A 56,240-nucleotide genomic window follows, 5' to 3' on the forward strand; every position below is an offset into this window, starting at 1 on the left:
CACGGGCGCCACGGTGCGCGCCCTGGCCGAGGCCGTGCACGGGACGTCCCGATGACCACCACCGTCGGCGCCGCCCGCCCTGCCGGGCCCGGCTCTCCCAGCCCCGCTCCCCCCGGCACGCCGGTCGCCCATCGGCGCAGAGGGCGACTGCTGCTCATCAGCCTGGCTGTCGCCGTGGTAGTCGCCGCCGTGGTCGCCGCCGGGGTGGGCCAGGTCCGCATCCCGCCCGCCGAGGTGCTCGGCTCGCTGCTGCACCGCGTCGGGCTCGACGTCGGGCCTTTGCCGAGCCACCCGCAGGGCGAGAACACGTTGTGGCTCGTGCGGTTCCCCCGCCTCACCCTGGCGCTGCTGGTGGGCGCCGCACTCGGCTGCGCCGGGGCGCTGATGCAAGGCGTCTTCGCCAACCCGCTCGCCGAGCCCGGCATCATCGGCGTGTCCTCGGGGGCCGCGGTCGGCGCGTGCGCGGTCATCGTCTTCGGCGGCGCCCTCACGGCCGGGCCGTGGGTCGCCGCGGCTGCGTTCGTCGGCGGGCTCGTCACCACCTTCGCCGTGTACGCGCTGGCCCGCTCGGGTGGGCGCACCGAGGTGGTGACGCTGGTGCTGACGGGCGTGGCCATCAACGCGTTCGCGGGCGGGCTGCTCGCCTTCTTCACCTTCATCGCCTCGCCGGCCGCGCGCGAGCAGATCGTCTTCTGGCAGCTCGGGTCCCTCAACGGGGCGTCGTGGTCCTCGGTGGCGATCGTGGCGCCCCTGGTGGCGATCGGCCTCGTCATCGCCATGGCCCTCGCGCGCCGGCTGGACCTGCTGTCCTTGGGCGAGCGCGCGGCCCGGCACCTCGGGGTGAACGTCGAACGGCTCCGGCAAGGGGTCATCGTCCTCGTCGCCGTGCTGGTCGCCTCCGGGGTGGCGTTCACCGGCATCATCGCGTTCGTGGGGCTCGTGGTGCCGCACCTGGTGCGGATGGCGGCCGGCCCCGGTCATCGGCTGCTCGTCCCGGGCTCCGCGCTCGGCGGCGCCCTGGTGCTGCTGGTGGCAGACCTTGTCGCGCGCACGGCGATCGCCAACGCCGACCTGCCGCTGGGCATGCTCACCTCGCTGGTCGGCGGGCCGTTCTTCTTCTGGCTGCTGCGTCGCACGCGCGCCACGCAGGGCGGCTGGGCGTGAGCGCCCGCCTGCTCCCGTGGCGCCGGCCCGTCCGGCTTCCGACGCCCCACGAGCCCGGCGCGCTGGCGGCCCGGGTGCGAGGGGCTCACCTGACGCGCGGGGCCACCGAGGTGCTGTGCGGGGTCGACCTCGACGTCCGCGCCGGCGAGGTGCGCGCGCTGCTCGGCCCCAACGGGGCCGGGAAGTCGTCGCTGCTGGGCGTCCTCACGGGCGATCTGGCGCCGTCCGCGGGAAGCGTCGAGATCGACGGGGAGCCGCTGGCGCACTGGAGCACCACCGAGCTGGCGCTGCGCCGATCGGTGCTGCTCCAGCACGTCGGCGTCTCCTTCCCCTTCACTGTCACCGAAGTAGTGCGGATGGGACGGGCGCCGTGGCGGGGCACGCCGCTCGACCTGGAGGACGACGACGCGGTCGCCCAGGGGCTGGTGGACGCCGACGTGACTCACCTGGCGGATCGCCAGTTCACCGCGCTCTCCGGCGGCGAGCGCGCCCGGGCGGCCCTGGCCAGGGTGCTCGCGCAGCGCACGCAGGTCCTGCTACTGGATGAGCCGACCGCGGCGCTCGACCTACGGCACCAGGAGCTCGTGCTGCAGCTCGCGCGCGGCCACGCGCAGGCGGGCGGCGCTGTGGTGGTCGTGGTCCACGATCTCGGGCTCGCCGCCGCCTATGCCGACCAGGTGACGGTGCTCGCCCATGGGCGGGTCGTCGCGGAGGGCCCTCCGGCAGATGCCCTGACGTCCGAGCTGCTCACCGAGGTGTACGAGTACCCGGTGGAGGTCTTCGCCCATCCGCGGTCTGCCCGCCAGGTCATCCTCCCGAGGCGTTGAGTCGCGACGCGCCGGGCAGGTCGACGGGCTACCTGACAGATCGTGGGAGAATGTCAGCATGCCCAAGATCATCGGCGGGTCTCTGCACGAGCACCGCGAGCAGACGCGCCAGAAGCTGTTCACGGCGCTCTCGACGCTCATGGAGGATCGCGGCTTCGACGCGATCACCCTCGCTGACATCGCCGCCGCGGCCGGCGTGGGGCGCACTGCCGTGTACAACCACTTCGCCGACAAGGAGTCGCTGCTCGTCGCGTTCATCACCGACGAGACGGAGCAGTACGTGGCGACCTTGGAACGCTCCCTCGTGGACGTCGAGGACCCCACCGAGCAGCTCCGCGCCTACGTCCGCGCGCAGGCCCAGCTCAAGCGGGTGTACCACCTGGCCCCCGGGCCCGACCTGCGATCGGTGCTCTCCCGGGCCACGCAGCAGCGGGTCCGCGAGCACGTGATGCTGGTCGAGCAGATCCTGCGGCGCATCCTGCGCGCCGGGATCGAGACCGGCGCCTTCGCCGAGCAGGACATCGACACCACGGTGCCGTTGGTCAACGCGTGCCTCTCGAGCCGAAGCGTGCCCGAGGCGGACGGCCCCGACCGCGACCGCGCGATCGAGTCGACCCTAGCGTTCGTGCTGCGTGCTGTCGGCGCCCGGGACATGGCCGCGGCCTGAGCGACCGCCCTCCTGCGGCCACCCTCAGCGCGGCCATTTGACGCCGGTCTCCGCGAAGTAGGACGGCAGCTCCGGCCGCCCACGGTCCACGACCGGGTCGTACTGCGGCAGCGGCATCATCAGGAAGTGCTGGTCCGGGATCGCGGCGGAGGGCGACGACACCCCCAGGTCCGTCGACTGGCGGAAGCCGAAGCGCTGGTAGTACGAGGGCGATCCCGCCGCCAGCACCATCGAGGCCATGCCGTTCTCGGCGGACCTCAGGACACTGCGCAGCAGCGCGGACCCGAGCCCATGGTGGCGATGCTCGGGGACCACCCCGAACTCTGCGACCAGGCGCGCCTGCACGACTCCGCGCTGGGTGTGCAGGGGGACCTTGCTCAGGATGATGTTGCCGAGGAGCTCGTGGTTGACCTCCGCGACATAGGACAACTGCTCCACGAAGTCCGGCGAGTTGTGGATCCGCTCCACCAGCTCGACGAAGCGGTGGTCGGCGTCGGCGAACGACCGCCGCACGACGTCGAGCACCGCGGGCCACTCGTCCGAGTGCTGCTGCCTAATCCGCATCGTCACACCCCCACGATGCTCGCCAAGCCTGGGAGCCGCCATCGGGGGACGACGTCGAGTCGCGAGATCGCGACGAACGGATGTAGGCAAGCCTTACCTATGTCCGCTACAGTCGCAGTGGCACGTCCTGACGACATGTCATCTCATCCGCCGGCTTCCCAGGAGACCGCTGTGACCACCACGACCCACTCCTCCGCGGTGGAGCAGGCCGCCATGACGACCCCGCTGTCGACGCTGCTCCGAGAGGGCACCCGGCCCGAGCACGAGGCCGCCGAGCAGATGGGTTTCGTCGAGCAGCTCATGGCGGGCCACCTCGACCGCGCCGCGTACACCGACCTCGCCGTCCAGCAGCACGCGATCTACACGGCGCTCGAGGCCGCGAGCGCGGAGATCCGCGCCCAGCCCGGTGGCGAGACGATCGTCTTCGACGAGCTGACGCGGGTGCCGTCCATCGAGGCGGACCTCGCGTTCCTGCTCGGGCCGGATTGGGCGCAGCAGATGCGCGTGCTGCCTGCCACCGAGCGGTATGCCGCACGCCTGCGCGAGACCGGGTCCTCGATCGCCCTATACGTCGCGCACGCCTACACCCGCTACCTGGGAGACCTCTCCGGCGGCCAGATCATCCAGCGCATGCTGGAACGCCACTACGGGTTCGGCGCGGAGGGCGTGAGCTTCTACCACTTCGCGCAGATCCCGAAGGCGAAGCCCTTCAAGGACGCCTACCGCGAGCGCCTCGACGCCTTGGACCTCGACGAGGACCAGCGCGCCACCGCCGTCGCCGAGGCGAAGCGCGCCTTCGAGCACAACCGCGCGCTCTTCGCCGAGCTCGGCGCACTGCACCTGCGCTGACTGACTCCGAGGGCCTGATCGACGCTTTCGGCGACGTGTTGGGTGCGCCACACGGCCAAAAAGGTGACGGGACGCTTGCGGCAGGCCCTCGGTGTCGGATGATGGCCACGTGACCGGCACACAGGCGCGCCCACACGGCACGCGGACGAGCGCTCCCGCACACACCAGCGGAGTGCGCCAGCTCGCTGTCGCCGCCCATCGGCTCGACCGCTGCCGCACCCTCGCGGAGGTGTCAGAGCTCGCGTCGACGCTGTCCCGGGACATCCTCGACGCGCACACCGTCGCGTTCTGCCGGATCGAGCAGGAGACGTGCCGCGTCGTCGCCGTGAGCCCTGGCGACCCCGAGCGCGACCTCGCGAAGGCCTCGACCTACCGGGCGGAGGACCGCCCCGCCCTCCGACGCCTGCTGCGCGACCGCGCGAGCTGGGTGGCGCACTCCCCCGAGGTGGCGGGGCAGCTCGAGGTCGGCGACGAGATCGAGGCCGAGGCCCTGCGCGTGCTGGGCCACACCTCGGGCCTCGCCGCGCCGGTCATCGTCAACGAGTCCGTGTGGGGCCAGGTGTACGCCACCCGTGGCGCGGGCCAGCCGCTCTTCGAGATCGACGACGTGGCCACGGCGGAGGTGCTCGCCAGCCTCATCGCGGGCGCGGTCGCCCGGGTCGACCTCGAAGACCAGGTGCGCCACCTCGTCTCCGACGACCCGCTCACCGGCCTCGGCAACCGCCGGGTCGCCGACCACGCCGCCCAGACCGCCCTCGACGGCCTCGACGAGACCTGCATCGTCATGTGCGACGTGGACGGCCTCAAGCGCGTCAACGACGAGCACGGCCACGACGCCGGCGACGACCTGCTGCGCGCCGTGGCGGACGTGCTGCGCCGCATCCAGGACGAGCTGCCCGGGACGACGGCCGCACGGCTCGGCGGCGACGAGTTCTGCCTGGTGACCACAGACCTCCCGCGGTCGGTCGTGAGCCAGACGGTGGCACGGACGCTCGCCGGCTACCCGCTCCCGCACGGCGCCGCCATCTCGTGGGGCATCGCCTCCACAGCCGACGCCCACGCCGACAGCACCCGCACCCTGTTCCGGCGGGCCGACGCCGCCCAGTACCAGGCGAAGCGCAGCCGGGCCCGGGCCGCGAAGGCCCTCGAGCGGCGCAACGCGGAGTCGGCGGTCACGGTGGACCGGCTCATCACCGCAGTGGTCGCCGCGGTCGTCGCCGCCCAGACCGGGGAGGTCACGCGGCTGTGCGCGCTCGCCGGCGCCGCGGCAGCCGCCCTGGGCGGGTCCACCTGGACGGTGCTGCGGTACACCGACGGCGTGCCCGCCGCCGTGGCCCGCGGCGGCACGCCGTCGGACGAGCCCGGCGACGGGCAGACGCTGACCGTCGAGCACGCGCCGTGGGTGGTGCAGGTCGAGACGACCGCCCCGCGCGACGCCACCGACTCGCTCACCCAGGCCTTGCAGGCGCTGATCGACGTGGCGATCCAGGGCGCGCGCTGACGCCAGGCTCCGCTCGCCGCGGTCATGCAGCGGCGGCTCGAGGGGCGACGGCCGCGCTCAGCCGTGCAGCGGCAGCGTCAGCTCGTCCGCCGCGCCGGGCGTGACCCGCACCGGGACACCCCAGTCCTGCGCGTTCAGGTGGCAGGCCGGGTACTCGATGGCCGGGTCGGCGTCGCAGCTCGCGGCATGCGCGGTCACGTGCAGCACGCCCTCGGGAACATCGGGGTTGAGGCGCAGCGCGCGCTCGAGCGACACGTCGTCCCCCGCGCCCTCGAGCAGCAGCTCGGGGGGCGTCGAGGAGACCTGCAGCCGGGTTGAGGGGCCGTACCGGTCGTCGTACTTCTGCCCGGCGGCCGGGGTGAACACCACGTCGAGGCGCACGACGCCCGGCGCGAGGTCGGTGACGGGCCGCTGGGTGCGGTGGGCCCCTGCGTCGAGGATCTCGCCCGCGAGCGTGGCCGGGAGCGCGACGCGGGTGAGGCGGTGCGCCGCGGACTCCACGACGAGCAGCTGCACGCCTTCGCCCTCGGTGAGCACCACGATCCCGGACGGCTCGGCGAGCCCGGAGGCGAGCGTCGTCACCTCGCCGGGCCCTGCCTGCGAGCCGTCGGCGGCGAGGCCACGCGCGTACCGGCGGATGGCGCCGTTGTAGGTGTCCGCGATCGCGACCGAGCCGTCGGGCAGCACGGCGACGCCGAGCGGGTGCTGCAGCAGCGCCTGGTCGGCAGGGCCGTCGCGGTGCCCGAAGTCGAACAGGCCGGCGCCCGTGGCCGTGCCGACCACGGCGTGCGCGGCGTCCCCGGCAGCGGGCGTGCCGGGCAGGTCGAGGCTGCGCAGCGCCGACACCTCGGAGTCGGCGAGCCAGAGGCGTCCGTCCGGGCCCACCGCGAGCCCCGAGGTCTGGGCGAACCAGGCCTCGTCGGCGGGGCCGTCCACGAGCCCTTCGTTCATGGTGCCCGCGAGGCGCCAGATCCGATCGGCCACCGGGTCGAAGGCCCACAGCGTGTGGTTGCCCGCCATCGCCACGACGAACGCCGACGCGGCCGGCGACCAGGCGACGTCCCACGGGGAGGACAGCCGGATTCCGAGCGGGTCGCCGTCGTACCCGAGGCCGGACCGATCGGCGCGCGGCTCGTCGCCATCCGGCGCGACGACGTTGTCGGCCGCGCCCACCATGTACTGCTCGCCTGTGCCCGCGACGGTCGTCACGGCGCCGTCGGCCAGCCGCACGCCGCGCAGCGCGTGGTTGACGGTGTCCGCGACGAGCACGTCGTACCCGAGCGTGGCGCGGAGCTCCTCCGGCACGAGGCTCAGGCCGTTGGGCTCGCTGAACCGGGCGGACGCCGCGTCGCCGTCTGCGAGGCCGCGCTCGCCCGAGCCGATGCGCCGCACCAGCGCCTCGCCGTCGGCCTCGAGCTCGGCGAGCGAGTGGTGGCCCGCGTCGGCGACGAGCAGGCGCCCGTCCGGCAGGGCGACCGCCTTGGCAGGGAATCGCAGAGTTCCGGAGGTGGGCTCCGGGGGCACGTAAGGGCCGTCGCCGCGGTGCAGCGTCCCCTTCGCCTCGTGCTCGGCCACGAGGTCCCGGACTAGGAGCGCGACGTTGTTCTGGTGGCCCTCGCCGGCCATCTGCGCGACGACGTAGCCCTCGGGGTCGATGACGACGAGCGTCGGCCAGGCCCGCGCGGCGTAAGCCGACCAGGTGGTCAGATTTGGGTCGTCGAGCACCGGGTGGCGCACCTCGTAGCGGTCCACCGCCGCCGCCAGCGCCACCGGGTCGGCCTCGTGCACGAACTTCGGAGAGTGCACGCCGATCACCACGAGCACGTCTCGGTGCTGGGCCTCGAGCTCGCGCAGCTCGTCGAGCACGTGCAGGCAGTTGATGCAGCAGAACGTCCAGAAGTCGAGCAGCACGATCTTGCCGCGCAGGCCCTCGAGGGTCAGGTCGACGCCACCGGTGTTGAGCCACCCGCGGCCGGTCAGCTCAGAGGCGCGGACACGGGGCAGGCGGCGGTCGCTCGTCGTGGTCACGGCACTAGTGAACCCGAACCTCCGGCGGTCGAGCCCGTGTGTCCGCCCACCGACAGGGAACGCGGCAGGAGCGGCCGGGCAGCGTCAGACCGCGCGCAGCCGGGTGGGGCGGGAGTGGGCGGTGATGGGGCCGATCACGCGCACCTGCACCCGCACGCCGTCGACGCTCTCGGGGAGGGCCGCCGCGTCGTTGCGTCGCTGGACGTTGACCTGGACGGCGTACCCGTCCGCGTCAGGGGTCACGCCGATGCCGCTGACGCCCGGGCGCTCGGCAATCTCGCTCCGCAGCCGTTCTTTCGCCGCGCGTGCCTGATGCAGGTCCGCCATCTGTACGCCTCACGTCTCGACGCCCGGAGCAGTCTGTCCCGCTCTCGGAACGGTTCGATCAGGGGTGATACGCCTGTCCAGATCATTGTCACCCGCAACCGGACCCGAGCGCCATGGCACGTCGCACGACAGTTGCAACCAGTGGAGCGCGAGCGACCGCCCTGATCGATTCGACCAGGACCAAGGGCCCCATCCTCAGCCCTCACAAGTCGCCGCGCAAGGCCGATCAGTGGATCGGACGATCCCCCGTCACCCTCGCCGAGCATGGAGCCTGTCATCAGCGCCACCGAACCACACCCCCGCCCGATCCGGATCACGCTCCTCGTCGCGGCGGGCGGCCTCGTGGCGGGAGCCCTCACCGCGATGCTCTTCGTCGGCTGAGGCTCCCGCCCGTCCTCGTCAGCCCGCCAGCTCGGCGCCCAAGGCCGACAGCACCGCGTCGATCGGGTTCAGGTACGTGAGTCCAGAGCCGTTCGACCCACCCGTCTCGCTGCCCGCGAAGAGCAGCCCGAGGGCGACGCCGTCAGCGCGGTAGACCAACGAGCCGGAGTCGCCGCCGCGGGAGAACGGGCCCGACCCCGTCGACTCCACCTCGATCTGGTCGTCGAACCGCAGGTTGCCGAGCGGGTTGCCGTAGCCGACCACCACGTCGTCGAGCTCGATCGCGGTGACCCGTCCCGTCGTGACAGCGGTGGTGCGGCCGATCTTCGCGACCTCCTCGTTGCCGAAGGCGACCGTGGTGGTGCTGATCGGCCCGACGGGGTACCGCAGATCGGCCTCCTGCACGTCGAGGAGCGCCAGGGCGGCGTCGACGGTGGCGCGCCGCCCACGCTCGAGCGGCACGGTGGCCGCGAGCGTCCCCACCCGGTCGCGCGGCGCGGACCCTCCGTCCGCCGGCCCGGGCTGGACCACGACGTCACCGAGCCGCGCCCCCGGCGACCCGGCCAGGACGTGGAAGTTCGAGAGCGCGTGCAGCACGCCGTCCCGCCGGACGAAGGCGCCGAGGGTCCCGGCCGTGACATCGACGTGCGCGATGGACACCCCAGGGCGCAGCGGGCGGGCGCGCCCGGTCTCCCCCTCCGCGAGCGCGGTGGCCACCGGCAGCCGCTGACCGGCCCGGCGCTCCCCGCTCTGCGCGTCCGCGACGTCGCCGGCCGTGATGGGCCGGATGCGCCCGGTGCGCCGCACGTCGACGGCAGGTCCCGCCTGCTCGACGACCTTGCGGGCGAGCCGCCGCACCGCGGGCACGCCGAGCCGGTACCGCACCGCCATCGCGTACCCGCCGCCCTCGCGCGGCGCGAGCCCGAGCCCGAGCGTGGGCCCGCTCGCCGCGCTCACGTCGAGGTCGAGCGGCTGGAGCCCTTGGCGCTGGACCAGCTCGTCCACGTAGTCGGCGAGCTGCGCCTTGACCTCTCGCGCCTCGTCCCTGTTCATCGTGAGCCCCCTTGACCGTGCGTGCGTACCGCCCGGCAGGCCGGCGGCGCACTGTCCACCCTGGCCTATTCCCTCCCCCTCTGGGGGGTTCGTCCGGTCGAGCACCCCAGTGTTCACCGCGCCGCCCACATGGCGCGGCCCGGCGCGCCCTCGAAGCCCGGGAGGTTCGCACGAGGTCGGTGTGAGAGACGCACTCCTACGGGCGACACGCGGCATACGGGGAGGTGAAGCGTTTCGGATCATTGACGGCCCCGCGGGGCGGCCCGACGCTGGGCCCGACACCCGCATGCTCCGCACACCCCCTGTCCTGCGACGGCGCCGGACAGGAGGCGCCCCTCGGCCGACGTCGGCCGTCCCGGGCGTGTGCGCACCGCACCCCATCACCGGGGCCCGCAGCTCGGGGGCCCGGCCGGACCACCGAGGAGCCCGCATGTCCCCAACCCGAAGACTCACGCGGCGCATCGCCGCGGCGGCGACGACGGCCCTGGCCGCGACGCTGCTGGTCGCCCTGCCCACCGCGCCCGCGATGGCGCACGGCGGACTCACCTATCCCGCGACCCGCACCTACGCGTGCTACGTCAACGGGATCGAGAACGGGGTGGGCGGAGGCCTCAACCCCACGAACCCGGCCTGTGTGAACCTGCTCGCCGAGAACGGCAACTACCCGTTCTACAACTGGTTCGGGAACCTGCTCAGCAACGCCGGCGGCCAGCACCGCACGATCATCCCCGACGGCAACCTCTGCGGCCCGCTCGCCTCGTTCAGCGGCGCGCGCAAGGGCGGCACCGACTGGCCGACCACCACCCTGCAGGCCAACTCGACCATCACCGTCCAGTACAACGCGTGGGCGCAGCACCCCGGCACCTGGTCGCAGTACGTCACGAAGGACGGCTGGGACCCGAGCCAGCCGCTCAAGTGGAGCGACCTCGAGGCGGCCCCGTTCGACCAGGTCACCAACCCGCCGCTGCGCCAGGGCGGGCCGCAGGGCGCCGAGTACTACTGGCAGGCCAAGCTGCCGAACAAGTCGGGCCGCCACATCATCTACTCGATCTGGCAGCGGTCGGACAGCCCCGAGGCCTTCTACAACTGCTCAGACGTCGTGTTCCAGGGCGGCTCGGTCACACCGCCGCCCACCACACCGCCGCCGACGACGCCTCCGCCCACCACTCCGCCGCCCACGACACCGCCTCCCACCACTCCCCCACCCACGACGCCTCCGCCCACCACACCGCCCCCCACCTCGGGCTGCTCGGTCACGTTCGACACGACCAACTCCTGGAACGGCGGGTTCGTCGGGCAGGTGACCGTGCGCAACGGCTCGAGCTCGGCGATCAACGGCTGGGAGCTGAAGTGGACCTTTGGCAAGGGTGAGACCGTGAGCCAGGCATGGAGCGCGACGGCGGCCCAGTCCGGCTCCACAGTGAGCGCCAAGAACCTGGAATGGAACGGCACGATCGCGCCGAACGGCTCGACGAGCTTCGGGTTCCTGGCGAACGCGCCCTCCGGACCGGGAGCGCCCACGGGCGTGACCCTCAACGGCTCGGCCTGCACGCTGGCCTGAGCCGCCTGGACCGGGAGCACCCACCTCCGTCGTGACGGATCGGGCCCGCGCCGCGCAGAGCACTCCAGGGCTCACGCGGCGCCGGCTCCCATCGCACGACGGGGTGGGTGCTCTCGCCGCGTCCCCCTCGCGGGCGGCGGGGCGGCGGGGTCAGTACCGGTAGCCCGAGTCGCGACGCTCGATGACCTCGCGATGGGTGGTGTGGGAGCGCTGGGCGTTGAGGATGATCGCTAGGACCAGGGCGAGGAGCCCTGCGCCCATGCAGATGTAGCCCACGACCGTGAGGTCGATGCCGGGGACGTTGTCCGTGACGGCGAACGCGAGGGTCGCGCCGATCACGATGAGGACGATGCCTCCGCCGATGCCCATGCCTGGCTCCTCTCGCGCGGCTGCCCCCGGCCACCTCCTCTGAGTCTCGCCCTGGCTCGGGCCCGACGCGCGGCGAGCGCCGCACCCCCGTTCTCCACGCGGGTGCGGCGCTCGCTCGGTCCGCTCGCCCGGGCCCTCTCACGGGCCCGATCGCCAGCCTGTCAGTAGACGGGCGGGCGGGTGTCGTCGTGCCGTTCTATGACCTCGCGGTGCGTGGTGTTGCTGCGCTGGGCGTTGAGCACCAGCGCGATGATGATGGCGAGCAGGCCACCACCCATGCAGATGTACCCGATCGCCGTGAGGTCGACACCGCTGATGCCGTCCTGCACGCCGAACGCCAGGATCGCGCCGATCACGATGAGGCCTATGCCGCCACCGATTCCCATGGTCACTCCTCCCGTCGGGCCGGGCAGGGGGCCGCCCGGGCAGCCACGAGTCTGGCGTGGGTTGTCCAGTTCCGCGCGTCGAGCGGTCCTGGCCTGCGGCGGGACGCTCCTCCGGACCCAGCCGACGGGCCTAGTCTCAGGCCATGGCCAGGTACCTCGACGTCCACCCCCACGACCCGCAGCCCCGCACCATCGCGCAGGTGGTGCAGATGCTCCGCGACGACGCCTTGATCGCCTACCCCACGGACTCCTGCTACGCGCTGGGCGCCCGGCTGGACGACCATGCGGCAGCGGACCGGATCCGCCAGATCCGCCACCTCGACGAGAAGCACCACTTCACCCTGGTGTGCTCGGACTTCACGCAGCTGGGCCAGCTGGTGCAGCTCGACAACGCGGCGTTCCGCGCCATCAAGGCCGCCACCCCGGGGCCGTACACGTTCATCCTGCCCGCCACCAAGGAGGTGCCCCGCCGGCTCGCGCACCCCAAGAAGAAGACCGTCGGGGTGCGCATCCCCGACCACCGGGTGGTGCAGGCGCTGCTGCGCGAGCTCGGCGAGCCGCTGCTGTCGAGCACGCTGCTGCTGCCCGGCGAGGAGGCGCCGCTGACCGATGGCTGGCAGGTCAAGGAGGAGCTCGACCACCTGGTCGAGGCCGTGATCGACGCCGGGGACTGCGGCACCGAGCCCACCACGGTGATCGACTGGTCCGAGGGCTACCCGGAGGTCGTGCGCGTGGGCGCCGGGGACCCCAGCCGGTTCGAGTGACAGCGGCGACGCCCGCCGCCTGACCCCGTGACGAGGAGCCGCAGGTGACCCAGGACGCCGCGCCACCGGCCGGCCCCGGCGCCGACGGCGGCGCCGACGCGCCGACGTACCCGCTGGTGGCGGCCTCGGCGGACGACATCCCGGCCTTGGACGGCCTGCTGGTCGACTGCCGGGCGTGCCCACGGCTCGTCGCGTGGCGGGAGGCCGTGGCCGCGGCGCCGCGCGCGTCCTTCCGGGGCGAGCGCTACTGGGGCCGACCCGTGCCCGGCTTCGGCGACCCGGCCGCCGGGGTGCTCGTGGTAGGGCTGGCGCCGGCCGCGCACGGCGGCAACCGCACCGGGCGGATGTTCACCGGCGACCGGTCCGGGGACTTCCTGATCGCGTCACTGCACCGCACGGGGTTCGCGTCGCAGCCCACCTCGGTGGGCGCCGACGACGGCCTGGTGCTCACGGGACTGCGGCTGACCGCCCCGGTGCACTGCGCGCCGCCCGACAACGCCCCCACCCCCGCCGAGCGCCGCACCTGCGCGCCCTGGCTCGCGCGCGAGCTGGCGCTCGTGCGGCCCGGTGTGGTGGTGGCGCTCGGCGGGTTCGGGTGGCAGGCGACGCTGGCGACCCTGGGCGAGCAGGGCTGGCAGGTCCCCCGGCCACGGCCGCGGTTCGGACATGGCGCCGAGGCGTCGCTCACCGGGCCCGACGGTCAGCCACTGACCCTGCTCGGCTCGTTCCACGTCAGCCAGCAGAACACCTTCACCGGGCGGCTGACCCCGCAGATGCTCGACGACGTGTTCCGCCGGGCCCGCGAGCTCAGCGACCGGTGACCGTCCAGCGGTCTGCGGCGAGGTCCATGAGGCGCGGCAGGATGACGTCCCCGGCCACGCGCAGGCCGTCGTGCAGGTACTCGTTGGTGATCCACACCTGCGTGCTGCCGACCTGGTCGGCGGCGCCCAGGGCCAGGCCCAGGTCGACGTACGGGTCGTCGTAGTACTGCACGGCGGCGACGGGCACCTCGTTGGCGGCCAGCCGCTCCACGTCGTAGAGCCAGGGCCACTCGGTGCGAGCGGCCAGCTCCTCGGCCACGGCCTGGAACGGCCGCAAGGCGCGGATCTGCTGGTACATCCACGGGTAGACGAACTCGCCGGTGAGCTGGAGCGGCCGGGCGTCGGCGGCGAAGGAGGGCCACCGCTCATGCTCGGCCTGCCCGGCCCATCCGGGCTCACGGTGGCCCTGGTGGTAGATGGCCTCCTGCAGCACGGCGTACAGCGGGTTCGCGTCGAACCCCGTCTCGTGCGCGACGGCGGCCAGGAACGCGTCGGAGGGCTCGGCCGTCGCGTCGTCGGCGAACACCGTGTCGAGCTGCCAGTGCAGCGCGTCGGCGCCGGTGCTCATGCCGAGGGGCATCCCCAGCATCTGCAGACGCTCAGGGGTGAACCGGTCGCCGTTGGGCAGCCGCACGTCCTCGGCGGAGAGCCTGTCGGCCAGGCGGCCCAGGGTCGCCACGTCGGCCGGGTAGCGGCGTGCGAACTCGGCGTTGCGCGACGCCTGACGGGGGTACGTCGCGCGGTACACGTCCTCCGCGGTGGCGGTGATGCCCGGCAGGCCTCCTGTCACGTAGCAGCAGGTCAGGGCCTCGGGATGGCGGGACAGGTACGCGAGGGTGAGGAACCCGCCGTACGACTGCCCGAGGGTGGCCCACCGGCGGCCGCCGTAGACGGTCGACCGCAAGTGCTCGGCGTCCGCCACGATCGCATCGGCCCGGAAACACGCCAGGTAGTCGGCGGCCTGGCGCGGGTCGTCGAAGGCCGTGATGGCACGACCGTCCACGCGGGACGACCGCCCGGTGCCGCGCTGGTCGAGCAGCACCACCCGGTGCGTCCGCAATGCCGTCGCCCACCATCCGCCGCCCAGCGGGCGAGGGCCCTGGCCACCAGGGCCGCCTTGCAGGAACAGCAGCAGCGGCAGGTCGTCGCCGGCCTTCGCCGGGTCGACGATCTCGCGGGCGAACACCTCGATCGACCCGAAGCGCTCGGGGGCCGACCAGTCCACCGGGACGCTCACCCGGTGGTCCCGCACCACGAGGCCCGGGATCCGGTACTCGTGCCCGGCGTCGCCGCCGAGGAAGTCTGTGGAGGAGGCCATCAGCCGAGCACCTCCGGAAGCGCGGGCGGCTGCTCGCCGCGGACGTGCTGGGCGAGGAACGCCTCGACCACCTGGTACCAGACGATGGCGTTCTGCGGCGCGAGCACCCAGTGGTTCTCATCGGGGAAGTACAGGAACTGGTGCGGGGTGCGGCCCTCCTCGTCGGCCGGCAGGCCCGAGCGGGCGTTGAGCTCGTACCAGAGCCGCAGGCCCTCGCCGATCGGGACCCGGTAGTCCTTGTCGCCGTGGATGACGAGCATCGGCGTGACGATCTTCTCCACGAACCGGTGCGGCGAGTTGGCCAGGGCCATCTCGTCCGTCATCTCCCGCTCCCAGTAGTAGGCGGCGTCCGTCGTCGGGCCGAACTGGTCCAGGGCCCACAGGCTCGCGTGCGTGACGATCGCGTCGAAACGGTCGGTGTGCCCGGCGACCCAGTTGGCCATGTACCCGCCGAACGACCCGCCCATCGCCGCGGTGCGGTTCTGGTCGATGTCTGGCCGCGCCATCGCGGCGTCCGTGGCGGCCATGAGGTCCTCGAACGGCGCGTCGCCCCACGAGCCCCAGCCGCGCTCGACGAACTCCTGCCCGTAGCCGGTGGACAGGGCCGGGTCCGGCAGCAGCACCGCGTACCCCTGGGCGACGAGCAGCCACGGGTTCCACCGCCACGACCAGGTGTTCCACGACGCGAGCGGGCCGCCGTGGATCCACAGCAGCAACGGCGCCGGGTGCTCGGCCGAGGCGCCCTCGGGGAGCGCCAGCCACGACCGCACGCGCTGGCCGTCCTCAGCGGTCGCCTCGACCTCGGCCAGGGAGCCGGGCAGCGCGGGAGCCGGCGCCGGCGCCCGGAGGGGCGTCGCCGGAACCGGCTCGCCGGAGGCCATGGCGGCCGCCAGGTCCACCCGCACCGGGTGCGCGGGCGCCAGGTAGGAGCTCCGCAAGGCGTACAAAGTCCGACCGTCCGGGCTCGCCTGGACGTCGGTGAACACCGCGTCGTCGCTGGTCACACGCGTCACGGCATCGGTCGCGAGGTCGACCCGGAAGATCGGCCCGCGTCCGTCGTCATCGGCCGTCACCAGCAGCGACGCGCTGTCCGGCAGCCACACGGGGTGGTGCGCCCAACGGTCCCAGCCCACGGCGACGCGGTGGGGGTCGGCGCCGTCGAGGCCCACCACCCACAACTCCACGCGGGGGGCGCTGTACGGGGTCGAGAGGGTCTCGCGGGTGTACGCCACCAGGCGGCCGTCGGGCGAGATGACCGGGTCGCCGAGGTCGGCCTCCGCGTCCTCGACGAGGGTGCGACGGTCCCCGGTCGCGACGTCCACGACCGTGAGGTGCGCCCGCTGGGCTCCGCGGGCGAGGGGCACGCTCCACCCCGTGACGATGGTGCGGCCATCGGGCGAGAGGTCGCTGGACTGCTCGACCAGTGCGGCGCCCGCCGACGGGGTCACGTCGGTGAGCTGAAGGCGCGGATCCGCCGCCCCGGCGACCGGCTCGGTGACGTCGGCGTCGAGACGCGCCGTGAACAGGTGCGGCGACGCGGGGCCGAGGTCGTGGTCCCAGTACCGCACCGGGTACGACGTGTGCAGGATCGCGGCGACCTTCTTCTCCTGGCGGCCCTTGCGCAGCCGCTCGTCGTCGGCGGCGTCCGTGGCACGCGGCAGCACCTCGGATCCGACCATGACGACCGACGCGTCCGCCGCGACTCGCACGCCGCCCAGCCCGGCCCCGCGATCGGCGATCACGCGGGCCTCGGCGCCGTCGGCCGGGAGCAGCCACAGCGCCGGCGCGGGCTCGTCGTCGGCGCCCTCCCGGGGCTCGGGGTCCGGTCGCGCCGACGTGAACAGCAGGTCGCCCGAGGGCGTGAACGCCGCGCTGGACTCGCCCGTGGCGCTGCGGGTCAGCCGCCGGGCGGCCTTCTCCCCCGCCGGGTCCACCTCCCACAGCGCGGTGACGTACTTGGTGCGCTTCGCGTCGAGCGTCGCGACCGCGGTCACGAGCCGCGTGCCGTCCTTCGACAGCCTGAGCCCGGCGACGCGGGGCAAGGCGATGTACTGCTCAAGGTCATGGAACGGCGTGGGCGGCTGCGGCGTCTCTGTCACCCGACCGTCCTATCACGCCCCGACCTGCCGGAGGGAGCAGCCCAGGCGCGCCGGAGCGGTCATCGTCCGGTGATCGGCCCGCTCGCCGGCCAGAGCGTCAGCGCGGCTGCGAGCCGTCGCGCTCCGACATGCGGGCCAGCATCGCGTTGTACTCGTCCATCTCCACGTCCCCGTCCCGGTCGACGCGCCGGTCACGGCGCCGGGCGACCCGCTCGTCGTCGCGGGCCCAGGACACCGCGACCCCGACCGCCAGCGCGAGCGTCGGCAGCTCGCCGATCCCCCAGGCCACACCGCCGCCCTTCTGCTGGTCGGCGATGGCCGACGGCCCCCACTCACGGCCCAGCAGGCCGAAGTAGTCCGCCACCAGCAGCGACTCCCCGTTGAGCAGCGTGACGCCGAAGAACGCGTGGAAGGCCATCGTGCCGAAGAGCACCAGGATGCGCTGCGGGTACGGCGGGCGCCTCGGGCCCGGGTCGATGCCGATCAGGCCGTTCGCGAACAGGTACCCGGCGAGGGAGAAGTGGACCACCATCACGATGTGCCCGACCGAGCTGGTCAGGGCCCATTCGAACGCCTCGGTGTAGTAGAAGACGATCATCGACCCGGCGAAGTTCACGGCCGCGACGATCGGGTTCGCGAAGAACTGCCCGATGCGGCTATGGACCAGCACGAGCAACCACTCGCGCGGGCCCCGGGAGCCGTCTCCGCGCACCGACCCGGACCGCGACGGCAGCGCCCGGAGCGCGAGCGTCACCGGCGCCGCCAGCGCGAGCAGAATCGGGATGACCATCGCCAGGATCATGTGCTGCACCATGTGCGCGCTGAACAGCACGTGCCCGTACGTGGCGGGGCCGCCCGACGTCGTCCAGAAGAACAACGCCATCCCGGCCACCCACAGCACGGTGCGGCTCACCGGCCACGCGTCACCCCGTCGGCGCAGGCGCCGCACCCAGCGCAGGTACACGACGATCCCGGCCACCGCCGCGAACGCGAACAGCAGGTCCCAACGCCACTCGGTGAGCCAGCGCAGGACGGTCGGCTCGGGGGGCAGCACGTGGCCGGTGACGATCTCGGCGGGGGTCGGGTCCGCGACGGGCTCGTCGGGCACCGGCGGAGGCGTCGAGCCCAACGCGGCCGCGACGCCCGAGACTGCCCCCATCACCGCGAGCTCGACGCCGACGAGCCGCCAGAACAGCCGTCGCGGGCGCCCCCCGTCGCCCAGGCGGGGGATGACGCTGCGCCGGTGCATGAGCCCCAGCAGCCCGAGCGCGCCGAACAGCACCGCCTTGACGACGACCAGCGCGCCGTAGCGGCTCGCCATCCCGTCCAGGCCACCCACCCGGACCACGGCGTTGACCAGGCCCGAGACCGCCACCGCCGCGAAGCACCACCCGGCGATCACCGAGTAGCGGGCCACCGCGGGCGCCAGGTCGGGACCGAGCCGCCCCAGGAGCACCGCGAGCGCGGCCAGCGCCCCGATCCAGACGGCCGCGCCGACCAGGTGCATGAACATCGATGTCGTGGCCAGGTCGTGGCTGGCCGATCCGGCGGCATGGCCGGTCTGCGCCTGCTGCCACATCCCCACGACCACGATGAGGGCGGTCCAAGCCGCTCCCGTCGGCGTGGCGACGAGCAGGGCGAGCGCCGTCACCACGGCCGCGAGGGTCGTCACGAGGATGAGGGTGCGCCCCAGGTCGATCTGGGTGACGAACACGCCGAGCTCCTCGCCAAAGGTCGCCGAGTCGGGCGGACGCCCGCTCACCGAGGCGTACGTCAGCACCAGCTGGACCATGCTCAGCACCGTCCACACCGCGGCCGCGACGCCCGCGAGGACGAGGCTGCGCGCGTAGCCCAGGCCGAGCGTGCTGGCCCCGGTCGCTCCAGCCCGGCCCGCCGATCCCGCGCCCGCCACCGCCCGACGCGGGAGCACGCACACCGCGAGCACCAGCGCGCCCAGGGTGAGCGACCCCGCGAGCTCGGTGAGCGTGGTGACGACCGGGAGCCCCCAGCGCACCGCGGCGCCGGGATCGCGCAGGTACCCGGGCACCGCGGCGCCGGACATCCACACACCGAGGACGGCCAGCAGCGCGCCGCTGCCCGCGAGCAGCACGAGGCGCCCTCCGACGCCGACCCGCTCCGCGGGGTCGGTGTCGGCGATGGGCGGCGCCTCGCGCACGGTCATCTGGTCACCGCCGCCGCTGGCGCAGCCGCAGCGCCACCAGGGCGCCGGCGCCCACGGCCATCACGAGCGCCCCGATGCCGACAACCTGGGCTGTCGAGAGCCCGTCGTCGTCGGGCTCGGCGGCCGACGTGTCAGCCGCCGCGGGCTCCTCAGTCTCCGTGAAGGTGGTGACCTCGGGCGAGGGCTCCTCCGCCGCCGGCTCGGCCGTCTCCACGGGCGCCGGCTCCACGCCGATGGCCGTGGCGTCCGTGGCCGTGAAGGCCAACTCGCCGGACAGCGGGTGGCCGTCCGCCGAGGTCACGCGCCACTGCACGGTGTACGTGCCCGCTGGCAGCTCCCCGGTGATGGCCTGGCTGACCGTGGAGTCCGCCAGCACCGGCTCCCCCGTGCTGACGATCCGGCCGTCCGGCGCCTGCACGACGATCTCGGTGCCGATCGCGACCGCCGCCTGGTCGAACGTCAGCGTCACCTGCGCGGGCGCGGTGGCGACCGTCGACCCGTCCGCCGGGTCGGTCGAGCGGATCACGTTGTGGGCGCTCGCGGGGCTGACGCCGAGTCCCGTGAGGACGAGCACGGCGAGGACCGGGGCGAGGGTGCGCCGGGCGACTCGCGCGGCGACGGACGGGGTGCGGGACATGTCGACCATCATCACCTCTGATCGCCTGGGAACCGAACCGCCGTTCGGCCCTCGTCGACCCCGGCCTCGGGGCGCCGCGGGGGCCTGAGCACGGGCTGGGCCGTCATGGTCGGCCCGGGTGTGACCTCGGTCGCAGGATCCTGCGGACGCCGGTCAGAGACCTCACCACGGCGCCCAGGGCCGCCCCGTGCGGGTCCGGGCGAGGGCGGGGTCGGATCCTCGCGGTGAGCGGCCCCAGGGAACGCTCCCCGAACAGCAGCACCACCGCCGCGGCGACGGTCGCCACGAGGTGGGCCAGCAGCATCGTCCTGTCGGCGCCCGGGCCGGGGAGCACGCCGAAGAGCAGCCCGTCAGCCGGCTGCGCCACGTCGTCGGCCAGTCCTTGGCACGCGCCGATGGTGACGGGCCCGGCGTCGTGGTGGGAGTGGGCGCCCTGCGAGGAGGGGGCAACGGGGGCGCACTCCGGGGCGACGGCCAGCAGTTCGAACGCCCGATGCAGCGCGACCTGCCCGACGACGAGCATCCCGGCCAGCGTGGCCGTGCCCAGCCGGGCGCGGGTGGCGAGGACGACGCCGGCGAGCGCCAGCCCGGCCATGAGACCGAGCACCGCCGTGTCGGGCCGCGGAGCGCCGCCTGCCAAGTGCCCGCCGAGGCCTGCGCTCAGCACCACCGCGGTCACTGCGAGGGCGCGGACGAGCCCTGGCGGACCGCTCGTCGGGGAGCCCATCACGGCACCCTATGCAGGTCGCGGGGACGCCTGCGGAGGACTCGGGAGCGCTAATCGTTTAGGCGCGCGGGTGGGTCGGCGGGGGTGTCGGGGCTGCGGCGTCATCCAACCGTGATCTGCCGCAGTGGGATCGTTTCGAGAGAAGGTCCCGAACTCTCCTGGTTTGCGTCATCCTGAGCGCATGAGCACCGAGCAGACGACGACCCGCGGCCTGCTGGTCGCGGTGTGCGGCATCGACGCGAGCGGGAAGACCACGCAGGCGGCGCGGATCGCCGAGCACCTGCGTGACACCCGCCCCGTCCACGTCGCGCGACAGCCCACCGACCTGTACCGCGGGGACGACCTGGTGCGGTCCGTCGCGAGCTTGGACTGCCGCACCCCCGAGGCATTGCGGGAGCTGGCGCTGCTCGCGGCGTTCGACCTCGCGCGCCACGCCCGCACCACCATCCGCCCGCGGCTGGCACGCGGGGAGACGGTCATCGCCGACCAGTACGCCTTCCCCACCTACGCGTTCTTCCAGGCGTCCGGCCTCACCGAGATGGACTGGCTCGTGGAGCTCAACCGGTACGCCCCTGTCCCCGACGTCACGATCTGCCTGGACGTCCCGGCCGAGACCGCTGCCAGCCGGTTGGTGCTGCGGGGAGGGTCGCTGCGCCAGAAGCAGGACATCGACCTGCGCCGGCTGATCGACTCCCGGCAGACGTACCTGGAGCAGCCGTGGGGACGGCGCACGACGTACCACGTGGTCGATGGCGCCCGCCCGATCGACGACGTCGCCCACGACGTGCTGGCCCTCGTGGACTCCGCCGCGCAGGACCTGCTCGACGGCCCGTCGGGAGAGGTCCTGGCGAGCGACCCGGCCGAGTCCCCGCAGGACCCGGTGGCGGCTCCCGAGAGCACGCCGCCAGCCGCGGACGAGCAGTCGCCCTCCACCGACGAAAACCCGTCCAAGCCGCCCCGCACGCCCGAGCAGGGCACCAGCGTCCTCGTCTGACCGCGGTCCGTCAGGTGGGCGAGCACATCGCCGCCGGGCACGGCCGCGCCCTCGCCCACGACCGGCCCCGGCCACGCGCCCTCCGGGTCAGCCCCAGACGAGGCCCTGCGCGGGCTCGGCGAGCACCGCCGCGACGTCGGACAGGAACTTGGCGCCCAGGGCGCCGTCCACCAGGCGGTGGTCGAAGCTCAGCGCGAGCTGGGTGACGTGCCGCGGCTTGACCTTGCCCTTGTGCACCCACGGCTGCTGGCGGATGGCCCCGAAGGCCAGGATCGCCGCCTCGCCAGGGTTGAGGATCGGGGTGCCGGTGTCGATGCCGAAGACGCCGACGTTGGTGATCGTGATCGTCCCGTCGGACATCGCCGTGGGGGTCGTGCGGCCGGCGCGCGCCGTCTCGGTGAGCTCCGAGATGCCCAGCGCCAGGTCCTTGAGGCCGAGCGTGTGAGCGTCCTTGATGTTCGGCACCACCAGGCCGCGTGGGGTGGCGGCGGCGATGCCCAGGTTCACGTAGTGCTTGTAGACGATCTCCTGGGTGGCGTCGTCCCAGCTCGCGTTGATCTCGGGGTGGCGACGCACTGCCGTGAGCAGCGCCTTCGCGGCGATCAGCAGCGGGGTGACCCGCACGTCCGCGAACTCCCGGTCCTCGCGGAGCCGGGCCACCAGCCTCATGGTCTTGGTGATGTCGAGCGTGTGGAACACCGTGACGTGCGGCGCGGTGAACGCGCTCGCGACCATCGCCTCCGCGGTCCGCTTGCGCACCGACTTCACTGGCACACGCGTCTGCCGGCCACCGTCGCTGACCATCCCCTGGGCGAGCCAGGGCGCGTCGTCCCCCGGGTAGGTGGCGAGCGAGCGCGCCGACGCCTCGGCCGCGCGGGCGAGCACGTCCTCGCGGGTGACGATGCCCCCCGGACCCGTGGGGGTCACGGAGGCGAGGTCGACGTCGAGGTCGCGGGCCAGCTTGCGGACCGGCGGCTTGGCCAGCACGTGCGGGCGGACCGGCTGCGTCGGCGCCGGCCGCTTCGGCGTGGGCGGCGCCGACGCCGGCTGGGGAGGCGCCGGCGTGCTCGTCGACGGCTGGGTCGGCGCCGGCGTGCTCGTCGACGGCTGGGTCGGCGCGGACGGAGCGGGCGCCGGGGGCGCGGCCTCGGCCGGCGCGGGCGTCGGAGCCTGGCGGACCGGAGCCCCGGCAGGCGCGACACGGGCCCGTCGCGCCGAGCCGGTCCCGCTCACGCCGTAGCCGACCAGCACCGCCTCACGGGCCTCCCCCTCGACGCCCCCGGGGCCGCTGTCGCCGGGGGCCGCGGCCACCAGGGCGGGCTCAGGCGCCGCGCCACCAGGGTCGGTGTCGACCTCGATGATGGGCGTCCCCACGTCGACCGTCGTGCCGACCGGGACCAGGATGCGCGTCACCACGCCGGCGAACGGGCTCGGCAGGTCGACGAGCGACTTGGCCGTCTCGATCTCCACGATCGTCTGGTTCACCTCGACGGCGTCCCCGACGTTGACGTGCCACGCCACGATCTCGGCCTCGGTCAGGCCCTCGCCCGCGTCGGGCAGGTTGAACTGCTGGAAGGTCGGCACCGTGATCTCCTCACACGCCAGGGTTCAGAACGTCAGCGTGCGGTCGACGGCGTCGAGCACACGGTCGAGACCGGGCAGGTAGTCCTCTTCGATCTTCGAGACCGGGTACGGGGTGTGGAACCCGCCGACCCGCAGCACCGGCGCCTCCAGCTGGTAGAAGCACTCCTCGGTGACCCGCGCGGCGACCTCGGCGCCTGTGCCGTAGACGGTCGGGGCCTCGTGCACCACCACGCAGCGGCCCGTGCAGCGCACGGAGGCGACGACGGTCTCGACGTCGAGCGGGGAGATGGTGCGCAGGTCGACGACCTCGATGCTGGTCCCCTCGGCAGCGGCGGCCTCGGCGGCCTTGAGCGCCGTGGCCACGGTCGGCCCGTACGCCACGACCGTGACGTCCGTCCCGGCGCGGAGCACCTGGGCGCGGTCGAGGCCGGTGGGCGCCTCGGTGTGCGGCGCGGCGACCGGGCCCAGGTCCACGTCGCCCTTGTCCCAGTACCGGCCCTTGGGCTCGAAGAACAGCACCGGGTCGGGCGAGGCGATGGCCTGCTGGATCATCGCGAAGGCGTCCGCGGGGTTCGACGGGCTGACGACACGCAGGCCCGGGGTGTGCGCGAACAGCGCCTCGGGCGACTCGCTGTGGTGCTCGATGGCGCCGATCCCGCCGCCGTACGGCACGCGGATGACCACGGGCAGCGACAGCCGGCCGCTCGAGCGGTAGTGCATCTTGGCGAGCTGGGTGGTGATCTGGTCGAACGCCGGGAAGATGAAGCCGTCGAACTGGATCTCGCACACCGGCCGGTAACCGCGCAGGGCCAGGCCGATGGCGGTGCCGAGGATGCCTGACTCGGCGAGCGGGGTGTCGACCACCCGGTGCCCTCCGAAGTCCTTGTGCAGCCCGTCGGTGACCCGGAAGACGCCTCCCAGGGCGCCGATGTCCTCGCCCATGAGCAGCACCTTGGGGTCCTGCTCGAGCGCGCGGCGGAGCCCCAGGTTGATCGCCTTCGCGAGGGTCACGCGCTGGATGTCGGGGGTGGCGCTCATCGGGCGCCCCCCGCCGGGAGGAACGAGCCCTCGTAGGCCTCGAACCACGCCCGCTCGGCCTCGACCACCGCGTTCGGGCTGGCGTAGACGTGCTCGAACATCGACCCCGGCTCCGGGGCCTCCCAGCCGCGGACCGTGGTGCGGAGCCGCTCGCCGAGCAGCGCCGCCTCGGCGTCGAGCTCGGCGGTGAACGCGGCGGGCAGCTCGCCGATCGCCTCGAGGTGCAGCCTCAGCCGGTCGATCGGGTCGCGCTGCGACCAGTAGTCCTCCTCGGCCGCGGACCGGTAGCGGGTGGGGTCGTCCGACGTGGTGTGGGCGCCCATCCGGTAGGTGAACGCCTCGATGAACGTCGGGCCACCGCCGCTGCGCGCCCGCTCGAGCGCCTCCGCCGTGACGGCGTGGCAGGCCAGCACGTCGTTGCCGTCGACGCGCACGCTCGGTATGCCGAAGCCAGGCGCGCGGTCCGCGATCGGCACGCGGGACTGGCGGGTGGTCGGCTCGGAGATCGCCCACTGGTTGTTCTGGCAGAAGAACACCACGGGCGCGTTGTTGACCGATGCGAAGACGAGCGCCTCGCTGACGTCCCCCTGGGACGTGGCGCCGTCGCCGAAGTAGGTCACCACGGCGGTGTCCCGCGTCGGGTCGCCCGTGCCGACGTCGCCGTCGCGCTGCACGCCCATCGCGTAGCCAGTGGCGTGCAACGTGTGCGAGCCGATCACCAGCGTGTACAGGTGGAAGTTGTGGGCGGCCGTGTCCCAGCCCCCGTGGTCGATGCCACGGAACAGGCGCAGCAGGTCAGCCAGGTCGAGCCCGCGGGTGTGGGCGACGCCGTGCTCCCGGTAGGACGGGAAGACGTAGTCCTGCGGGAGCAGCGCGCGGCCGGACCCGATCTGCGCGGCCTCCTGGCCGAGGCTCTGGGCCCAGAGGCCCAGCTCGCCCTGCCGCTGCAGCGCCGTGGCCTCGGTGTCGAACCGGCGCACGATCACCATGTCCCGGTACAGCCCTCGGAGCGCCTCCGCGTCGAGGTGCGCGACGCGGTACGAGTAGTCGGGGTGCTCGACCCGCTGGCCCCCGGGGGTCAACAGCTGGACGAGCCCATCGTCGGTGAGTGGACCTGTCGTGCTCACGCGGGGTCTCCTTCGCGTGCCGGCGGCAATGGCGAAAAACGGATCGAATCGAACCTACGTGAGCGTAGGCTACGCAACCGTAGGTAGTCCCGGACATGCAGGACAACCCTTGCCGCACGCCTTTGTCGAGATCCCACAGGACCGTGATCACCATGCGGCCGGGAGCGCTCGCCCGCAACCGTCGCCAGACCCGGCGGTCAGCGCGTGAAGGCCTGCGCGACCTCCAGGAGCAGGTCCGTCGCCTCCCGCTCGCCGACGCTCACCCGCACCCCGTCGCCCGCGAACGGGCGCACCAGCACCCCGGCGCGAGCGGACTGCTCCGCGAACGCCACGGCGCGGTCGCCCAGGGGAAGCCAGACGAAGTTGCCCTCGCTCTCGGGGACCCGCCACCCCTGCCCGCGCAGCCCCGCCAGCATCCGCGAGCGCTCGTCGACCACGGCCTGCACCCGGATCATCAGCTCGTCCGCGGCGCGCAGGGAGGCGAGCGCCGCGAGCTGGGCGAGGTGCGAGACCCCGAACGGCGTCGACACCGCCCGGATCCCCGCGGCGAGCCGGGGCCGGGCCACCGCGTAGCCGACCCGCAACCCCGCCAGGCCGTACGCCTTGGAGAAGGTGCGCAGCAGCACCACGTTCGGGTGCTGCGCGAAGACGGCCAGGCCGTCGGCCGCCTGCGGGTCCCGCACGAACTCGACGTAGGCCTCGTCGAGGATCACCAGGACGTTCCTCGGCACCACGGCCAGGAGCTGCGCGAGCTCGTCCGCCCGCACCGCGGGGCCCGTCGGGTTGTTGGGGGTGCACAACAGGAGAACGCGGGTCCGGTCCGTCACCGCCGCCGCCATCGCCGGCAGGTCGAGGCGGCTGTCGGCTGTGAGCGGCACCCGGACGCCATGGGCTCCTGCGACGCCTGCCGCGATCGGGTAGGCCTCGAAGGAGCGCCAGGGGAACACGACCTCGTCGCCCGCGTCGCACACCGCCGCGAGCACGTGGGCCAGCACCGCCACCGAGCCGTTGCCCGTCACCACGCCAGCGGGGTTCACCCCCAGGTGGGCCCCGATCGCCTCGGCCAGCTCGGTCGCGTGCATGTCCGGGTAGCGGTTGACGTCCATGGCGCCGTCCGCGATGGCCGACACCACCGAGGCCAGCGGGGGGAACGGGTTCTCGTTGGACGACAGCTTGAAGGCGGCCGCCCCGACCTGGGTGCGGGCCCCGGGGACGTACGGAGGGAGCGCGGCGACGGAGGGGCGGAGGGGAACCTGGGTCACCGGCTCAGCATGCCACCGCCTGGTTCGCCCGCCGTGGCGACAGCCCGGATGGCAGGATCGGGTCATGAGCTTCGTGTTGCGGGTCATCATCAACGGCATCGCCATCTGGTTCGCGACCCTGATCCTGCCCGGCCTCGTCATCGTCGGCACGGACACGGCCTGGCAGACCGTCGGAGTGATCCTGCTGATCGGGCTGGTGTTCGGCATCGTCAACGCGATCGTCAAGCCGATCGTCAAGCTCATCTCGCTGCCGCTGTACATCCTCACGCTGGGCCTGTTCACGCTGGTGGTCAACGCCCTGATGCTGATGCTGACGGCCTGGATCACCGAGCAGTCCAGCTGGGGGCTGCGCATCGACAACTTCGGCACCGCGGTGCTGGGCGCGCTGGTCATCTCGATCGTCAGCTTCGCGCTGAGCGTGCTCGCCCCGAGCCGCCGCTGACCCGTGCGGCCTGCGGGCGCCACCACGGGGGCCGCCCGTGCCCTACCGTTCGGTGGATGACCGGCCGAGCAGAGGGATTCGAGTACGTGCGCCGCGCTGACGGCCGCGTGATCATCACCCACCACGGCACGGTGGCCGCGACTCTGCGTGGCGCCCGTGCCGCCGAGTTCCTGGCCGACGTCGAGGACGACCCGCAGCTCGCCATGGCCCGCTGGACAGGGAACTACCGGCACGGCAACGAGCGGGTGGCTCGGCAGCACCCTCGCAACCAGCGCTGAGCGACACGCCACGCCGCCGGGCGACGGGGCGGCGTGGCGTGCCGATGACGGCTGTCATCGGCTCGACGCCGGGTGGACGAGCGGCCGCAGGCTCGGCACGGGAGGCAAGCCGCCCACCGTGCTGGGAGGGCCGCCCGCCTCGGCCACCGGCTGGGATCCCTGGAACTGGGTGAGCGTCGCGACGGTCCCCTCGGGGCCGTAGACCTGCTGATCGACGGAGTCACGCCAGCCCTTCAGCGACGGGTCGCCCTGCCCCGCCGCCTCGACCCGCTCGGCGGTCCTGGCGTAGGTGGAGATGGCATGGGAGTCGATCAGGTCGCGAGAGGCGATCCTGTCCACGGGGTCCGCCGACGACTTCAGGTCCACCCTCACGGTGATGCGCCGTGCCTCGTCCGGCGAAGGCAGACCGTCGAGCGCGGGCACGATGTCGGTCGAGTGCTCGAGGTGCTTGGTGGTGACGCCAGGCGGGGTGGTCATCCCGGCCACCGGCGAGCCAGCGGTCAGCACGTGGGTGATGGTGTGGCGCCCGGAGGCCACGGCTCCCGCGGCGACGGCCATGGCCACCATGCCGCCTTGGCTGTGGCCGGCGAGCAGCACCGCCTCGCCGGGCTGCGCGCCCGCCTGGTCGAGCGCCTCGAGGACGAGGGCGCTGGGCCCGTCGGGGGCGCCTGCCATCAGGGACAGGTTGGTAGTCGCGCGCATCGGGTTGTCCCCGTCCGGCCCGGACTGCTGGGTGCCGGGGATGGCGACCGCCCAGCTCCGCGTCCCGTCGGGCTGGTCGAACCGCACGACGCTCACCACTCCGCGGCCCCCGGACGCCTCTCCCGGGTACGCCTCGCCGATCAGGCGGAGCAGCGCGGCGTCGTCCCGGGGGCGGTCGGCGCCCTGCAGCGTGCGGCCGGCGCCGAGCGCGGCGACGGTGACCGACCGCTCGCGGAGCAGCCTCGCCAAGGGCTGGGACGCGCCGCCGACGGGGTGCCGCGGCCACAGTTGGAAGCCCTTCCGCAGCGCCTGCAGGTGGCTCGCCGCCCCGTGCAGCATCAGCTCGACGCCACCGGTGCGGACGATCGACGTCGCCTCGGGCCATCGACCGGTGCGGGCCTTGCCCAGGAGGGCGACGAGCCCCACGGCCCCGACCGTGTGGACGCCGGTGATCCAGGCGACCGGTCCCGCCAGCGGGCCCTCGCCGGCCCACGACGCCTGCGCTCCCACGAGACGCCGCACGGTGCGCTCCACCGCGCTCTCGGCCTGCCGGTACCCCTCGGCCGCAGCCTGGAGCGACCTCGCGAGGGCCCGGAGCGCCTCGGCCGTCTCCCCCGGCGACCCGAGCCCGCTCAGCAAGGGCGCCAGGGTCGTCCGCGCGGTGCGCGCGGACCCCAGCGCCGCGTCCCCCGCCCAGGTGGCGCGCTCTGCGGCGGCGAGCGCCGCCGCGGCGTCATCCAGGCGGCGGGCGGCCCCCTGGAGCGTGTGGACGGCGTGGTGCAGGTCGTCGAGCCGGGCGACGGTGCCGCCCCATCCGCCGGACACCTCGATGCCCGGGCCGAGGTCCGTCATCGTGCAAGCCCTGCCCTCATGGCCGGCCGATCACACGGTCGAGCAGGGACCGCCCGGCCAGGACGCGCATGTCGGCGCACGCGGCGGCCGTCGCGCGGTCGTGCAGGACGAGCGCGGTGTGGGCCGCCGCGACGTCCCGCGCGGTGCGGGCGACGGCCTGCTGTGCCTCGTCGAGCGCGGCGCGGTACCGGGTGGCGGCGTCAGACACCCACGTGACGCCTCCCGCGGCGGTGATCGACCGCGCCGCCTCCTCGATGTGCCCCATCGCCATCGCCACCACCGGTGAGACGGCCATCGCGCCGTTGAGCGTGCTTCCCCTCGTCATGGCCCGACCGTAGGGAGGAGCCGGGGCGCCGCCAGCCTGTCGCGCGTGGAGCCCTGGAGTGCCGTGGAATGCCCTCGGGTTGGGGGTGCACGGGCACTAGCCTCGGCCCGTGCGTCGTCGCTCCGCGCCGTGGGGCGCCCTCGCAGTCCTCGCCGGCTCGTTGATGTTCGCCGTCAACGGCACCGTCGCCAAGCTCGCGATGCAGTCCGGCCTGAGCCCCGAGCGGCTCGTGCAGCTCCGATGCCTCGGCTCCGCGGTGCTCCTCGTCGCGGTGGCCCTGATCGTCTCCCCCCGGTCGCTGCGCGCCCGCGGCAAGGAGCTCGCCGTGCTGGCCCTGCTCGGCGTGGTCGGGGTCGCGCTGGTGCAGTGGTGCTACCTCGTGGCCATCTCCCGGCTGCCCGTCGGGCTCGCGCTGCTCCTCGAGTACACGGCCCCGCTGCTGGTCGCGCTGTGGGCGCGGTTCGTGCTGGGCGAGCAGGTCCGCGCCCGGGTGTGGTGGGCGCTGGCCTCGTGCCTGGCCGGCCTCGCCCTGGTCGCGCAGGTGGGTGACGGCATCGTGCTCGACGGTCTGGGCCTCGCTGCCGGGGCGGGAGCCGCCATCGCCCTGGCCGCCTACTACCTGTTGGGCGAGCGGCTGATGACGCGCCGCGAGCCACTCACCACCCACGCCTGGTCCATGGCGTTCGCCGCGCTCCTGTGGGTGGTGCTGCAGCCGCTCTGGACGTTCCCCGGCGGGCTGCTCGCCAAGCCCGCCCCACTCGCAGGGCCGCTCGCCGACGTGAGCGCCCCGATGTGGGTGCTCGTGCTGGGCATCGTGGTGCTCGGCACCGCCGTCCCCTACCTGCTGTTCCTGGTGGGCATCCGCCACCTCGGGGCGGCGCGCGCCGGGCTGCTAGGCATGACGGAGCCGGTCGCGGCCTCGGCGGTGGCCTGGGTGGTGCTGGGCGAGGCGATGACCGCGGTGCAGTTGATCGGAGGCGCGGTGGTGCTCGCCGGCATCGGGCTGGCGGAGACATCGCGGCGGCGGTCCCTCGAACCGGCCATCGGCGTCGCGAGCGTCAGTCCCGCCTCCACCACAGCACCGTAGGACGCGGCAGCGCGAGCACGACGACCACGGCGGCGAGGGCCAGCGCGGCGATCCGCCATCCGTCCCCCGGGGGCACACCGCCCTCCGCCACCACGGCGGCCACCACGGCCAGCGCCTGGGCGCCCACTTGCGGCGCAAGTCCCTCACGGGCGCCCGCGGCCAGCACCGCCAGCTCGACCCGCGTCCGCGCCCGGGTGCGCGCCGCGACGGCGCCGAGCCACACGACAAGGTGCGCCAGCAGCACGAGCAGCATCGTGGACCCCAGCGGTGGCGGCCCCCCGAGCAGCACCCTGGCGCCCACCACGAGCACCACGAGCCCGGACAGTCCCAGGCCCGGCGCGCAGGCCAGGGCCAGGACCAGTACGCCGAGCAGGATCGGCATCGACGCGGGCGGCTGGGGGCCCGGCCCCGACCAGGCGACGGCCAGCGCAGTCGCCGCGACAACCGCGAGCAGCAGCCGTACGGCCCAACCGGGCGCCCAGGGCCCCGTGCCGACCTCCACATCCTCGCGCTGCCGCGCGTCCGCGAGGGACCACGGCGCCCTCATGCGGGCACCCCCGCCCCCGGGCGCCGCTGACCGCGACGGGCCAGCCCTGCGAGGCCCACCGCCGGGTCGTCCCGCCACTGCACGATCTCGACGTCGAGGTCGGCCAGCTCGGCGAGCCGGTCCTCGCGGGCCAGCCGCACCAGGCGCAGCGCGAGGCGCTCACGGTCGTCGAGATGCCCCTCGCGTAGTTCGGGGAGGACGTCCACGGCGATCACCCGGTGGCCCGCCTGGCGCCACTGGCCGGCGACGCGGGAGGCCTCGTCGTCGAGGAACGTCGAGAACACCACGACGAGGGCGCCCGAGGGGATCTGCGGTGGCCGCAGCCGCTTGGGCGGCTCGCCCTCGGGCCGGGTCACGGCCAACGCGTGCCGGATGCGGTCGAGCTGGCGGCGCCCGCCGCCGGGCGGCAGGGGGCGGCGGCGTGCGCCGAGGTCGTCGAGGCCCACCCGGTCGCCCGCCCCGAGGTAGCCCTGCGCGAGCGACGCAGCCGCGTGCCGGCCCAGGTCGAGCGAGGTGGCGTCCTGCGCGCGCGGGCCCTCGGCCCCACGCCAGGTGCGGGGGTCCGGGCCGACATCGTCCCGGGAGTCGACGACGAGCAGCACGACGGCCTCGGCGAGCGCGTGCTCGCGGCGCACGTACAGCTCGCGCAGGTCGGGGGCGCGGCGGGCCGTGACCCGCCAGTCGATGCGCCGCAGGCGGTCCCCCGGCGCGAACTGGTGCACGTCGCGCAGGTCGCCACCCTCGCCGGGCCTGCGCGAGGTGTGGGCGCCGGTCAGGCCTCGCAGGCGCGGCGGCAGCGGTAGGTCGCGCAGCGCCGAGGGGCCGGGCAGCACCATCGCGGTGCGTCCCACCGGGTCTGTCGGCTCGCTGATGCTGGCCGCCCCGGGCCCGATTGCCTGCGCCTCGACGGTGGCGACCTCCTGCGGGCCGGTCCGCACGGTTCGCACCAGCAGCGGCAGGCTGCGGCGCCCGTCGACCCGCACCAGCAGCTCCGCGACGTCCCGGCCGGCGCGTCGCACGCCGAGCAGGGCCGTGTCCGCTCCCTGCGGCGCGTCCAGCAGCACCCGCGCGCGCACGGCGGCCCCGGCCACGGGAGCCTCGCCACCACCTGAGCCCGGCGGCGCCGCGTCCGCGCCGTCCTCGCCAGCGCCCGTCGGCTCCTCGCCGCTCCACGCCTCGACACGCACCGTGAGCTGTCCGGACGGCTGGCGCCACACGGTCCAGGCCGCCGCGATCAGGGGCGCAGCGCCCAGCACGGCGACGTCGGGCCGGCCGAACACGCCGCCCGCGATGAGGAGCACCGCGCTCGCCACGGCGCCCGCGCCGGCCGCCCGGCTGCGGGACCAGCCCTCGCTCACTCGACGCGCGCCTGGCGCCCGGCCGCCACCGCCACGGCCGCGTCCGACGCGGCGGCCCCGCGGACGGTGGGCGGCACCGGCGTCCCGGTCAGGACCTCGGTGACGACACGCTGCGGCGCGAGCCCCGTGGCCCAGGCCTGCGGGTTGAGGGAGAGCCGGTGCGCGAGGGTCGCGACCCCCACGGCCTTGACGTCCTCCGGCACGACGAAGTCGCGCCCGTCCAGCACCGCGAGCGCCCGCGCGACCAGCACGAGGGCCTGCGACCCTCGCGGCGAGGCCCCCACCTCGACGGCGCCGTGCGCGCGGGTGGCCGCGGCCAGGTCCACGCAGTAGCCGAGCACGTCCGGGTCCACGACGACCGCCTCGACCCCGGCCTGCATCTGGGAGAGCGTCGCTGCGTCGACCACCTGGCGGACGTCCGCGTGCTCGCGGCGGCGGGCCAGCCGGCGGCCCAGAACGTCCATCTCAGCCTCGCGATCGGGGTACCCGACCGCCAGGCGCACCATGAACCGGTCGAGCTGGGCCTCGGGCAGCGGGTACGTGCCCTCGTACTCGACCGGGTTCGACGTGGCGATCACGTGGAACGGCTCGGCGAGCCGGTGCGTCGTCCCGTCGACCGTGACCTGCCGCTCGGCCATGGCCTCCAGCAACGCGGACTGCGTCTTGGGCGCGGTGCGGTTGATCTCGTCGGCGAGCAGCAACCCGGTGAACACGGGGCCGGGCCGGAACGCGAACGTCGCCGACGACGGGTCGAACACGCTCGACCCGGTGAGGTCGGAGGGCAGCAGGTCCGGGGTGCACTGCACCCGGCGGAAGTCCAGGCCGAGCGCGGTGGCGAGGCTGCGGGCCGCGAGGGTCTTGCCCAGGCCCGGCACGTCCTCGAAGAGCACGTGGCCGCCGGCCAGGATCGCTGCGAGGGCGACCTGCAGCGGCTCGCGCATGCCGACCACCGCCGTCCCGACCTCGTCGAGCACGGCGCGGCCGCGGGCGGCGACCTCGGGGACGGAGAGCACGGTGCTGGTCATCGGACAGTTCTCCTGGGGGATCGCGGTGCGGTAGATCGCGTGTCGGCGGGCGGCGGGTCAGAAGGTCGACGGTCGGTCGATCGGTGCTCCTGGGAGCCGATGGCGGTGGTCGTCGGCAGGGTCCGGGCAGGGCCGAGCCTCTCCAGGACGTCGACGGCGTGGCGCACGTCAGCCAGCCGTGGCATCGGCAGGCTCGTGCGGGTCAGCGTGCGGTGGGCCCGCTCGCCGACGAGGTCCCGCAGCGCCGCGTCGTGCTCCGGGTCCTCGAGCCGCACCCCGTGCCGTGCCAGCCGGACGGCGGCGGTCCGGCGCAGCACGCGGTGCGCGCGCTCCCCGACGCGGCGGTCACGGGCCACCATCGCCCAGGCCAGGTCCTGCACCTCGCCCCGGGCGCCGTGCCTGCGGGGCTCGTGCTCGCGAGCGGGCCGGACGTCGGGATCGGGCTCGACGCGCTCGACCACCAGCACGACGACCGCCAGGGCGAGCCCGAGGAGGGCCGCCGACTCAGCCTCGACGCCGACCGCCCACGCCACGAGGGCGCCGGCGGCGCCGACGGCCAGCGGCCGCACGACCGCCCGCCCCACGCGCCTCACGGGAGGGCCTCCGGCCCGGGCTCCGGCGCGGGCGGCGCGTCACGGCGGGCGCGCAGGCCGTCGGCGAGCACTGCCAGGCACTCCTGGGCTCGCCGCACGTCCTGCTCGGTGACGGCCCGCTGGCTGTACCGCGCGGCCAGGTACAGGCCCAGCAGGTCGCGGGTCGCCCCGGGGTCGGCGCGGGTCGCGTCGAGGACCGCGACGGTCAGCTCGCTCGCGGTCTGGGCGGGGTCCCGCGCGACACCGCTGCCCTCGGCGGCCTGCTCGAGCGCGACCCAGGCCGCGATGACCGCGTCGGCGGGCTCGGCCTGCGCCGCGAGCGCCCGCGTCGCACGGGCGACCCCCTCGCGCAGCGCCGGCGCGCCCGCCTCGTCGGCCCCGCCCTCCACGACGAGGTCGCCCTCGGACTCGTCGGCCGTCGCGCGCTCACGCGCCCGCGCGGCGCGGAGCAGCGCGCGGATGGCGAGGACCGCCAGCACGACGACCAGGACGAGGCAGAGCGCCGCGAAGGCGATGCCGAGCCAGCCGAGCCAGGCCGGCAGGCCCCCGGCGGGCGGCATGCCCTCAGCCAGCGACTCGGGTCGCGGGGCCGGGGTGGACTCCGGGCGGTCGAGCTCGAGCTCCAGGGGCGCGGCGTCGCGCAGCCGGATGCGCCACGGCCCGGCGGCGGCCGCGGCGATCACCGAGCCGGCCACGAGCATCGACACCAGCACGGTGGGCAGCAGCCCGCGCAGCGTGAACGGCTGGTCGTGGCCCTGCTGGTCAGAGGGGGCGTCCGTGGCCGTCCCGCGCACGAGGCGGCTCACGCCGTCCCTCGGCACGTCGCAGGCTGAGCGGGCACGCGCCTCCGTCCTGGAGCTGTGGTCGGTGGCCTCGGACCGGCCCACTGTAGTCAGTGGGCCGCGGCGGCCAGGGCCCGGACGAGCCCACGGATCGTGCGGCCGCTCTGGGATGATGGCGGCATGACCTCCCCCGCGCGCGTGAGCCTGGCCGACGTGACTCCCCCCATCGCCCTGGGGCCGCTCGACGGCCGCTACCGGTCCGCGGTGGCGCCCCTGGTCGATCACCTCTCCGAGGCGGCGCTGAACCGTGAGCGCGTGCACGTGGAGGTCGAGTGGCTGATCCACCTGGCCTCGCAGCACGTGGTGCCCGGGGCCCCGGACCTCTCGGCCGCGGAGCGGCAGTACCTGCGCGACGTGGTCGCCTCCTTCGGGCCCGACGAGGTCGCGGAGCTGGCCGAGATCGAGCGCACCACCGTGCACGACGTGAAGGCCGTCGAGTACTTCCTCAAGCGCCGCCTCGCGGACGCCCCGGCCGTCCTGGGCCCGGACACGGTGCTGCCGTCGGTCGGCGAGCTCGTCCACTTCGCCTGCACCAGCGAGGACATCAACAACCTCTCCTATGCGCTGATGGTGCGGGGCGCCGTCCGCGAGGTGTGGGCGCCTGCCGCGGCCGCGCTGGTGGACGAGGTCGCGGCGATGGCCCGGGAGTCGGCGGCGACGCCGATGCTGGCGCTCACGCACGGCCAGCCGGCGACGCCCACGACGCTGGGCAAGGAGCTGGCCGTGCTGGCGCACCGTCTGCGCCGCCAGCTGCGGCGGATCGACGGGGACGAGTTCCTGGGCAAGCTCAACGGCGCCACGGGCACGTACGGCGCGCACGTGGTGGCCGTGCCGGGCGCCGACTGGCCCGAGGTCTCCCGCACGTTCGTGGAGCACCTGGGCCTGACGTGGAACCCGCTGACCACCCAGATCGAGTCGCACGACTGGCAAGCGGAGCTGTACGCCGACATGGCGCGCTTCAACCGGGTGCTGCACAACCTGGCCACCGACGTGTGGAGCTACATCTCGCGCGGGGTGTTCATCCAGACGCCGGTGGCGGGCGCGACGGGCTCCTCGACGATGCCCCACAAGGTCAACCCCATCCGGTTCGAGAACGCCGAGGCGAACCTCGAGATGTCGTGCGCCCTGCTCGACACCCTCGCGGCGACCCTGGTCACCAGCCGCTTGCAGCGCGACCTCACGGACTCGACCACCCAGCGCAACATCGGCCCGGCGTTCGGGCACTCGCTGCTCGCGATCGACAACGTGCGCCGCGGCCTGCGCGCGCTGTCCGTCGACGCCGGCCTGCTGGCCCGGGAGCTGGACCAGAACTGGGAGGTCCTCGGAGAGCCCGTGCAGTCGGCGATGCGGGCGGCCGCCGTGGCGGGCGTCACGGGGATGCAGAACCCCTACGAGCGCCTCAAGGACCTGACCCGCGGGCGCCGCCTGACGGCTGAGGACATGCGTGGGTTCATCGCCGGGCTGGGGCTTCCGGACGACGTCGCGGACCGTCTCGCGGCGCTCGAGCCGGGCTCGTACACCGGGCTCGCGGAGCAGCTGGTGGGCTACCTCGACGCCTGAGTGGCGGGGGTGGGCACACGGATCCACCCCGGTTCCTCACCAACCTCTCAGATAACGCTCTCTCAGTAAGGCCCCTGGTCAGAGCCCGACCAGGGGCCTTCTGGCCTCTTGCGGAGGATCCGGTTCCCGGGTAACGACCTCCGAAGTGGTCCAGATGCCCTGGGCCGTCTGGGTGAGTTCTGGACACCTGCCCGGATTCGTTGCACAATCGGGTTTCGATTCCGGAACGTCCGGTACATCCGATTTGGCGAGGGTGCCATCGTGACCCTGATGCAGAAGGCGATCACGCCCGCTCTGACTCGCGCTCATCTGACCGTGGGTCATGACCGCGTGGCCGGGTACGTGGTGCGGGCTGAGGACGTGTCCTTCGCCACGACGCCAGCCCAGCTGTTCGAGGTGCACGGACTCGGCTATCCCGGCACACCGTTCAGCCCGTACGCGCCGTCCATCGACGTGCTGCGCTTCGAGTCATCCCCGCAACTGCAGTACCAGGACGTGCCCGGCTACATCGTGCCGTTGTGGTGGCTGCGCCACTCGCGCATCCCCCCGGGCGCCGAGCTCGTGCGGATCTTCGCCGACGGCACCCAGATCCTCCTGGGCCACTACGGCGACGTCGGCACCGGCTGGACCGTCACCCAGCTCGGGGCCCAGCGCCCCGCCCTGGCGTCGCTGTCCCGCTGCGTCGGCCCGGTGGCCAAGTGGCACGGCGCGTACCTCGAGGCCGACGTGGTCGACGAGGGCAACACCGTGGTGCTCGCCCTGGCGAACCCCCCGCTGTTCGAGACTGACTTCCAGCAGTCCCCCGCTGGCCGCTGGTACCGCCGCGTCGCCCGGGAAGAGGTCAGCGAGCTGTTCGAGCTGGACCTCACCGCCCGGTGGAACGGCCTCAACGTCCGCGTGGTCGACCAGTGGCAGGACGCGCAGCGCTACGTCGTCGCCCGCATCTCCCACCTGGGCGACGACATGGAGCGCGCCGAGCAGCTGCGCCTGGACCGCGTGGAGGCCGGCGTCTACGAGGCGATCGTCTACGCGGCCGAGCTGACCGACATCCAGACCAACCAAGTCGTGCCCCACACCTGGGCGCCCGGACCAGCACAGAAGGCGTGGGCCTGACCGCTCCCGCTTCCCCGAGACCGCACGCCGGGCCTGGCTCCCCCCCGCTCAGGCCCGGCGTGCGCGCAGTTGCGCAGCGCCGCTACCCGCCCAGGACCGACTCGTCCTCGACACAGTCGCGCGTCGGCGGCTCCGCCACCCGGCGCGACGGACTGGGCAGCTCAGGCGTCGGCACAGCGGCGAGCTCGGCCACCGCCGCCGCGAACGCCTCGGCGTCCCCACGGCGCGCCGCCTCCCGCGCGCGGACGGTCGGCCCGTGCAGGGCCGCCCGCGCCCGGCGACGGACCGCGCGCAGGGCCACCGCCCGCTCCTGACTAGCCTCCGACCCTCGGGACGCCCGCTCGATGGCGCCGAGCACACGGACCCGCTGCTCGATCACCGCGGGGTTCCACGCGCGCACACGCTGCTGGGCCTCGAACTCGGCCGCGGTGCGCCGCACGATCGCCCGGGCGGTCTCGATGGGCGTCGACCTCTCGTCCGGCGCGGCCTCGCTCACGGTGGTCAGGCTCACCAAGCGCACTCCAGGGAGCTCACGCACCCCTGGGTCCACGTCGTGGCGCAGCGCCAGGTCGATGATCGCGAGCGGCCGATCGGTCCCCGCCCGCGCCGCGGCCAGCGCCTCGGCGCGGAGCACGGGCCCTGCGGCGCCGCTGCAGGCCACCACCAGGTCGACGTCGTCCAGAGCGCCCGCGAGGTCCCGGGTGGTGAGGGCCAGCACGCCTCGCGCCGCGGCGAACGCAGGCGCCCGGCCGCTCGGGGAGAAGACGTGGATGTCTTGGCAGCCCCGCGACTTCAGGGCGGCGAGGCTCGCGCCCGCGTACGAGCCGGTGCCCACGAGCACGCAGCGGACGGCCGGCCAGTCCGAGAGCCCGTCCTCGACCAGGTCGAGGGCCACCGAGACCATCGAGCGCCCCGCCGCGCCGAGGCCGGTTGCGGCCTCCACCGCCCGAGACGTGCGGGAGGCGACCTGGAAGAGGGCCTCGAGGTCGGTCGTGGTGGTGCCGTCGCGGCGCGCGGCGGTCAGGGCGCGGCGCACCTGCCCAGCGATCTCGCGCTCGCCCACCACCATGGACTCGAGCCCGGAGGCGACCGCGAAGAGGTGCTCGGCGACGTCGGCGCCGGTGCGGACGTGCACATCGGAGACGATCCGCTCGGCGTCGTAGCCGGTGTGCCGGGACACGACGAGGGCGGCCGCAGCCCGGGCAGCCGAGACGTGCTCAGCGTCGACGACGTCCAGGTACAGCTCGAACCGGTTGCAGGTCGCGAGCACCACGGACCCAGCGACAGGCGGGCACTCGGACACGATTTCGCGTCCGACCGCATGCGTCGCGGCGGACAGCCGCTCCAGCACCGCGAGGTCGAGGTCGTGGTGACTGGCGACCAATGACATCAGCACCACGTTGACGATTGAATCATCCCGAGGAATGTCCGGCACAATCGAGGCGTGAGCCTTCCTGTGACGCATCCGCTCGTCGACGGCCGAACCAGCAATTCTCCGCTGGTCGCGGCCTATTCCGGAGAGTCCCCGGCACGCCTTCCGGTGTGGTTCATGAGGCAGGCCGGACGTTCCCTGCCTGAGTACCGCGCGCTGCGCGAGGGCGTCGGGATGCTCGAGTCCTGCCTGCGCCCCGAGCTGGCCAGCGAGATCACTCTGCAGCCGGTCCGCCGGCACGACGTGGACGCCGCGATCTTCTTCTCGGACATCGTGGTGCCGCTGCTGCTGGCCGGCGTGGACGTGGACATCGTCCCCGGGGTGGGGCCGGTCATGGGCACTGCGGTGCGCACGGCGGACGACGTGGCGCGGCTGCGGGACGCGGGCCCCCTCACCGCCGAGGCCCTCGAGCCGGTGAGCCAGGCCGTGGCGATGACGGTCGCCGCGCTCGGGTCGACGCCGCTGATCGGGTTCGCCGGGGCGCCCTTCACGCTGGCCGCGTACCTGGTCGAGGGCCGACCCTCACGCGACCACCTTGCCGCCCGGACGCTGATGCACGCAGATCCGGAGACCTGGCGGGACCTCACCGAGTGGGCGGCCGACGTGACGGGCGCGTTCCTGCGGGCCCAGGTCCTGGCGGGCGCCAGCGCGGCGCAGCTCTTCGACTCGTGGGCCGGGTCGCTGTCACTGGCCGACTACGTGGCCCACGCGGCGCCGTCCTCGGGCAGGGCGCTCGCCAGCGTGGCCGATCTGGGGGTGCGCCGCGTGCACTTCGGCACCGGGACCAGCGAGCTGCTGACCGCGATGCGCGACGTCGGGGCCGATGTCATCGGCGTCGACTACCGCCTGCCGCTCGACGAGGCGAACCGCCGGTTGGGCGGGCGCACGCCGCTGCAGGGCAACATCGACCCGGCGCTGCTGGGCGCCCCGTGGCCCGTGCTCGAGGCCCACGTGCGCGACGTGATCGCCCGCGGCAGCGAGGCGCCCGGGCACGTGGTGAACCTGGGGCACGGCGTGCCGCCGGACACCGACCCGGAGGTCCTCACGCGCGTCGTCCGGCTCGTCCACGAGGCGTGAGCCCGATGCCCGCGGTCCCCGGCACGGCTGGCGAGCAGTGGGATGCCGTGGTCATCGGAGGCGGGGTCTCGGGGCTGGTCGCGGCACGCGACCTGGCAGCCGGAGGGCTGCGGACCCTGGTGCTGGAAGGGCGCGCGACCGCGGGCGGCGCCGTGGGGCGCCACGAGCTGGCCGGGCTGACGCTGGACTCCGGCGCGGAGTCCTTCGCGACGCGGGGCGGCGCGGTCGCCGAGCTGGCCCGGGAGCTGGGCCTGTCCGCCCGGGTGACGCCGCCCGAGCCGCGCGGGGCCTGGGTGCAGCTGCCGCAAGGCGCAGGACCCCTGCCGCGAGCGGGCGTGCTGGGCATCCCGACCACCCCCTGGGCTCCTGACGTGCGGCGGACCGTGGGGCTGCTCGGGGCCCTGCGGGCGAGCGCGGACCGGGTCCTGCCCGCCGGGTGGGGCGACCGTGAGCACGACGGCAGCCCGGTGACCCTGGGCGCGTTGGTGCGCCGGCGGATGGGTGGCCGCGTCCTGGAGCGGCTGGTGCGGCCGGTGGTGGCAGGCGTCCACGCGGCCGACCCCGACGACATCGCTGTGGACGCCGTGTCCCCGGGCCTGCGGGCGGCCCTCGCAGATCGCGGGAGCCTCGCGGGCGCGGTGCGCTCGCTGCGGGCCGCGGTCCCGGCCGGGTCGGCCGTGGCGGGCTTCGACGGCGGCCTGCACGTCCTGGTGGACGCGTTGCTCGCGGACCTGGCCGGGCGTGGCGCCCGGGCGCGCACCGGGTCACGGGCAGTCGAGGTTCGCCGGGCTGCGGACGTCCTAGGGGCGGCGGCGCCAGGGACGGACGCGGCCTCCGCGGGCGCCGACCCGACGGCCATGGCGCCGTTCGAGGTGGTCGTCGAGGACGCCCACGGGACCACGAGCGTGGTGCGCGCCGACCGCCTGGTCGTGGCGACGCCTGCTGCGGTGGACCTGCTGCGGGACGTGGCGCCAGGGCTGGCCGACGTCGCGCTCGACCCGGGCGCCGAGGTCACCTTGGTCACGCTGGTGCTCGATGCCCCGGCGCTGGACTCCGCGCCGCGGGGCACCGGCGTGCTGGTCTCCCCCGCGACACAGGGCGTGCGGGCGAAGGCGCTGACCCACGCGACCGCCAAGTGGGCGTGGCTCGCCCGGGCGGCGGGGGCCGGCCGGCACGTGGTGCGGCTCTCGTACGGCATGGCGGGCGACGGGCCCGCCCCCAACGCCCTGGCCGACGACGAGCTGGTCGCCGTGGCCCTGCGCGACGCCTCAGTGCTGCTGGGGACGCCGTTGGGCCAGGACCAGCTGGTGGCGTCTGCCCGAGTGGCTTGGTCGCAGTCGCTCCCCCGGCCGAGCGTCGCGCATCGCGAGGCCGTCGCGCGCGTCCGGGCCGCCGCCTCGACCGTGCCCGGGCTAGCCGTCTGCGGGGCCTGGGTTGCGGGCAACGGGCTCGCGTCCGTGGTCCCGGACGCCCGGGCGGCCGCGCGATCGCTGTCCAGCCCGCAATAGCACCGGGAATGCCGCACGAGAAACACCCGGAATTGCTGTTCTGACAGCACGTCACGAACGCACCACAATTCCGCGCCGATAAAGTGTTCTGACTCATTGTCACCTTGCCCTGGCCGGCGACAGGCGCTTCTCTGATGGGCGCCCTGCGACGCCCGGCTTTCGACATCCGCGCAGCCGAGGACGACACTGGACCCCATGCCCACGAAAGTCCGCATCGGCACCCGCGCCAGCGCCCTGGCCCTCACCCAGACCGGGCACGTCGCCGCCGCTCTCAGCCGGTCCGGCGCGGTCGAGGTCGAGATCGTGCGCGTGCGGACCGAAGGGGACCGGGTCACGACGCCGCTGTCCACACTGGGCGGCACCGGCGTCTTCGTCACCGCGTTGCGCGAAGCGCTGATCCGGGGCGAGTGCGACGTCGCCGTCCACTCGCTCAAGGACCTGCCCACCGTGCCGGGCGACGGCGTGGTGGTCGCGGCCGTGCCCCCGCGCGAGGACCCGCGCGACGCGCTGTGCGCCCGTGAGGGGTGGACGCTGGCCACGCTGCCGACGGGAGCCCGTGTCGGCACCGGCTCGCCGCGACGGGCCGCACAGCTCCTCGCCGCGCGCCCTGACCTCGAGGTCGTGGACATCCGCGGCAACGTCGACACCCGGCTCGCCCGCGTGGCGCCCGGCGACCTCGACGCCGTCGTGCTGGCACGCGCGGGCCTCGCGCGGCTCGGCAGGCTCGACGCCATCACCGAGGTCATCGACCCGGCGGTGATGACCCCGGCCCCCGGCCAGGGGGCGCTCGGGATCGAGGTCCGCTCACCCGGCAGCGTCGAGTCCTTGGGAGTGGACCTCGCCACCGCTCTGAGCGAGCTGGACGACCCCCGCGCCCGGCTCGAGGTGTTCGCCGAGCGCTCGCTGCTCTACCGGCTCGAAGCAGGCTGCGCCGCGCCCGTGGGCGCCCTGGCGCGCATCGAGGACCCCGTGGACGGCGGGGACGCGCACCTGGTGCTCGACGCCGTGGTGATCCGCACGGACGGGACCGCCCAGCTGCGCCGCTCGGGCTCGGTGTCGCTGCACATGCCATCGCCCTCGCCCGACCAGCCGCCGCCGCCAGAGTCCGCCCTCGTGGTGGGGGGCGTCTCCGTCCTCGACGGCTTCGCCCTCGCGCTCGGACGGGCGGTCGCCGACGACCTGCTCGCCTCAGGCGCCGCCAAGCTCGCCAAGGTCGGGCCCCGCTCCTCGGAGCTCGAGTGACGGCGCACGCCCAGCGGGGCCCCCTCAGCGGGCTCCGGGTGCTGGTTCCCCGCGCCACCGGGGATCCCGACCCCGTCGCCATCGCGCTGGCCGCGGCGGGCGCGGAGCCCGTGACCGTCGAGCTGATCACGACGGTGCCCCCGGAGGACCCCACCGAACTGGACGACCTGCTGCTCGCGCTGGGCGCCCACTACTACACCTGGCTCGTCGTGACGAGCGGCGCGACGCTGCCAGTGCTGGCCAGCCGCGCGGAGGAGGTCGGCTCGACGCTCGCCGAGCTCGTCGCCGGCACCCGGGTCGCCGCGGTCGGACCGGCCACCGCCCGCGCGCTGCGGCAGGCGGGGGTGCAGGTGGACCTGGTGCCCCGGGGGACGTCCTCGGCGGCCGCGCTGCTCGAGCAGTGGCCCGCGGCGTCGGGCGAGGGCCGGATCCTGGCGCCGCACGCCGACCTCGCGTCGCGCCGCCTCGTCGACGGGCTGCGCGCCCGCGGCTGGGAGGTGGACGACGTCGTGGCGTACCGCACGCTGCGAGGCGCCCCGCCCGAGCCGCAGGTCCGCGCGGCGTGGTCCGCCGGGGAGATCGACGCGGCGCTGCTCACCTCGGGCAGCACGGCGCGCCACCTGATCGAGCTGCTGGGGCCGCCGCCGCCCGGCGTGCTCGTGTGCTGCATCGGGCCCAGCACCGAGGCCGAGGCGCGCCGCCTCGGGATCCCCGTCGCGGGCGTCGCCCAGAGCCAGACCCCGGCAGGCCTGGTCGAAGCGCTCGTCCAGGCGGCCGCCACCGAGAATCGAGCACCGAGGTGAACCCGTGAGCACACCCGAGCCGAACCTGATCGCGCCCGTGGGGCGGCTGCGCCCCCGACGCCTGCGCTCCACGCCCGCCCTGCGGCGCCTGACCGCGCAGACCCGTGTGCACCCCGCCGGCCTGGTGCTCCCGCTGTTCGTCAAGGAGGGCCTGGAGGAGCCGGCGCCCATCGGCTCCATGCCGGGCGTCGTCCAGCACTCCCGGGACTCGCTCCGCCGCGCCGTGGCGCAGGCCGCCGAGGCCGGGATCGGCGGGGTCATGCTGTTCGGCGTCCCCACCCACCGCGACGCGACCGGCAGCCAGGCCACCGACCCGCACGGCGTGCTGAACGTGGCCATCACCGACGCGGTGCGCGAGGCGGGCGACGCGCTGGTGGTGCAGGCCGACTTGTGCCTCGACGAGTTCACCGACCACGGCCACTGCGGCGTGCTGACCCCCGACGGGCGGGTCGACAACGACGCGACACTCGTGCGGTACGCCGCGATGGCCCTCGCGCAGGCCGAGGCCGGCGCCCATCTGGTCGGCCTGAGCGGGATGATGGACGGCCAGACGGCCGTGGTGCGCGACGTGCTCGACGACCACGGGCACGACGACGTCGCCGTGCTGGCGTACGCCGCGAAGTACGCCTCGGCGTTCTACGGGCCGTTCCGCGAGGCTGTCGACTCCCAGCTCGAGGGAGACCGGCGGACCTACCAGATGGACCCGGCGAACCGTCGCGAGGCGGCCCAGGAGGTCGCGCTCGACATCGCCGAGGGCGCCGACATCGTCATGGTGAAGCCCGCGATGAGCTACCTCGACGTGCTCGCCGACGTCGCCGCGACGTCCACCGTCCCGGTCGCGGCGTACCAGGTGTCAGGCGAGTACGCCATGATCGAGGCCGCCGCCGCGAACGGCTGGATCGATCGTCGCCGAGCTGTGATGGAGTCGGTGCTCAGCATTCGGCGCGCAGGCGCCGATCAAGTACTGACGTACTGGGCGGTCGAGCTGGCCGGATGGCTGCAGGAGGAAAGCTGATGGGTGCAGGAAGCGAGACGTCCGCGTCGTACTTCGAGCGGGCGCGATCCGTGACGCCGGGCGGGGTGAACTCGCCCGTGCGCGCCTACGGCTCGGTGGGCGGCACCCCCCGGTTCCTCACGTCGGCGCGCGGCGCGTACGTGACCGACGCCGACGGCAACGAGTACGTCGACCTCGTGGGGTCGTGGGGCCCGGCGCTGCTCGGGCACGCCCACCCGGTGGTGGTCGAGGCGGTCCGTGAGGCCGCGTCCCGTGGGCTGTCCTTCGGCGCCCCCACCCTCACCGAGGTCGAGCTCGCGGACGAGATCCGGGCCCGGGTCCCCGCGGCGGAGCGCGTGCGCCTGGTCTCGACCGGCACTGAGGCGACCATGACGGCGGTGCGGCTGGCCCGCGGCGTGACCGGCCGCGAGCGGATCGTGAAGTTCGCCGGGTGCTACCACGGGCACGTCGACTCGCTGCTGGCGGAGTCCGGCTCAGGGGTGGCGACCCTCGGCCTGCCCGGTTCGGCGGGTGTGACCTCCGCGGTCGCCGCCGAGACCATCGTGCTGCCCTACAACGACCTCGAGGCCGTCGAGGCCGCGTTCGCCGAGCACGGCAGCACCATCGCCGCGATCATCACCGAGGCCGCCCCGGCCAACATGGGCGTGGTCCCGCCCGTGCCCGGCTTCAACGCCACCCTGCTGCGCATCGCGCACGAGCACGGCGCGCTCCTCATCCAGGACGAGGTGCTCACCGGGTTCCGCGTCGGCCCGGCGGGCTGGTGGGGGCTGGAAGGCTCCGTCGAGGGATGGGATCCCGACCTCTTCACCTTCGGCAAGGTCATCGGAGGCGGCCTGCCCGTCGCCGCGGTCGCCGGGCGCGCTGACGTGCTCGACGCGCTCGCGCCCCAGGGCCCCGTCTACCAGGCGGGCACCCTGTCCGGGAACCCGGTGGCCACGGCCGCGGGCCTCGCCACGCTGCGGGCCGCCGACACCGCGGTGTACGGCCGCATCGACACGGTCTCCGCCGCACTGCGCGCGGCCGTCTCCAGCGCGCTCGCCGAGGCTCAGGTGCCGCACGCCGTGCAGTGGGCCGGAAGCCTGTTCAGCACGATGTTCGGCAGCGCCGCCGCCACTCGCGGCGCCCGGGACTACGCGTCGGTGCTGGCCACGGACTCGTGGCGGTACGCGCCGTTCTTCCACTCGCTGCTCGAGCAGGGTGTGTACGCGCCGCCGTCGGCCTTCGAGGCGTGGTTCGTCTCGGCGGCGCACGACGACGAGGCCGTCTCCCGCATCCTCGAGGCACTCCCCGCCGCTGCGCGTGCCGCGGCGCAGGCCACGCCTCCGCAGGGGTAGCCGGCCTCCGGGCGCCGAGCAGAACTGACCACTGGGTCGTGATCCGGCATGATGTCCCCCGGACGCGGAGGAACCGCGCGAACCGGACGCGAGGAGACTCCCAGTGCCGCTCATGCAGAAGGCCGTCACGCCTGCCGTCTCGGCGGCCATCCTGGACCACGGATACGACAGGGTGTCGGGCTTCGTGCTGCGGGCGGAGGACGTGCGGTTCGCGACCACCGCTGAGCTGCTGTTCGAGGCGCACGGCCTAGGGTTCCCCGGCTCGCCGTTCCGCGTGGACGCGCCCTCGGTGGACCTGCTGCGGTTCCCGACGTCCGGGCAGCTCCGGTTCGAGGACGCCGTGGGCGGCACCGACGACTCGTCCCGCCGGAGCACGGGCGGCCCGTTCCTGGACCGGCCGCCGTTCACCGGGCTCGGGTTCCAGGCCGTGCACGGCGAGGTGGTGCCGCAGTTCTGGCTCATGCACACGCGGGTCCCGGCCGGCACGGAGCTGTTGCGGGTCCACGCCGATGGGACCACGACGATGCTGGCCCGGTTCACGGACGTGGGGCACGGGTGGCAGCCCGAGGGCGGCGACGCGGTGCCCGGCCCGGCGCTGTCGCGTTTCGTGGGGCTGATCGCACGCTGGCGGGGCGAGTACCTGGCAGCGGACGTGCTCGCCGATGGCGGCGTGGTGGTCGCGTCGGAGATCGAGCCGGAGCCCTCGCTCGACGGATTCACCGTGGCGCCGGGCGGGCGGTGGAGGCGTGAGGTCCCCCGCGACGAGGTCACCGAGCTGTTCGAGCTGGTGGTGACCGCGACCTGGGACGGGCTGCCGGTCCGGGTGGTCGACCAGTGGACCGGCGAGGACGGCGAGCCGGTGGCGCGCGTCTCGTACACCGGCCACGACGCGGATCTCGCCGAGTCGCACCGCCTCGAGAAGCTGGACGCGGCGGTCTACGAGGCCACCGTGCCGATGAGCGCTCTGCGGTTGGTGACCCCGGGCCAGCTGGTGCCCGACGAGTGGGCGGCGACGACGGCCTGAGGGTCGCACGGTCGTCGCACGGCTGGGACTGACGTCCCCGCGGGGAATACCCCCTAGGGGTACCGTGTTGTGAAGAACGAAGCGGCGGTGGACGCCGCGTCCGACTCGCGCCACGGAGGTCCTGTGCACGGCTACATCCAGGACAAGGACGACTACCTCAAGCGGCTGCGCCGCATCGAGGGCCAGGTCCGCGGCATCGCCCGCATGGTCGAGGACGACACGTACTGCATCGACGTCCTCACGCAGATCGCCGCCGTCACCAAGGCGTTGCAGGCTGTCAGCATCGGCCTGGTCGAGGACCACCTGGGCCACTGCGTGGTCGACGCCGCCCGGGAGTCCCCCGAGGCGGGCGCCGCGAAGGTCCGCGAGGCCAGCGACGCCATCGCCCGCCTCGTGCGCAGCTGACCGTCCCGCCACCCACCTCACCCCGGCCGACACGGCCGGCCATCGGAAGGAACCACCATGAGCCAGACCCTGACCTCCACGTTCGGCGTCGACGGCATGACCTGCGGCCACTGCGTCGCGGCCGTCACGGAGGAGCTGACGGCTCTCCCCGGTGTCAAGAACGTCAGCATCGAACTGGTCAAGGGCGGCACGTCGCAGGTCACCGTGGTCTCCGACGAGCCACTGGGCGACGACGCCCTGCGGGGAGCCGTCGAGGAGGCGGGGTACGCGCTGACACCCAAGGGGTCGCTGCTGTGAGCTCCGCGCCCCGCACCGAGGGAACCGCCCATGTGACCGCCCCCAGCGCGCCGGTCGGCACGATCGACCTCGCGGTCACTGGCATGACGTGCGCGTCGTGCGTCGCGCGGGTCGAGAAGCGCCTGAACCAGGTGCCCGGCGCGAACGCGACCGTGAACCTCGCGCTCGAGACGGCGCACGTCGAGCTCACCGTCCCGACCGACGAGGAGTCGCTGCTCGCGGCCGTCCGCAAGGCCGGCTACGACGCGCGCGTCACCGGTCGACACGGATCGGCCGCAGCGGCGCCCGGGCCCGCGGCGGCCGACGCAGGTCCGCACACCGCGGGTCCGCACACCGCGGGTCCGCGCACCGCAGAGCACGACGCCGACGCCACCGCGCCGACCGCAGCGCACGACGGCGCCCACGGCATGGACCCCGTCGAGCACGCTCTGTCCGGGCACTCGATGGCGCCCGGACACGACATGGAGCCCGACGAGGACACATCGGCGCCCACCGCCGACCGCGGCTCGGTGCTCCGCACCCGCCTGCACGTGGCGGCGGTGCTGTCGGTCCCGGTGCTGCTGCTGTCGATGATCCCGGCGCTGCAGTTCACCGGCTGGCAGTGGGTCGTGGCGGCGCTCGCGCTGCCCGTCGCCACGTGGGCCGCGTGGCCGTTCCACCGCGCCGCCTTCCGGGCCGCGCGGCACGGGGCCTCGACGATGGACACGCTGGTGTCGATCGGCATCATCGCGGCCACCGGCTGGTCGCTGTGGGCCCTGCTGCTCGGCGGGGCCGGCGAGCTCGGCGTCACCATGACGCCGACCCTGTGGCCCGCCGCCTCGACGGACGGCATGGAGATGGCCGTCCCCGAGCTGTACTTCGAGGTGGCCGCCGTGGTCACCACGTTCCTGCTCGCCGGCCGCTACGCCGAGCACCGCTCCCGGCGCCGTGCCGGGGACGCCCTCCGGGCACTGCTCGACCTGGGCGCGAAGGACGTCGCGGTGCTGGTCACCGGGCCCGACGGGGAGAGCGTCGAGCAGAGGGTCCCGATCGACCGCCTGCGCGTGGGCGACGAGTTCGTGGTGCGCCCCGGGGAGAAGATCGCCACCGACGGGACGGTCGTCACCGGCACGAGCGCCATCGACGCCTCGCTGCTGACCGGCGAGCCGGTGCCCGTGGACGTCGCCCCCGGCGACGACGTGACCGGAGCGACGATGAACACCTCCGGGAACCTCGTGGTGCGGGCCACCCGCGTCGGCGAGGAGACCCGGCTCGCGCAGATCGGCCGCCTGGTCGCCGCCGCGCAGACCGGCAAGGCGCCCGTGCAGCGGCTCGCCGACCGGATCTCGGCGGTGTTCGTGCCGATCGTGCTGGTGCTCGCCATCGCCACGCTCGTCACGTGGCTCGTCACAGGCGGCGGCGCGCAGGCCGCGTTCACCGCGGCCGTGGCTGTCCTGATCATCGCGTGCCCCTGCGCCCTGGGCCTCGCGACGCCCACCGCCCTGCTGGTGGGCACCGGCCGCGGCGCCCAGCTGGGCATCCTCATCAAGGGCCCGCAGGTGCTCGAGCAGACCCGCGCGGTCGACACGGTGGTGCTGGACAAGACCGGCACCGTCACCGAGGGCCGGATGACGCTCGTGGACGTGCTGGCGCCCGACGGGTCGGACGACGAGGCGGCGGACGAGGTGCTGCGGCTCGCGGGCGCCGTCGAGGCGCTGTCCGAGCACCCCATCGCGCGCGCCATCGCCGACGCGGCGGCCGAGCTCGCCGCGGCACGCCGCGCCCGCGTCCCGGCGGGTGTCGGCGAGGACGGGGTCGTCATCGGCTCCGACCAGGTGCACGACTTCCGCAACGAGGCCGGGCACGGGGTCGCCGGCGTGGTCCGGGTCGCCCATGACGGCCTGGGCCTGGCTCGTCGCGTGCTGGTGGGCCGGCCCCGCTGGCTCGCTCAGCAGGGGATCCGCACCGACGACCTCGACGCCCCGTTTCAGGCGGCCGAGGCTGACGGCGCCACCGCCGTGATGGCGGCGTGGGACGGCCGGGCGCGGGGGGTCCTCGTGCTCCGCGACCCGGTCAAGGCCACGTCGAAGCAGGCAGTCGCCGAGCTGCGCGCCCTGGGCCTGCGGCCCGTGCTGCTGACCGGCGACAACCTGGGCGCGGCACGCGTCGCAGCCCACGCGGTCGGCATCCCCGACGGGGACGTGATCGCCGAGGTGCTGCCCGAGGAGAAGGTGCAGACCGTCGAGCGCCTGCAGGCGCTGGGCGCCCGCGTGGCGATGGTCGGCGACGGCGTGAACGACGCCGCCGCCCTCGCCACCGCCGACCTGGGCCTGGCGATGGGCACCGGAACCGACGTGGCCATCGAGGCCGCCGACCTCACCCTCGTGCGCGGCGACCTGCGCTCGGTGCCCGAGGCCATCCGGCTCTCCCGCCGCACCCTGCGGATCATCAAGCAGAACCTGTTCTGGGCGTTCGCCTACAACGTCGCGGCCATCCCGCTCGCCGCGCTGGGCCTGCTCAACCCGATGATCGCGGGCGCCGCGATGGCGTTCTCCTCGGTGCTCGTGGTGACCAACTCGCTGCGGCTGCGCACGTTCCACTAGGCACCGCCGCTGCGAGGCGCCGGCCCCCGTCGCTCCACCCCGGAGCGGCGGGGGTCACGCGCGTCCCGTGCCCAGCGGCCGCGCGCGCCACACCACGTCGAGCGCCGGGTGTCCGGAGGCACTTGGCTCCACCCTCTCCACGGTGAAACCCTCACGCTCGTAGAACGCCCCCGCGCGCACGTTGGCCGCGAAGTGCTCGACGCACACACGGTCCGCATCCGAGGGCATCTGCCGGATCAGCGCCTCGACGAGCCGAGGACCCCACCCGCAGCCCAGGCGCCCGGGATCCACGTAAAGCTTGTAGATCACCTGGTCGGCGCCGCTCCGACCCCGCTGCCCGACGCCCACCACCCGGCCCTCGTCCTCCCCGACGACGACCAGGCCGCCGTTCACGGCAGCATCGATCTGCTCCTCGTTCCACCACAGGCGCACCTGCGCGTCAGCGGCCTCCGCGCCGATCAGCGGCGTGTAGTGCGGGCGGATGTGAGCCTCGCCGAACTGGCAGATCGCGGCGACGTCGCCGATCCCGGCATCCCGCACGAGCCCTCCGACTCCTCCCACTACGCCCCCTCGCCACAGGTCCGTCCGGTCCCTCAGCAGGCTAGGCCAGCAGGGCGCGACGCCCAGGACGACGGCCGGCACGCGCCCTCCTGGTCGATCAGCGGCGAGCGGGTGTCGGAGGCGGGCGAGACGATGGGGGTGCGCCGCTGGCGTTCGGCCGGCGGCCAGTCGGCAGGGGGTCGATGAGATGGACTTCAGGCTCGAGCTCGTGTTCGTCCCGGTCAGCGACGTGGACCGGGCCAAGGCGTTCTACGCCGACAAGGTCGGTTTCGTGGTCGATCAAGACCAGAAGGTCTCCGACGACCTGCGCTTCGTGCAGCTCACCCCGCCCGGATCGGCCTGCTCGATCTCGATCGGCGTCGGCCTCTCAGACGCCGCGCCGGGGTCGACCAGGGGCCTGCAGGTGGTGGTCGACGACGCCGACTCTGCCCGGGAGTTCCTGCTCGCCCACGGCGTCGACGCCCCGCCCGTGGAGGAGTTCCCGTGGGGCCGCTTCACCGGGTTCAGCGACCCCGACGGCAACCAGTGGGCCGTCCAGCAGCTGCCGCCCCGATGAGCCGCTCGCCACTGCATCAGGCCGACCGCGCGGTCAGTGGAAGCGGCGCCCTTCGTCGCGGCGGTAGGCCATGACCGCCAGTGCCGCGAAGACCGCCGCCCATCCGGCGAGCACCGGCACGGCCAGGCCATAGGCGGGCACACCGCTCGTCACCTGGACCACCAGGTCGCGGGCGGCGCGGGTGGGAAGCGCGCGGGAGGCGACTTCGAGCCAGGCCGGGAAGATCTGCGGCGGCATGAACAGCCCGCCGGCGAAGGCCAGCGGGAACAGCACGGCCTGCACGACGGCGATGGCCGACTTGGCGCTGAGCGAGTACCCGATGGCGAGGCCGAGCAGCAGGAACACGAACGCCACGACGGGCACCATGCCGAGCCCGCCGAGCAGCTCGCCAGCGCTCAACGAGGCCTGGGTGAACAGTGCCGCGATGAGGACGAGCGGCACCAGGGCGAGGAAGCACCACACGATGCCGTTGAGCACCCGGCCGGCCATCCGTGGCCCGACCCCGGCGGGCAACGTGCGAACAAACGGGTCGAAGGGCAGGGCGCGGTCTTCCGCGACGCCCGCCCCGAAGCTGAACATGCACGCCGAGATGACGGCGAACGTGCCGAGCTGCGACACCGCGGCGGTGGCCGCGACAGGGTCCTGGGCGACCGCCTGCTGCGGCACCACGAAGAAGAACATGGCCAGTGCCGGGAACAGGAGGTTGCCGATCACCGCGATGGGCACCCGCACGGTCTCCAGGAACTGGTAGCGGCCGTGCAGCATCGCCAGGCTGGCCCACGAGCGCAGGGCGCCCGGCTCCGACGGGAGTGCGACGGGCTCGGGGACGGCGCGGGCGGTCATCGGGGGTTCTCCTCGTTCGCGCGGCGGGCGCCCTGGCGGCGGTCCGCGGTGCGGCGGTCCGGGTCTCGACCGGCTGCGGCGCGGCGGCGCTCTGACCTGCGGCGCTCGGCCGCGGAGCGCTCGGCGAACAGCGGCAGCCCGTCGTCGGCGACGGGGTCGGGGGCGGTGGGCTCGGCGCTGGTGAGCGCCAGGAACGCCTCCTCGAGCGACGCGCCACGGACCTCCAGCCCGCTGAACGGGACGTCGGCCCGGACCAGCTCGCGGACCACCCGATCGGCGTCGGCGGCCAGCAGCGTCCACCGCTCCGCCTCGTGCCGCACGCCCACGACGCCGGGCAGCGCCGCCAGCGCGGCGGCCTCGGCGCCCGGGGCGGACAGCACCACGCGACGCACCGCGACGAGGTCGAGCACCGCGGCCAGCGAGTCGTCGGCCAGCACCCGGCCATCGCCGATCACGACGACCCGCTGGGCCAGCGCCTCGATCTCCTCCAAGTAGTGGCTGGTGAGCAGGATGGTGGCGCCGTCGGCGTGGTAGTCCAGCAACGCTTGCCACAGGATGTGCCGGGCCTCGACGTCGAGGCCCGTGGTGGGCTCGTCAAGGAGCACCACGCGGGGGCGCCCCACCAGCGCGAGCGCCACGGCGAGCCGGCGTTTCTGCCCGCCGGACAGCCCCCCGGTCTGGCGCGCGGCGAGCCCTTCCAGGCCGAACCGCTCGAGCAGCTCGCCACGGGGCATGGGGTCCGGATAGTGGCCGCCCACGAAGTCGACGACCTCGCGCACCTTGAGCGAGTCCGGCAGCCCGGTCTCCTGCGGGGTGGTGCCCAGGCCGATCCGCGCCGCGGCGTCGCGAGGGTCCTGCCCGCACAGCGTGACGGTTCCGGAGTCGGGGCGGCGCAGGCCGCTGACGAGGCTGAGCAGGGTGGTCTTGCCGGCGCCGTTGGGGCCGAGCAGGCCCACGAGCTCCCCGGCGCCCACCTCGAGTGTCACGTCGTCGAGGGCCAGGACGTCGCCGAACCGGCGCGTCACGCCGTCGAACTGGATCACAGCGGCGCTCATGACGGCCCTCCCAGCAGCTGCGCGAGCGAGCGACGGTAGCGCTCGAAGGCGAGCCGGCCGGTGGTGGTCAGCTCGAGGTAGGTCACGGGCGTGCGGCCCTTGTGGGTCTTGGTGACGGCTACGTACTCAGCCTCCTCGAGCTTGCGCGCGTGCGTCGAGAGGTTGCCGGCGGTCATGTCGAGCAGCTCCTGCAGCCGGGTGAAGGCGATGCGGTCCCCGGCGGGGAGCGCGGCCAGGGTGGCGACGACGCGGAGGCGGGCCTGTGCGTGGATGACGGGGTCGAGCTCGACGTCGGTCATGCCGTGCGGGCCGCCGATCCGGCCATTCGGCCCCGGCGGGCCTGCCGCCGCGCGTGCTCGATCCCGGCGCCCACGAGGAAGCCTCCGCCGCCCGCGAGCGCCATGACCAGGAACGTGAGGGGCAGGCCCACCGAGCTGGCGACCGCGGCGACGACGAGGATCCACACGCCGAGCCAGAAGAGGGCGGGCTCCTGGTCCATGGCGCCGCCCGCCATGTAGAGCAGGCCCACGATCAGGCACGCGAGGCCGTTGGACGCGAGCGCGACGAGCTCGTGGGAGGCGCCGGCGTTGACGAAGGCCCCGATGAGCGCGCCCTGGAGCAGGAAGCCGAGCCCCCAGGCCCAGCCGTACATGGCCCCGGCGGTGACGCTGGGGCCATGCATCCCGGCGGCGCGGCGCACCGAGTGCACGATGGTGAAGACGACCGCGGAGCTGATGCACAGCCCGAAGACGATGAACGCGCCGCTCGGCGGGCGGTACACATCGAGGTCCTTGACGGCGAGCCACAGCGCTCCGTAGCCGATCAGCCAGGCGGCGCCCCAGACGAGGAAGAGCAGCCGGCCGTCCGGGGTGGCCCCGGCGCGGACCCGCTCCTGCTGCGAGGCGATGATGGCCAGTCCGTCGGCCGGCGCGGGGGGCGCGTCCTCGATGTCGTGCGCGTGCTGCTGCATGGCGGGCCTCTTCTCGTGGGCTTTGTATCGCAAAGTACTTTGCCTTGCCCCATGGCGCAACCGTCGCCATCCCTCGCACCTCCGAGCCGACCCACCGGCGCCCGTCTACCCTCGGGGAGGTGAGCACCCCCGGGACAACGCCCGCCCCCGGCCTGGCAGCCATGCGGCGCCGGGTCACCGCCGAGGTCTGGATCGTCCTCGGCCTCTCGCTCGGCCAGTCCGCCGTGTACGCCCTGGTCAACATCGTCGCCCGCCTCACCGCCGACGCGCCGCTGTCCAGCCAGTCCACGACCCTCAACCCGAGCCGCTCGCCACGGCCCTACCTGGACCTCACCTACCAGCTGCTCAACATCGGGTTCGCGCTGCTGCCGGTCGCCCTCGCGCTCTACCTGCTGTCCGCCAACGGGCGCAGCGCGGTGCGCCGCATCGGCCTCGACCTCGTGCGCCCGTGGCGCGATCTCGCCACCGGGGTCGGGCTCGCCGCGCTCATCGGGATTCCCGGGCTGGGGCTGTACGTGCTGGGGCGAGCCATCGGCATCACCGTGGAGGTGCAGGCCTCGGCGCTGAACGCCGCATGGTGGACGATCCCCGTCCTCATCCTCTCCGCGCTGCAGAACGCGCTCCTCGAAGAGGTGATCGCGGTCGGCTATCTCACGGAGCGGCTGCGCGACCTGCGCTGGGGCGCCCTGCCGATCGTCACCGCGAGCGCCCTGCTGCGCGGCTCCTACCACCTCTACCAAGGCATCGGGCCGTTCGTCGGCAACGTGGTGATGGGCGTCGTCTTCGCCGAGTACTACCGCCGACGGCGCCGGGTGATGCCGCTGGTGGTGGCGCACACGCTGCTCGACATCGTCGCGTTCGTCGGGTACGCACTGCTGCCCGTCGAGGTCCGCGAGGCGCTCGGCATCCGGTGACACGGCGCCCGGAGACGGGGGTTACGCGAAGAACCTCGCGGTTCGCTGTCGGCTGATGAGCGGATGGCGACGGGTGTTCTCCAGGCTGGCCGGGGATCTGATCCCTAGACTCGCCGGTATGCCTGACACGCCGAGCGGAGCCCTCGGCGTCAGCCATACCCCGGAGGCGGAGGACGAGCAGGCGCAGTCCCGGCCGTCCGAGCAGCAGACCGAGGTCATCGACGGCGTCGAGATCTCCGACACCCCCACCGTGCGGGTGCACCACCCGGGCGACCTCGTCGGGGTGGTCACGTCCGCCCTGGGCGCCGTGCTGCTCATGGTGCTGGCCACGTACGCGCAGAACACCACGACGGGTGTCGCCGAGGACGTGCAGGGCTTCGCCTCCGTGCTGCGCAGCATCCTCATCGTCCCCGTGGCCGTGCTCGAGGGGATCGTCACCCTCGTCGTCCCGGTCGCGGTGCTCACCGAGCTCGCGGTGCGGCGGCTCGGGCGCCAGGTGCTCGAGGCGCTGGGCGCGGGGATCGCCGCGCTGCTGCTGTGCTCCGCCATGGAATGGGCGCTCACCACGTTCGGCACCTCCGACCTCGTCGACGGGCTCTCCGTGCGGGTGGGCGGCGACTGGACGCTGACCGTGCCGGGCTACGTCGCGCTGCTGGCAGGGCTGCTCACCACCGCGGGGCCGCGCGGACGGCGCAAGACCATCCGCTGGTCCTGGAACCTGCTGTGGGTGGCCATCGGCGTCGTCGTCATCACCGGCCAGGTGTCGCTGCCCGGGGTGATGATCGCGCTGCTGGTGGGGCGCGTCGCCGGACTGGGCATGCGCTACCTCGCCGGCGTGCAGTCCGAGCGGGCCTACGGCGCCGGGCTCATCGCCGGCATCCGACGCGTCGGGTTCGACCCCGAGCGGGTGATCCGGGTCCCCGAGCCCGAGCCGGGCGAGGAGCGGCAGCGCATCGCCGCCGACGCCTACACCCGCAACGCAGAGCACCGGCTCTACTCGCTCACCACCACCGACGGCAGGCTGCTGGACGTGCTCGCCTTCGACGGCGACCGACAGGTCGTCGGCAGCCTCTCGCGGCTGTGGCGCTCGCTGCGCCTGCGCGGGATCGACGGCCGCTCCGTGGTGTCCATGCGCCAGGCCGCCGAGCGGTCCGCGCTGCTCTCGTACGCCGCGCGCTCGGCCGGGGTCCGGACCCCCCAGCTGCTCCGCATCGCCGAGGCGCAGGACTCGATGCTGCTGATCCAGGAGCACCTCCCCTCGGCGGCGCCGCTCGCGGACCTCAAGCCCGACGAGATCACCGACGAGGTGCTCGAGGCGATCTGGTCGCAGCTGCGGGCCGCGCACGCCGCCGGCCTGGCGCACCGCGCGCTGACGAGCGACTCGATCCTGGTCGACAGCCTGCTGGGCCAGCCCGTCGTGTGGCTGGTGGGCTGGGAGACCGGGGACGTCGCCTCGTCCGAGCTGGCCCGCCGGATGGACGTCACCCAGGTGATCGCGCTGCTCGCGCTCCGGGTCGGCGCCTCCCGGGCGGTGCAGTCCGCCGTGGCGGTCCTGCCCGACGCGGAGATCGCCGCCGTGGGCCCGCTGCTGCAGACCATCGCGCTGCCACGCCAGACCCGCGAGGAGATGCGGCAGCACAAGGACGTCATGGCCGAGTTGCGCTCGGC

Annotated in this window: 56 protein-coding genes (2 of these 56 only partly in view); 28 read left to right on the plus strand and 28 right to left on the minus strand. The window is 74.2% G+C overall.

Annotation, left to right across the window (positions count from 1 at the left end; translation table 11 throughout):
• The 4 genes in view from NP064_RS15620 to NP064_RS15635 are tightly spaced (at most 58 nt apart) and all read left to right on the plus strand, a layout consistent with a single transcriptional unit that may run on beyond the window.
• Positions 1-55, plus strand: partial view of a heme/hemin ABC transporter substrate-binding protein gene (locus NP064_RS15620; RefSeq protein ID WP_227569930.1) — the final stretch only. The gene continues 992 nt to the left of window position 1, outside the view; the window shows 55 of its 1,047 coding nt (coding positions 993-1,047); its start codon lies beyond the left edge, outside the window; the stop codon is at positions 53-55.
• Positions 52-1,164 carry a FecCD family ABC transporter permease gene (locus NP064_RS15625; RefSeq protein ID WP_227569929.1) on the plus strand — a complete coding sequence of 371 codons (1,113 nt, stop codon included), beginning with the start codon at positions 52-54 and terminating at the stop codon, positions 1,162-1,164. Before NP064_RS15620 ends, NP064_RS15625 begins: the two co-directional genes overlap by 4 nt.
• Entirely contained in the window at positions 1,161-1,991 is an 831-nt protein-coding gene (locus NP064_RS15630; protein ID WP_308015937.1) for a heme ABC transporter ATP-binding protein, read from the plus strand. Before NP064_RS15625 ends, NP064_RS15630 begins: the two co-directional genes overlap by 4 nt.
• 58 nt (positions 1,992-2,049) lie before the next feature.
• On the plus strand, positions 2,050-2,658 hold the full coding sequence (locus tag NP064_RS15635) for a TetR/AcrR family transcriptional regulator (protein ID WP_227569928.1): 609 nt from the start codon (positions 2,050-2,052) through the stop codon (positions 2,656-2,658).
• Between the two features lie 24 nt (positions 2,659-2,682).
• Here NP064_RS15635 and NP064_RS15640 read toward each other — a convergent pair whose 3' ends face one another.
• Positions 2,683-3,222, minus strand: coding sequence for a GNAT family N-acetyltransferase (locus NP064_RS15640; RefSeq protein ID WP_227569927.1), 540 nt, complete (start codon positions 3,220-3,222; stop codon positions 2,683-2,685).
• Positions 3,223-3,393: 171 nt separating this feature from the next.
• On the opposite strand from NP064_RS15640, the gene NP064_RS15645 reads away from it, so the two are divergent.
• Complete coding sequence (locus NP064_RS15645) at positions 3,394-4,071, plus strand: biliverdin-producing heme oxygenase (RefSeq protein WP_308015936.1); 678 nt, start codon at positions 3,394-3,396, stop codon at positions 4,069-4,071.
• Between the two features lie 172 nt (positions 4,072-4,243).
• Positions 4,244-5,572 carry a GGDEF domain-containing protein gene (locus tag NP064_RS15650; protein WP_227569926.1) on the plus strand — a complete coding sequence of 443 codons (1,329 nt, stop codon included), beginning with the start codon at positions 4,244-4,246 and terminating at the stop codon, positions 5,570-5,572.
• 57 nt (positions 5,573-5,629) lie between these two features.
• On the opposite strand, the gene NP064_RS15655 is transcribed toward NP064_RS15650, so the two are convergent.
• From NP064_RS15655 to NP064_RS15665, 3 genes are all read right to left on the minus strand, one after another.
• Positions 5,630-7,600: an NHL domain-containing thioredoxin family protein gene (locus NP064_RS15655; protein WP_227569925.1), complete on the minus strand. Its 1,971-nt coding sequence runs from the start codon at positions 7,598-7,600 to the stop codon at positions 5,630-5,632.
• Between the two features lie 84 nt (positions 7,601-7,684).
• Entirely contained in the window at positions 7,685-7,927 is a 243-nt protein-coding gene (locus tag NP064_RS15660; protein ID WP_227569924.1) for a hypothetical protein, read from the minus strand.
• 399 nt (positions 7,928-8,326) lie between these two features.
• On the minus strand, positions 8,327-9,361 hold the full coding sequence (locus NP064_RS15665; protein WP_227569923.1) for a S1 family peptidase: 1,035 nt from the start codon (positions 9,359-9,361) through the stop codon (positions 8,327-8,329).
• Between the two features lie 430 nt (positions 9,362-9,791).
• Here NP064_RS15665 and NP064_RS15670 point away from each other — a divergent pair, with 430 nt between their 5' ends.
• On the plus strand, positions 9,792-10,922 hold the full coding sequence (locus NP064_RS15670; RefSeq protein ID WP_227569922.1) for a lytic polysaccharide monooxygenase: 1,131 nt from the start codon (positions 9,792-9,794) through the stop codon (positions 10,920-10,922).
• A 150-nt stretch (positions 10,923-11,072) separates the two neighbouring features.
• Here the strand turns inward: NP064_RS15670 and NP064_RS15675 are convergent, their stop codons facing one another.
• Together NP064_RS15675 and NP064_RS15680 are read right to left on the minus strand one after the other, a co-directional pair.
• Complete coding sequence (locus NP064_RS15675) at positions 11,073-11,291, minus strand: DUF6458 family protein (protein ID WP_227569921.1); 219 nt, start codon at positions 11,289-11,291, stop codon at positions 11,073-11,075.
• A gap of 161 nt (positions 11,292-11,452) precedes the next feature.
• Positions 11,453-11,677 carry a DUF6458 family protein gene (locus NP064_RS15680; protein ID WP_227569920.1) on the minus strand — a complete coding sequence of 75 codons (225 nt, stop codon included), beginning with the start codon at positions 11,675-11,677 and terminating at the stop codon, positions 11,453-11,455.
• A 143-nt stretch (positions 11,678-11,820) separates the two neighbouring features.
• Between NP064_RS15680 and NP064_RS15685 the strand changes: the two genes are divergently transcribed.
• Together NP064_RS15685 and NP064_RS15690 are read left to right on the plus strand one after the other, a co-directional pair.
• Positions 11,821-12,441 carry an L-threonylcarbamoyladenylate synthase gene (locus tag NP064_RS15685; protein WP_227569919.1) on the plus strand — a complete coding sequence of 207 codons (621 nt, stop codon included), beginning with the start codon at positions 11,821-11,823 and terminating at the stop codon, positions 12,439-12,441.
• A 44-nt stretch (positions 12,442-12,485) separates the two neighbouring features.
• Positions 12,486-13,262 carry a uracil-DNA glycosylase gene (locus NP064_RS15690; RefSeq protein ID WP_372456393.1) on the plus strand — a complete coding sequence of 259 codons (777 nt, stop codon included), beginning with the start codon at positions 12,486-12,488 and terminating at the stop codon, positions 13,260-13,262.
• Here NP064_RS15690 and NP064_RS15695 read toward each other — a convergent pair.
• From NP064_RS15695 to NP064_RS15715, 5 genes are all read right to left on the minus strand, one after another.
• The gene (locus tag NP064_RS15695; RefSeq protein WP_227569918.1) at positions 13,249-14,580 is read right to left on the minus strand and encodes an alpha/beta fold hydrolase; all 1,332 of its coding nucleotides are present in this window, start codon (positions 14,578-14,580) and stop codon (positions 13,249-13,251) included. The genes NP064_RS15690 and NP064_RS15695 overlap by 14 nt on opposite strands.
• On the minus strand, positions 14,580-16,679 hold the full coding sequence (locus tag NP064_RS15700) for an alpha/beta hydrolase family protein (protein ID WP_227569917.1): 2,100 nt from the start codon (positions 16,677-16,679) through the stop codon (positions 14,580-14,582). Before NP064_RS15700 ends, NP064_RS15695 begins: the two co-directional genes overlap by 1 nt.
• A 97-nt stretch (positions 16,680-16,776) precedes the next feature.
• Complete coding sequence (locus tag NP064_RS15705) at positions 16,777-18,861, minus strand: bifunctional copper resistance protein CopD/cytochrome c oxidase assembly protein (protein ID WP_227569916.1); 2,085 nt, start codon at positions 18,859-18,861, stop codon at positions 16,777-16,779.
• 4 nt (positions 18,862-18,865) lie between these two features.
• On the minus strand, positions 18,866-19,498 hold the full coding sequence (locus tag NP064_RS15710) for a copper resistance CopC family protein (RefSeq protein ID WP_227569915.1): 633 nt from the start codon (positions 19,496-19,498) through the stop codon (positions 18,866-18,868).
• A 103-nt stretch (positions 19,499-19,601) separates the two neighbouring features.
• The gene (locus NP064_RS15715) at positions 19,602-20,225 is read right to left on the minus strand and encodes a hypothetical protein (RefSeq protein WP_227569914.1); all 624 of its coding nucleotides are present in this window, start codon (positions 20,223-20,225) and stop codon (positions 19,602-19,604) included.
• A 181-nt stretch (positions 20,226-20,406) separates the two neighbouring features.
• On the opposite strand from NP064_RS15715, the gene tmk reads away from it, so the two are divergent.
• Positions 20,407-21,219, plus strand: coding sequence for a dTMP kinase (gene tmk / locus NP064_RS15720; protein WP_227569913.1), 813 nt, complete (start codon positions 20,407-20,409; stop codon positions 21,217-21,219).
• Between the two features lie 87 nt (positions 21,220-21,306).
• Here tmk and NP064_RS15725 read toward each other — a convergent pair whose 3' ends face one another.
• The 4 genes from NP064_RS15725 to hisC all read right to left on the minus strand — a co-directional run bounded on the left by NP064_RS15725 (position 21,307) and on the right by hisC (position 26,230).
• On the minus strand, positions 21,307-22,803 hold the full coding sequence (locus NP064_RS15725; protein ID WP_227569912.1) for a dihydrolipoamide acetyltransferase family protein: 1,497 nt from the start codon (positions 22,801-22,803) through the stop codon (positions 21,307-21,309).
• A 24-nt stretch (positions 22,804-22,827) separates the two neighbouring features.
• Positions 22,828-23,841, minus strand: a complete 1,014-nt coding sequence (locus NP064_RS15730) for an alpha-ketoacid dehydrogenase subunit beta (RefSeq protein ID WP_227569911.1) — start codon at positions 23,839-23,841, stop codon at positions 22,828-22,830.
• The gene (gene pdhA / locus NP064_RS15735) at positions 23,838-24,968 is read right to left on the minus strand and encodes a pyruvate dehydrogenase (acetyl-transferring) E1 component subunit alpha (protein ID WP_227569910.1); all 1,131 of its coding nucleotides are present in this window, start codon (positions 24,966-24,968) and stop codon (positions 23,838-23,840) included. The genes NP064_RS15730 and pdhA overlap by 4 nt, the downstream gene beginning before the upstream one ends.
• A gap of 197 nt (positions 24,969-25,165) precedes the next feature.
• Complete coding sequence (gene hisC / locus NP064_RS15740) at positions 25,166-26,230, minus strand: histidinol-phosphate transaminase (protein WP_227569909.1); 1,065 nt, start codon at positions 26,228-26,230, stop codon at positions 25,166-25,168.
• A 64-nt stretch (positions 26,231-26,294) separates the two neighbouring features.
• On the opposite strand from hisC, the gene NP064_RS15745 reads away from it, so the two are divergent.
• On the plus strand, positions 26,295-26,672 hold the full coding sequence (locus NP064_RS15745; RefSeq protein WP_227569908.1) for a phage holin family protein: 378 nt from the start codon (positions 26,295-26,297) through the stop codon (positions 26,670-26,672).
• 56 nt (positions 26,673-26,728) lie between these two features.
• Entirely contained in the window at positions 26,729-26,950 is a 222-nt protein-coding gene (locus tag NP064_RS15750; RefSeq protein ID WP_227569907.1) for a hypothetical protein, read from the plus strand.
• 54 nt (positions 26,951-27,004) lie between these two features.
• Here the strand turns inward: NP064_RS15750 and NP064_RS15755 are convergent, their stop codons facing one another.
• The gene (locus NP064_RS15755; RefSeq protein ID WP_227569906.1) at positions 27,005-28,504 is read right to left on the minus strand and encodes a hypothetical protein; all 1,500 of its coding nucleotides are present in this window, start codon (positions 28,502-28,504) and stop codon (positions 27,005-27,007) included.
• Between the two features lie 16 nt (positions 28,505-28,520).
• Positions 28,521-28,829 (minus strand): hypothetical protein, encoded by a 309-nt coding sequence (locus tag NP064_RS15760; RefSeq protein ID WP_227569905.1) that lies wholly within the window; start codon positions 28,827-28,829, stop codon positions 28,521-28,523.
• A gap of 109 nt (positions 28,830-28,938) precedes the next feature.
• Between NP064_RS15760 and NP064_RS15765 the strand changes: the two genes are divergently transcribed.
• Entirely contained in the window at positions 28,939-29,916 is a 978-nt protein-coding gene (locus NP064_RS15765; protein ID WP_227569904.1) for an EamA family transporter, read from the plus strand.
• Here NP064_RS15765 and NP064_RS15770 read toward each other — a convergent pair.
• The 5 genes from NP064_RS15770 to NP064_RS15790 are packed head-to-tail and all read right to left on the minus strand — an operon-like array spanning position 29,888 to position 34,245.
• The gene (locus NP064_RS15770) at positions 29,888-30,463 is read right to left on the minus strand and encodes a hypothetical protein (protein WP_227569903.1); all 576 of its coding nucleotides are present in this window, start codon (positions 30,461-30,463) and stop codon (positions 29,888-29,890) included. The two genes, NP064_RS15765 and NP064_RS15770, sit on opposite strands and share 29 nt — an antisense overlap.
• Positions 30,460-31,821 (minus strand): DUF58 domain-containing protein, encoded by a 1,362-nt coding sequence (locus NP064_RS15775; RefSeq protein WP_227569902.1) that lies wholly within the window; start codon positions 31,819-31,821, stop codon positions 30,460-30,462. The genes NP064_RS15770 and NP064_RS15775 overlap by 4 nt, the downstream gene beginning before the upstream one ends.
• Positions 31,818-32,846: an AAA family ATPase gene (locus tag NP064_RS15780; RefSeq protein WP_227569901.1), complete on the minus strand. Its 1,029-nt coding sequence runs from the start codon at positions 32,844-32,846 to the stop codon at positions 31,818-31,820. The genes NP064_RS15775 and NP064_RS15780 overlap by 4 nt, the downstream gene beginning before the upstream one ends.
• Entirely contained in the window at positions 32,843-33,439 is a 597-nt protein-coding gene (locus tag NP064_RS15785; protein WP_227569900.1) for a hypothetical protein, read from the minus strand. Before NP064_RS15785 ends, NP064_RS15780 begins: the two co-directional genes overlap by 4 nt.
• The gene (locus NP064_RS15790) at positions 33,436-34,245 is read right to left on the minus strand and encodes a DUF4129 domain-containing protein (protein ID WP_227569899.1); all 810 of its coding nucleotides are present in this window, start codon (positions 34,243-34,245) and stop codon (positions 33,436-33,438) included. Before NP064_RS15790 ends, NP064_RS15785 begins: the two co-directional genes overlap by 4 nt.
• Before the next feature lie 156 nt (positions 34,246-34,401).
• Here NP064_RS15790 and purB point away from each other — a divergent pair, with 156 nt between their 5' ends.
• Together purB and NP064_RS15800 are read left to right on the plus strand one after the other, a co-directional pair.
• Positions 34,402-35,841: an adenylosuccinate lyase gene (gene purB / locus NP064_RS15795; RefSeq protein ID WP_227569898.1), complete on the plus strand. Its 1,440-nt coding sequence runs from the start codon at positions 34,402-34,404 to the stop codon at positions 35,839-35,841.
• A 270-nt stretch (positions 35,842-36,111) separates the two neighbouring features.
• Positions 36,112-36,954: a hypothetical protein gene (locus NP064_RS15800; RefSeq protein WP_227569953.1), complete on the plus strand. Its 843-nt coding sequence runs from the start codon at positions 36,112-36,114 to the stop codon at positions 36,952-36,954.
• Between the two features lie 82 nt (positions 36,955-37,036).
• On the opposite strand, the gene NP064_RS15805 is transcribed toward NP064_RS15800, so the two are convergent.
• Positions 37,037-38,344: a glutamyl-tRNA reductase gene (locus tag NP064_RS15805; RefSeq protein WP_227569897.1), complete on the minus strand. Its 1,308-nt coding sequence runs from the start codon at positions 38,342-38,344 to the stop codon at positions 37,037-37,039.
• Positions 38,345-38,398: 54 nt separating this feature from the next.
• On the opposite strand from NP064_RS15805, the gene hemE reads away from it, so the two are divergent.
• From hemE to NP064_RS15855, 10 genes are all read left to right on the plus strand, one after another.
• The gene (gene hemE / locus NP064_RS15810; RefSeq protein ID WP_227569896.1) at positions 38,399-39,463 is read left to right on the plus strand and encodes a uroporphyrinogen decarboxylase; all 1,065 of its coding nucleotides are present in this window, start codon (positions 38,399-38,401) and stop codon (positions 39,461-39,463) included.
• A gap of 5 nt (positions 39,464-39,468) precedes the next feature.
• Entirely contained in the window at positions 39,469-40,971 is a 1,503-nt protein-coding gene (locus tag NP064_RS15815) for a protoporphyrinogen/coproporphyrinogen oxidase (protein WP_227569895.1), read from the plus strand.
• A 195-nt stretch (positions 40,972-41,166) separates the two neighbouring features.
• Positions 41,167-42,213 carry a hydroxymethylbilane synthase gene (gene hemC, locus NP064_RS15820; protein WP_227569894.1) on the plus strand — a complete coding sequence of 349 codons (1,047 nt, stop codon included), beginning with the start codon at positions 41,167-41,169 and terminating at the stop codon, positions 42,211-42,213.
• Positions 42,210-43,016 carry a uroporphyrinogen-III synthase gene (locus NP064_RS15825; protein WP_227569893.1) on the plus strand — a complete coding sequence of 269 codons (807 nt, stop codon included), beginning with the start codon at positions 42,210-42,212 and terminating at the stop codon, positions 43,014-43,016. Before hemC ends, NP064_RS15825 begins: the two co-directional genes overlap by 4 nt.
• Positions 43,017-43,020: 4 nt before the next feature.
• Positions 43,021-44,031, plus strand: coding sequence for a porphobilinogen synthase (hemB, locus tag NP064_RS15830; RefSeq protein WP_227569892.1), 1,011 nt, complete (start codon positions 43,021-43,023; stop codon positions 44,029-44,031).
• Positions 44,031-45,365 (plus strand): glutamate-1-semialdehyde 2,1-aminomutase, encoded by a 1,335-nt coding sequence (gene hemL / locus NP064_RS15835; RefSeq protein ID WP_227569891.1) that lies wholly within the window; start codon positions 44,031-44,033, stop codon positions 45,363-45,365. Before hemB ends, hemL begins: the two co-directional genes overlap by 1 nt.
• 103 nt (positions 45,366-45,468) lie before the next feature.
• On the plus strand, positions 45,469-46,389 hold the full coding sequence (locus tag NP064_RS15840) for a hypothetical protein (RefSeq protein WP_227569890.1): 921 nt from the start codon (positions 45,469-45,471) through the stop codon (positions 46,387-46,389).
• Between the two features lie 69 nt (positions 46,390-46,458).
• Positions 46,459-46,794 (plus strand): metal-sensitive transcriptional regulator, encoded by a 336-nt coding sequence (locus tag NP064_RS15845; RefSeq protein ID WP_372456391.1) that lies wholly within the window; start codon positions 46,459-46,461, stop codon positions 46,792-46,794.
• A 57-nt stretch (positions 46,795-46,851) separates the two neighbouring features.
• Entirely contained in the window at positions 46,852-47,091 is a 240-nt protein-coding gene (locus NP064_RS15850; protein WP_227569889.1) for a heavy-metal-associated domain-containing protein, read from the plus strand.
• Between the two features lie 32 nt (positions 47,092-47,123).
• Positions 47,124-49,673 (plus strand): heavy metal translocating P-type ATPase, encoded by a 2,550-nt coding sequence (locus NP064_RS15855; protein WP_372456397.1) that lies wholly within the window; start codon positions 47,124-47,126, stop codon positions 49,671-49,673.
• Positions 49,674-49,727: 54 nt separating this feature from the next.
• Here the strand turns inward: NP064_RS15855 and NP064_RS15860 are convergent, their stop codons facing one another.
• On the minus strand, positions 49,728-50,234 hold the full coding sequence (locus tag NP064_RS15860) for a GNAT family N-acetyltransferase (RefSeq protein ID WP_227569888.1): 507 nt from the start codon (positions 50,232-50,234) through the stop codon (positions 49,728-49,730).
• Between NP064_RS15860 and NP064_RS16780 the strand changes: the two genes are divergently transcribed.
• Positions 50,197-50,790, plus strand: a complete 594-nt coding sequence (locus NP064_RS16780; RefSeq protein WP_431355875.1) for a glyoxalase superfamily protein — start codon at positions 50,197-50,199, stop codon at positions 50,788-50,790. The genes NP064_RS15860 and NP064_RS16780 overlap by 38 nt on opposite strands.
• 33 nt (positions 50,791-50,823) lie before the next feature.
• Here the strand turns inward: NP064_RS16780 and NP064_RS15870 are convergent, their stop codons facing one another.
• Genes NP064_RS15870 through NP064_RS15885 form a run of 4 tightly spaced genes read right to left on the minus strand, consistent with a single transcriptional unit; the run spans position 50,824 to position 53,658 of the window.
• On the minus strand, positions 50,824-51,633 hold the full coding sequence (locus NP064_RS15870) for an ABC transporter permease (RefSeq protein ID WP_372456390.1): 810 nt from the start codon (positions 51,631-51,633) through the stop codon (positions 50,824-50,826).
• Positions 51,630-52,688 (minus strand): ABC transporter ATP-binding protein, encoded by a 1,059-nt coding sequence (locus NP064_RS15875; RefSeq protein ID WP_227569886.1) that lies wholly within the window; start codon positions 52,686-52,688, stop codon positions 51,630-51,632. The genes NP064_RS15870 and NP064_RS15875 overlap by 4 nt, the downstream gene beginning before the upstream one ends.
• Entirely contained in the window at positions 52,685-52,987 is a 303-nt protein-coding gene (locus NP064_RS15880) for a transcriptional regulator (RefSeq protein ID WP_227569885.1), read from the minus strand. The genes NP064_RS15875 and NP064_RS15880 overlap by 4 nt, the downstream gene beginning before the upstream one ends.
• Entirely contained in the window at positions 52,984-53,658 is a 675-nt protein-coding gene (locus NP064_RS15885; protein ID WP_227569884.1) for a hypothetical protein, read from the minus strand. Before NP064_RS15885 ends, NP064_RS15880 begins: the two co-directional genes overlap by 4 nt.
• Positions 53,659-53,819: 161 nt before the next feature.
• Here NP064_RS15885 and NP064_RS15890 point away from each other — a divergent pair, with 161 nt between their 5' ends.
• Both NP064_RS15890 and NP064_RS15895 read left to right on the plus strand, forming a co-directional pair.
• On the plus strand, positions 53,820-54,572 hold the full coding sequence (locus tag NP064_RS15890) for a CPBP family intramembrane glutamic endopeptidase (RefSeq protein ID WP_227569949.1): 753 nt from the start codon (positions 53,820-53,822) through the stop codon (positions 54,570-54,572).
• A 118-nt stretch (positions 54,573-54,690) separates the two neighbouring features.
• A protein-coding gene (locus NP064_RS15895) for a flippase-like domain-containing protein (protein ID WP_227569883.1) crosses the window boundary here: on the plus strand, positions 54,691-56,240 show its 5' portion. Its footprint extends 970 nt past the window's final position; 1,550 of the gene's 2,520 nt are visible here — the first part of the coding sequence; the start codon lies at positions 54,691-54,693; its stop codon lies beyond the right edge, outside the window.

Source organism: Cellulomonas chengniuliangii, assembly GCF_024508335.1.
In the GTDB taxonomy this organism is placed as follows: domain Bacteria; phylum Actinomycetota; class Actinomycetes; order Actinomycetales; family Cellulomonadaceae; genus Cellulomonas_A; species Cellulomonas_A chengniuliangii.

Coding starts and splice junctions, on each gene's coding strand:
- NP064_RS15625 (WP_227569929.1), top strand. CDS start 52: ATGACCACCACCGTCGGCGCCGCCCGCCCTGCCGGGCCCGGCTCTCCC.
- NP064_RS15635 (WP_227569928.1), top strand. CDS start 2,050: ATGCCCAAGATCATCGGCGGGTCTCTGCACGAGCACCGCGAGCAGACG.
- NP064_RS15640 (WP_227569927.1), bottom strand. CDS start 3,222: ATGCGGATTAGGCAGCAGCACTCGGACGAGTGGCCCGCGGTGCTCGAC.
- NP064_RS15660 (WP_227569924.1), bottom strand. CDS start 7,927: ATGGCGGACCTGCATCAGGCACGCGCGGCGAAAGAACGGCTGCGGAGC.
- NP064_RS15665 (WP_227569923.1), bottom strand. CDS start 9,361: ATGAACAGGGACGAGGCGCGAGAGGTCAAGGCGCAGCTCGCCGACTAC.
- NP064_RS15670 (WP_227569922.1), top strand. CDS start 9,792: ATGTCCCCAACCCGAAGACTCACGCGGCGCATCGCCGCGGCGGCGACG.
- NP064_RS15675 (WP_227569921.1), bottom strand. CDS start 11,291: ATGGGCATCGGCGGAGGCATCGTCCTCATCGTGATCGGCGCGACCCTC.
- NP064_RS15680 (WP_227569920.1), bottom strand. CDS start 11,677: ATGGGAATCGGTGGCGGCATAGGCCTCATCGTGATCGGCGCGATCCTG.
- NP064_RS15685 (WP_227569919.1), top strand. CDS start 11,821: ATGGCCAGGTACCTCGACGTCCACCCCCACGACCCGCAGCCCCGCACC.
- NP064_RS15695 (WP_227569918.1), bottom strand. CDS start 14,580: ATGGCCTCCTCCACAGACTTCCTCGGCGGCGACGCCGGGCACGAGTAC.
- NP064_RS15705 (WP_227569916.1), bottom strand. CDS start 18,861: ATGACCGTGCGCGAGGCGCCGCCCATCGCCGACACCGACCCCGCGGAG.
- NP064_RS15710 (WP_227569915.1), bottom strand. CDS start 19,498: ATGTCCCGCACCCCGTCCGTCGCCGCGCGAGTCGCCCGGCGCACCCTC.
- NP064_RS15715 (WP_227569914.1), bottom strand. CDS start 20,225: ATGGGCTCCCCGACGAGCGGTCCGCCAGGGCTCGTCCGCGCCCTCGCA.
- tmk (WP_227569913.1), top strand. CDS start 20,407: ATGAGCACCGAGCAGACGACGACCCGCGGCCTGCTGGTCGCGGTGTGC.
- NP064_RS15730 (WP_227569911.1), bottom strand. CDS start 23,841: ATGAGCGCCACCCCCGACATCCAGCGCGTGACCCTCGCGAAGGCGATC.
- NP064_RS15745 (WP_227569908.1), top strand. CDS start 26,295: ATGAGCTTCGTGTTGCGGGTCATCATCAACGGCATCGCCATCTGGTTC.
- NP064_RS15750 (WP_227569907.1), top strand. CDS start 26,729: ATGACCGGCCGAGCAGAGGGATTCGAGTACGTGCGCCGCGCTGACGGC.
- NP064_RS15755 (WP_227569906.1), bottom strand. CDS start 28,504: ATGACGGACCTCGGCCCGGGCATCGAGGTGTCCGGCGGATGGGGCGGC.
- NP064_RS15760 (WP_227569905.1), bottom strand. CDS start 28,829: ATGACGAGGGGAAGCACGCTCAACGGCGCGATGGCCGTCTCACCGGTG.
- NP064_RS15770 (WP_227569903.1), bottom strand. CDS start 30,463: ATGAGGGCGCCGTGGTCCCTCGCGGACGCGCGGCAGCGCGAGGATGTG.
- NP064_RS15780 (WP_227569901.1), bottom strand. CDS start 32,846: ATGACCAGCACCGTGCTCTCCGTCCCCGAGGTCGCCGCCCGCGGCCGC.
- purB (WP_227569898.1), top strand. CDS start 34,402: ATGACCTCCCCCGCGCGCGTGAGCCTGGCCGACGTGACTCCCCCCATC.
- NP064_RS15800 (WP_227569953.1), top strand. CDS start 36,112: ATGCAGAAGGCGATCACGCCCGCTCTGACTCGCGCTCATCTGACCGTG.
- NP064_RS15805 (WP_227569897.1), bottom strand. CDS start 38,344: ATGTCATTGGTCGCCAGTCACCACGACCTCGACCTCGCGGTGCTGGAG.
- NP064_RS15815 (WP_227569895.1), top strand. CDS start 39,469: ATGCCCGCGGTCCCCGGCACGGCTGGCGAGCAGTGGGATGCCGTGGTC.
- hemC (WP_227569894.1), top strand. CDS start 41,167: ATGCCCACGAAAGTCCGCATCGGCACCCGCGCCAGCGCCCTGGCCCTC.
- hemL (WP_227569891.1), top strand. CDS start 44,031: ATGGGTGCAGGAAGCGAGACGTCCGCGTCGTACTTCGAGCGGGCGCGA.
- NP064_RS15850 (WP_227569889.1), top strand. CDS start 46,852: ATGAGCCAGACCCTGACCTCCACGTTCGGCGTCGACGGCATGACCTGC.
- NP064_RS15870 (WP_372456390.1), bottom strand. CDS start 51,633: ATGACCGCCCGCGCCGTCCCCGAGCCCGTCGCACTCCCGTCGGAGCCG.
- NP064_RS15875 (WP_227569886.1), bottom strand. CDS start 52,688: ATGAGCGCCGCTGTGATCCAGTTCGACGGCGTGACGCGCCGGTTCGGC.
- NP064_RS15880 (WP_227569885.1), bottom strand. CDS start 52,987: ATGACCGACGTCGAGCTCGACCCCGTCATCCACGCACAGGCCCGCCTC.
- NP064_RS15885 (WP_227569884.1), bottom strand. CDS start 53,658: ATGCAGCAGCACGCGCACGACATCGAGGACGCGCCCCCCGCGCCGGCC.
- NP064_RS15890 (WP_227569949.1), top strand. CDS start 53,820: ATGCGGCGCCGGGTCACCGCCGAGGTCTGGATCGTCCTCGGCCTCTCG.